Source organism: Pseudoalteromonas translucida KMM 520 (assembly GCF_001465295.1).
In the GTDB taxonomy this organism is placed as follows: Bacteria; Pseudomonadota; Gammaproteobacteria; order Enterobacterales; family Alteromonadaceae; genus Pseudoalteromonas; species Pseudoalteromonas translucida.
This window is the reverse complement of sequence record NZ_CP011034.1, coordinates 1730143-1787813: the sequence shown is the minus strand read 5'-3', so window position 1 is coordinate 1787813 and position 57671 is coordinate 1730143. Positions and strand designations below refer to the sequence as shown.

The window sequence follows — 57671 nt, the reverse complement described above, 5'->3', positions numbered from 1 at the left end:
GATCGCACGAACGTCAATATATCCACCGATAGAGACAGCATTTTTATCGTCTTTATAAACTTCTACTGCCGATACAGCTGGAGCCGCTAAAATACTAATGCTTAGTAGAGTTGCTAACTTGTTATTTATCATTTGTTGCCTTGTGTAAATTTGATGCTTTTTTATTGGGGTATATCTGTGGGGTTGAAGACTAACAAAGCAATAATATGCTCAAAAGTGAAAAATAATCACCCGCTATAAGTAAAATAAATAGTAAATATTCACCTAGGGTTAATTTTGTTTTTGTGGTGTTGCTTTTTTTAATGCTTTAAGTTGCTGAGTAGTTGTTTGGTATTAGAAATTAAAAAAATAAAGGTGAGTTTTTTTCAAGTTGGCTAAAAAGTGAAGGGTAGTGCAAAAGCTCTAAGTGGCTTTTATATCATCAATATATACAAAAATATTTTTAATAAAAACTAAATGCGACAAACAAGCTAACAAACAGGTTAAGCAGTTGTATTAAATAATTTCGCGGATGTTAACAGCGGCGAATAAAATTTAGTCAGCAAATAATTATTAATGAAATACACACCAGCCGAATGCTAACTGCAGTTATTTTGGAGACAAATATAAGGAAGTGTTAACTTTTGATAATTAAAATTTGTTTAATTGTGCAGCTATTTAATCACCTTGTAAGCGTGTGCGTTAAGTAATATTTCACAACTTAATTATAGTTATTAAAGCAGGCGCTTATTTGCGTATTTGGCCTTTAAACTTTCATAGAAAAAACGATGAATTTGGTTTAAACTGCGCGCAATTAAAATACATCATGTCTCCCTTGGAGGGTAGCGCTATTATTAGTACAGCTAACATCACCATGCAATTTGGTGCTAAACCATTATTTGAAAACATCTCAGCAAAATTTGGCGACGGCAACCGTTACGGTTTGATCGGTGCTAATGGTTGCGGTAAATCAACATTTATGAAAATTTTAAGTGGTGAGCTGGAGCCGTCTTCGGGTAACGTTAGCACTGATCCAAATGAACGCGTTGCTAAACTAAACCAAGACCAGTTTGCGTACGAAGAGTATTCTGTAATTGATACTGTGATCATGGGTCATAAGCAGTTATGGGAAATTAAACAAGAACGCGACCGTATTTACTCTTTAGCTGAAATGAGCGAAGCGGATGGCATGAAAGTAGCCGATTTGGAAACTGAATTTGCCGAAATGGACGGTTACTCTGCAGAATCTAAAGCGGGTGAGTTGTTATTAGGTGTAGGTATTGCTACTGAGCAACACTATGGCCCTATGTCAGAAATTGCGCCAGGTTTTAAATTGCGTGTACTTTTAGCACAGGTACTGTTTTCAGATCCTGAAATAATGCTACTCGATGAACCTACTAATAACTTGGATATTTATACTATCAAGTGGTTAGAAGATGTATTAAACCAACGCGATTGCACCATGATAATTATTTCCCATGACCGCCACTTTTTAAACTCGGTTTGTACTCACATGGCCGATATTGATTACGGTGAGCTGCGTATTTATTCAGGTAACTACGACGAATACATGTTTGCTGCAACGCAAGCACGTGAACGTCTGTTAAGCGAAAACGCCAAAAAGAAAAACCAAATTGCTGAACTACAACAGTTTGTATCGCGTTTTTCTGCTAATGCGTCAAAAGCTAAGCAAGCAACGTCGCGCGCTAAACGTATCGACAAAATTCAGTTAGACGAAGTTAAAGCGTCATCACGTCAAACGCCATTTATTCGTTTCGATCAAGAAAAACAATTATTCCGAAATGCGTTAGAAATGACTAACCTTAGCCAAGGTTTTGGCGACAACACTTTGTTCTCTGGCCTAGAAGGTTTAGTAGAAGTAGGTGAACGTATTGCTATTATTGGCGAAAACGGTGTAGGTAAAACAACACTGTTAAATACCTTTGCAGGGCGCTTAGCGCCTAAATCGGGTGAGTTTAAATGGTCTGAAAATGCCAATATTGGTTATTACGCGCAAGATCATGCAGATGAATTTGCCACCGATATGAACTTATTTGAGTGGATGGAGCAATGGCAGCAAGAAGGCGACGACGAGCAAGTCGTACGTAGCTTTTTAGGCCGTATGTTGTTCTCTCAAAACGATATTAAAAAGTCGGTTAAAGTAATATCGGGTGGTGAGCAAGGCCGTATGTTATTTGGTAAAATTATGATGCATAAGCCAAATATATTACTAATGGATGAGCCAACCAACCACATGGATATGGAATCTATTGAAGCACTTAACTTAGCACTTGAAGCCTACGAAGGTACTTTATTGTTTGTATCTCACGATCGCCAATTTGTATCATCGGTTGCTACGCGTATCTGGGAAGTTAAAGATGGTAAGGTTATTGACTTTAGAGGTACCTACGCTGAGTACCTAGCAAGTAAAGAAGCGTAAATAGCGTTTTATTGCTAACTTTAAAAAGCCATGTTTAACATGGCTTTTTTTGTTTTTGTTAGTCGCAATTTAATGACTTTTGGGTATAATACCCGCCATAAAAGCGGACATAAGTCCGCTAGTTAAAATAGTATATTACTGAGGAGTATTTATGAAAGTTGGCATTATTATGGGTTCTAAATCAGATTGGCCAACCATGGAACACGCGGCGCTCATGCTAGAAAAATTTGGCATAGAGTACGAAACAAAAGTAGTTTCTGCCCACCGAACTCCTCAACTACTTGCAGATTACGCAAGCTCAGCAAGCGACCGTGGTATTAAAGTTATTATTGCAGGCGCAGGCGGCGCGGCCCATTTACCGGGTATGGCAGCTGCATTTACCTCATTACCAGTACTTGGTGTGCCGGTTAAATCAAAAGCACTCAATGGTATTGATTCGCTACTTTCTATTTGCCAAATGCCTAAAGGTGTTGCGGTAGGTACATTAGCTATTGGCGAGCCTGGCGCAGCTAATGCAGGTTTACTTGCAGCGCAAATTTTAGGGTGCCAAAACCCCGAAATATTCGCAAAAATTGAAGCGTTTCGTAAAGAACAAACCGACACTATTTTAGCTAACCCTAATCCTGCAGAGTAATAATGACTATTTTAATTTTAGGTGCAGGGCAATTAGCACGCATGATGTGCCTTGCTGGCGCACCACTTAATTTAAACGTGGTTGCGTACGATGTAGGCAGCCAAAAAATTGTGCACCCACTCACAGGCGAAGTTTACTCAACAACACTAGAGCAGGCCATAGCAAGCGCAGATGCAATTACTGCGGAATTTGAGCATATCCCCGACGATGTATTAACACTTTGTTGTAATAGCAATAAGTTTTATCCGGGTAAATCGGCTATTAAAACCGGTGGCGATCGCCAAATCGAAAAAGCGCTATTAGATAAAACAGCTGTAGCGTGTGCACCGTATCAACTTATTACTGAAAAAGCGCACCTTGAACTTGCGGTTAAAAACCTAGGTAAACCCTTGGTTATTAAAACCTGCCAAGCAGGGTACGATGGTAAAGGCCAATGGCGATTAAAGTCTGATGATCAAATTGATGAAATTTGGGCTCAAATGTCTGATTTTATTGCCTCGGGCACAGAGCTTGCTCCCCATACTATTATTGCTGAAAAAATGATCCCGTTCGATCGTGAAGTATCTATTATTGGTGCACGCGATAAACACGGTAATGTTGCAATTTATCCGTTAACCGAAAACCAGCACACCAATGGTGTATTAACCCTGTCGGTAGCGGGTTTAAATAATAGCCATGTAGAGCAGCAAGCTATTGATGCTTTTACTAAATTAGCGAACGAGCTTAATTATGTAGGTGTGTTGGCAATTGAGTTTTTTGACGTTAAAGGCACTTTACTGGTAAACGAAATTGCCCCGCGTGTTCATAACTCTGGGCACTGGACACAGCAAGGTTGCCATTGTTCGCAGTTTGAAAACCATATGCGTGCGGTTGCAGGGCTGCCTTTGGGTAATACTGAGCTTAAACATGCCACAGCAATGATAAATGTGCTTGGCCAAGCCAGTATTCCTACTGCTGTTTTAGAAGTGACTGATGTAACTAGTCATTGGTACGGTAAAACAGTAAAACTAGGGCGTAAAATGGGGCATATTAATGTCTCTGCCCAAAGTCTACATCAATTAGGTGAACGCTTAGCTGAACTTAGCGAGTGTTTACCAGAACAAGCCTACCCAGGTATTTTAGCCACGAGTACATCTTTGATACTCAACTAAAAATAAGCAATAAATTGGGGGTTCTCAATTTATTGCTTAACACCAAGGCTACATCTATGTTTAATCATAAATACCGTAATGTTGTGTTTGCATTTTTAATGGCGCTATTAATGTCGGGCTTTATGTCTTTTGTGATCTCATTATTTAATGTGGGAATGGTCGATAATATTATAACGGTATGGCTTAAAGCATGGATATTTGCATTTTCTATCGCATTTCCTACCGTTATTCTGGTTGCACCTTTAGTACACAAATTAACTGATAAAATAATTCGAGCGTAATACCATGCCATTAACACTCAAAAAGCCATTGTTTTTAATTCTTTTAGCCTTGTGTATCACTCCTTTTATTGGTGCTGGCAGTGCACTGGTAATAGGCGCTGCTTTTGCTATGACATTAGGCAATCCGTTTGCCGAGCTTTCGCAAAAAGCCAGTAAGTGGATGTTAAAAGCAGCGGTGGTTGGGCTTGGTTTCGCCGTTGACTTTAATCAGGTAATTGAAGTGGGAAGCAGCTCTTTAGTGCTCACTATTGTGAGTATTACTGCGATAATTGGCTTAGGTGAAATACTTACCCAGGTGTTTAAACTTAACCGAAATACCGGCGTATTAATCTCCTTTGGTACCGCTATTTGCGGAGGCAGTGCTATTGCAGCTATGGCACCGGTAATTAAAGCAAAAGATCATGAAGTGGCTGTGGCACTTGGCGTAGTATTTATGCTCAATGGCGTGGGCTTACTCTTGTTTCCGGCCATTGGCCATTATTTTAATTTAACCGAGCAGCAATTTGGCATGTGGGCTGCTTTAGCTATTCACGATACCAGCAGTGTTGTTGGTGCATCTGCTACTTATGGCGCTGTGGCACTGAGCATTGCCACCACAGTAAAATTAACCCGCGCTATGTGGATCATTCCTTATACTGCGCTTGCTGGGGTGTTTTTACGCTCAGATGAAAAAGCCAGTATTCCATTATTTATTGTTGGCTTTGTACTCGCCGCACTTATTAATACTTATTTACCACAGTTTGCACCTGTATGGAGCGTTATTAATATAGTTGCTAAACAATTACTTATAGTTACATTGTTTTTAATTGGTAGTGGCTTATCATTAGCGGTGCTAAAACAAGCCGGACTTAAGCCCTTTATAATGGCAATTTTATTATGGATAGTGGTAAGTAGTGTTATTTTATTATTAATTTTAGATGGGTTGATATAATGAAAGGTAATTTAAGTAGTATTACTTTGGGTAGTGCGCTGTTTTGTTTACTGTTAAGCAACTACGCTGCAGCGGCTCAACAACTGCGTGTTGCCACCTTTAATGTAAGTATGGATGCAACTAACTATACGCCGAGAAAAACGCCTGTAAAAAGCGATTCTTTGGTTAGCGCGCTTAAAGCAGACCATTCACAAATTAAAAATATTGCCGAAATAATTCAACGCGTTCGCCCCGATATAATACTATTAAACGAGTTTGACTATGTACCAAAAGAGCAGGGCATAGCGTACTTTAAAAGCCATTATTTAAACGTGAGCCAAAATAATCAAGCGGCAATAGACTACCCTTATTTTTATATTGCACCGGTTAATACCGGTTTAGCCACTGAGTTTGATTTAGATAACGATGGTAAAAAAACAGGAAAAATGGGCGACGCTCACGGTTTTGGTTTTTTTGAAGGGCATTACGGTATGGCCGTTTTATCTCGTTATCCAATCGATTTTGATAAAGTAAGAACGCTGCAAACATTTAAATATAAAGATATGCCCAATGCGCAAATGCCTATCGATCCAACCACAGGCAAAAACTGGTATAACGAGCAAGAATGGCAAAACATTCGTTTAAGTTCAAAATCTTTTTGGGACTTACCTATATCGGTTAATAATAAAACGGTACATATACTTGCATCGCACCCAACCCCACCGGTTTTTGATGGCTTAGAGGATAGAAACGGCAAACGTAACCATGATGAAGTAAGGCTAGTTGCTGACTATATAAATAATGCCGACTATATTTATGATCATAAAGATAAAAAAGGCGGTTTAAATGCTCAGTCTCGGTTTGTTATTTTGGGTGACTTAAATGCCGCCCCAGAGGGTGATAAACAGCGAACTATAACCACAGATCAGCTACTTAAGCATCCGCTTATAAACGCCAGTTTTATACCGCAAAGTGCTGGCGCAAAAGAGCAATACCCACAGCACAGCCATGCTAAAAATTACAGTGCAAGTTGGCAAGCCAGGGTTGACTATGTTTTACCATCGCATTATGGGTTAAACATTATTGATGGCGGGGTATTTTGGCCAACTAAAAATAGCGAGCTATACCGCTTAATTAAAGACAGAAATGCGTCGAGTGATCATCGACTAGTTTGGCTAGATTTACGCTTAGAATAAGCAAGCTAACTCAGTTACACAGGCGTTTGTCTTAAAAAATTGCAATCACTAAAGTGCTTCTGCTTAAATACGGCTTAATTATAATTACCGTTAAGAAGCACTATGATTTTTAATATCTCATCGTCTAAAACATTAATAGCACTGGCTGTTGCCTCAAGTGTTTTTTTAGCAGGGTGTCAAGCAACTGCATCATCTTCGTCAGCTGCGCAAAATAATGTAACAACGTCTCCTGTTGCTGCTGTTGTAAATACCCCCGCCAATATGGGCTCTACTAAAATAACGTTAGAGCAAGCTATGGCTCATCCCGATTGGCTTGGGCGTCAACCCGAGCGCGCATTTTGGGCCAGTGATTCTGCTACCATTATTTATGCACGTAAAGAGCAAGGTAATGAGTTACGTAATTTATTTAGCCAATCAATTACAAGCCAAAGCGCAGAGCAAATAGCACTTAATAAACTACACACTGTGGGTGCAAATAAAGCTGTTTATTCAAAAAACAAAGCACTGCAAGCCTATGTGTTTGAAGGCAATATATTTGTAAAAAGCGTTACAACAGGTGCAATTCAACAAATAACGCATACCTCTAGCACTGAATCTAAACCACAATTTTTAAATGATGGCAGCTTAGCTTATCGTCAAGGTAATACATTTTTTAAAGTTGACTTAAGCTCAGGCTTAACCACTGAAATTGCTAATTTAAAACTGGCAGATAAGCCCCAGGGCGTTACAGAGCCAAGCAGTTATATTGCTAAAGAGCAGCACAAACTTATTGATTACATAGCGCTAACGCATAAAAACAATAAAGATAAACAAGCACGCAAAGCACAGCTTAAACAACAAAATAGCTCAATTGCTAATACTGAGTTTTATTTAGGTAAAGGTAATACTGTAAAAGACGTGCAGTTATCGCCAAATGGCGATGCTTTATTAGTGGTAGTGCAAGAGCATAGAGATTGGCGCGATGATAGCGATATAATGCCAAATTATATTACCGATGATGCCCGTATTGAACCTAAAAAAGCACGCCGCCGAGTAGCTGACGAAAAGTCGCAAACCTCAGAGCTGGTATACATTAATTTAAACGACAAAAGCCAAAATATCTTAGCCTTTGATACCCTACCTGGCTTTGATGAAGACGTATTAGCAGCGGTTAAAAAAGAAAACTATGCCCGCGATGGTAAAACGTATAAGTCGAAAAAAGCGCCGCGTGGTATAAATTTAATTAGCGATTGGGGCTGGGATCAAAGCCCAATAATTTGGAATGACGACGGTTCAAACGTAGCAATAATGCTAGAAGCGTGGGATAACAAAGATCGCTGGTTAGCAACCGTCGATTTTAAAAATAATAAGTTAGTGTCGCAACATCGTTTACATGACGACGCTTGGATAGCCTATGCTTTTAACGATTTTGGCTGGCTACACAACTCTAACACTTTATATTATTTATCGGAGCAGTCGGGTTACAGCCAGCTTTATAAAAAGCCGTTAAATGGTAAAGCAACAGCGCTAACAACAGGTAAGTTTGAAGTATCAAACCTTACGCTTACCGACGATAACAGTGCTATTTACTATAAAGCTAACGTTGAACACCCAGGCCTATACGAAATTTACCGTGTAAATCCACAAACCGGTAAAAATGAGCAAGTAACCGACCTAAACGGTATGACCGACTATACACTTAGCCCTGATCAAACCAAGCTGTTGTTAAAGCACTCAACAATTATGTTACCAACTGAATTGTATGTTGCTGATGCAAAAGCAAATACACAGGTTACCCGGTTAACACATACGGTTTCGGATGAGTTTTTAGCTAAAAAGCTAACAGCCCCTAAAATAATTGCAGTGCCATCTAGCTATACTGATCAACCTATTTACGCAAAAGTGTACTATCCGGCTGATTATGTAGAGGGCGAAGTGGGTAAAAATCGTAAAGCGGTTATTTTTAACCACGGCGCAGGTTATTTACAAAACTCGCACTTGGGCTGGTCTGGGTATTTTCGTGAGTTTATGTTTCATTCGTTATTAGCTGACGAAGGCTATGTAGTAATGGATATGGATTACCGCGCATCTAAAGGCTATGGACGTGATTGGCGTACGGCAATTTATCGTCAAATGGGTACCCCCGAAACCCAAGATTTAGCTGATGGGGTTAAATGGATGGCAGAAAATGCCAACGTAAATACGCAAGCTGTAGGCACGTATGGTGGCTCTTATGGCGGCTTTATGACCTTTATGGCGTTATTTACCGCGCCCGAATTGTTTCAAGCGGGTGCTGCACTTCGCCCCGTTACCGATTGGGCTCATTATAATGCGCCGTACACAGCAAATATATTAAACCATCCGGATGTTGATCCAATTGCGTATGAGCGCAGTTCGCCTATTTACTATGCTGAGGGTTTAAACAAACGCTTATTAATTAATGCGCCTATGGTTGACGACAACGTGTTTTTTCAAGATACGGTTAGATTAGTACAGCGTTTAATTGAGCTTGAAAAAGAAAACTTTGAAACGGCTATTTTTCCGGTAGAGCCGCACGGTTTTGTGCAGCCATCGAGCTGGTTAGATGAATACCGCCGTATTTATAAACTGTTTAAAGAAACTCTGTAACGATTAATAACAAGCTACACCTAAAACGCCACTTTTAAGTGGCGTTTTTATATTTAGTTTTTGTTTTTAATATAATTAATTAATAAAGGTGCAGCTAACAAAGTACCGCCAATAGCACCAATTAAATGCGCGTCAATTGCAACGGTTGAGTTTATAAGCTTACCAATATCGGCATTGGGGCCATTTAGCTGCTCAAATATTATTTTAAGCCACACCCCAATAAACAATAAATAACCCGATTTAAGCCCAAGCGTTATATCTTTAACTGCGCCCCAAATAATAACGCCATGTAACAGTGCACTTAGCCCAGTGTAAATATAAATACTTGGGCAAAACCAGTAAACGCCTAAGCCACACCACAGTGCCAATAAACTAATATTAATAGCGTAGCGTTTTGGCGACGTATATTCGCCATGCAGTAACCAAATTAAAATAATACCGCCGCAGTTTAGCGCCAAATGTGCCCAGTTAGCATGAACAAATTGGCTGCTAAAAACTCGCCATAACTCGCCCTGAGTAACTAAATCGCGATTAAATTCGAGTAACGCATTCAAATTAAATGTGGCAAAAGTAACGCTTAGCAGCATTAAAAATAAAGGAGGAAGTAAATAACGAGGTTGCACTGGTAAATTAAGCATTTAATTGTAATTTTTAGTATTAATTTTTGCATATTGTGCCTGTTTAACTTTAAGATGCCAATTAACTCCTGATAATTTAGGCTATTTACTCTTTATGAACTTTAAACATCACGCATTACTTGCTATTACATTATGTGCGACGTCTTTTCCTTTATTTGCACAGCCGCTTACTCAAATTGAAACGCGCGAACCAGAAGCCGCTACCGGCTTAGTCCATAAACAAGCGGTGAGTGGCAAAAAGTATATGGTGGTTGCAGCTAACCCGTATGCATCTCGTGCTGGGCAGCAAATATTGGCGCAAGGCGGCAGTGCTGTCGATGCTGCAATAGCAACGCAACTGGTACTGACTTTAGTAGAACCACAATCGTCAGGTATTGGTGGCGGCACCTTTATGCTGTACTACAACAAAGTAAACAACAAATTAACCAGTTTTGATGGCCGCGAAACCGCCCCAGAAAATGCCGACGAAACACTATTTTTAAATAAACACGGCAAAGCCGTGAAGTGGATTGAAGCTGTAGTAGGCGGACGCTCAGTAGGTGTACCAGGGGTTTTACATGCCTTTGCTAATGCACACAAACAATACGGTAAACTACCGTGGGCTGATTTATTTACACCAGCCATTGAGCTTGCAGAGCAAGGCTTTGAGGTTTCGCCGCGATTACGCGGTTTACTGCAGCGCCAATTGAACCCAGGCGTAATGAGTATGCCTGTTATTAATGACTACTTTTATCCAAACGGTAAATTAGTTGCGATAGGTAGCATTAAAAAAAATCAGCCATTAGCTAATTTGTACAAAGAGATTGCCAGTAATGGTATTGATGCATTTTATAAGGGCGCTAATGCCAAACAAATGGTCAATGCGGTGCAACATTCTAAAATAGCCCCGGGTAAATTAAATGAGCAAGATCTGGCTAACTACACCAGCAAAGAGCGCGAGGCGGTATGTATTGAGTACCGTGTTTATAATGTATGCTCTATGGCACCACCTAGCAGTGGTGGGGTAGCTGTGCTGCAAATGCTTGGTTTGTTAGAGCATAAAAACATGGGCGCACTACCAGCCAATGGTGAGCAAGCACTGCATTACTTTAGCCAAGCATCAAGAATTGCGTTTGCCGATCGGGATGTTTATATGGGCGATCCCGATTTCACCCAAGTACCCACCAAAGCATTATTAAATAAAGACTATATAGCCACGCGCGCAAAACTCATTACCGAGCAAGATATAACGGCCGTTGCCGGTAACCCAGTTGATTACTTAAGTTATGCAAAAGATGACTCGTTCGAATTGCCATCAACCAGCCATGTGTCGATTGTAGATAGCCAAGGCAATGCGGTCTCTATGACCAGTTCAATAGAAATGGCTTTTGGCTCTACGGTAATGGTAAATGGTTTTATTTTAAATAATCAGCTGACTGACTTTTCATTATCGCCGCGTAAAAACGGCCAGCTTGTGGCAAACCGAGTTGAAGCTGGCAAGCGCCCGCGCAGCTCTATGTCGCCAGTAATGGTATTTAATAAAGATGGAAGTTTACGTTTGGTTGTCGGATCTCCTGGCGGAAGCCGTATTATTAGTTACGTTGCGCAAGTGGTAATTGGCGTGCTTGATTGGGATTTATCTGTTCAAGAAGCAATTAATCTACCCCGTACTACTAATCGTAACGACTACACTAGCCTTGAAAAAGGCACTGCGCTTGAAGCATTAGCGCCAGCACTTAGCAAGCGTGGTCATAATGTTAGAATTTTAGATTTAAACTCTGGTTTACATGCAGTTGAAGTAAAAAACAACACATTAATAGGCGGCGCCGATCCACGCCGTGAAGGGGTGGCTTTGTCTGATTTAACTGATAAAAGCGCCACTTTAAAATTCTAAATTATGTATAATACAAATGCGCTAAGCTATTGTTTAAAATTAGCGCATTTATATATTCTCAATGGTCTGACAAGGTTAAATAGCATTGCAATTTAGTCTTTAACACCGATAATGGCAGATCATAACTTAAGACTAAGTAAAGCTTGGAAATATGACTACAAATACCGATCCAAATTACCTTTATATTCATCATTCTGGCCCTGGCCTTCTTGAAACGCCATTACTCAATAAAGGCAGTGCATTTAGCCAAAAAGAACGCGAAAATTTTAATATTGCAGGTTTACTGCCTCCTCGTTATGAAACAATCGAAGAGCAGGTAGAGCGTTGTTACCAGCAGTATTCTAGTTTTACCGACAATCTTAATAAGCATATTTATTTACGTGCAATTCAAGATAATAACGAAACACTTTATTATCGTTTAGTGCGTGATCATATTGAAGAAATGATGCCAATTATTTACACCCCAACTGTGGGTGATGCCTGTGAAAAATTCTCAGATATATATCGCAGCGCACGTGGATTATTTATTTCATATGAAAATCGTTTTCAAATAGACGACATTTTACGCAACGCCACCAAAGGTAAAGTAAAAGTAATTGTGGTAACCGACGGTGAACGCATTTTAGGCTTAGGCGACCAAGGTATTGGTGGCATGGGTATTCCTATTGGTAAGCTATCTTTGTATACCGCATGTGGTGGCATTAGCCCTGCGTATACTTTACCGGTAATGCTAGATGTGGGTACAAATAACGAGAAGCTATTAAACGATCCTATGTATATGGGTGCGCGTCATAAGCGTATTACTCAAGCTGAGTACGATGAGTTTTTAGACTTATTTATTAAAGCAATCAAGCGTCGCTGGCCAAATGTATTACTACAGTTTGAAGACTTTGCGCAGCCAAATGCAATGCCACTGCTGAAACGTTACCGCAATGAAATTTGTAGCTTTAACGACGACATTCAAGGTACAGCTGCTGTAACTGTTGGCTCATTGCTTGCCGCGTGTAGAGTTAAAAACCAGCGCCTAGCGGATCAAAAAGTAGTATTTGTTGGTGCTGGCTCTGCTGGTTGTGGTATTGCTGAGCAAATTGTAAGCCAAATGGTTTTTGAAGGTATTAGCGAAGCGCAAGCACGCAGCCAGGTATTTATGGTTGACCGCTTTGGTTTGTTATCGGAAGGTATGGAAGGTCTGCGCGACTTTCAACAAGTTTTAGCGCAACCACAAGCTCGTTTGAGTGAATGGACATACAGCGGCGAATTTGCGTCATTGCTTGATGTAATGCATTGCTCTCAACCAGATATTTTAATTGGTGTTTCGGGCCAACCTGGTTTATTTACCGAACAAGTAATACGCGCTATGTATTCAGGTTGTGCACAACCTATTATTTTCCCATTAAGTAATCCATCTAAACAGGTAGAAGCACACCCAATAGATATTATTAACTGGACCGACGGTAAAGCACTTGTTGCTACAGGTAGCCCATTTGCCCCAGTTGAATATAATGGTGAAACTTTCTCAATTCCGCAGTGTAACAATAGTTATATTTTCCCGGGAATTGGTTTAGGTGTTATAGCTGCAAAAGCAACGCGTATTACAGATGCTATGTTAAGTGTTTCTAGCGAAATGCTGGCTGAATCATCGCCGCGTGCAAATACTGGCAAAGGTAGTTTATTACCGGCACTTACAGAAATTGAAACCCTAAGTAAACGTATAGCATTTGCTGTAGGCAAAAAAGCGATTGAAGAGGGCGTTGCTCTTGATATTTCTGACGACGCACTATGGGCTGCTATCGATAAAAACTACTGGTTACCTAAGTACCGTAACTATAAGCGCAGTAGCATTTAAAGCTGTAACTTAGTGTTTAGTAATAATTAAAAAACAGGCTACGGCCTGTTTTTTGTACTTGTTCATCTGTAATTAACCACTTAAAGTGTTTAATACGCTTAATATATAGCAAACTGTAAAACATTAAGCGTATTAAATTAGTGACCAATAAATGATTGCGTATTTAATAAAGTTAGTAACATAGCCAGGTATGATGGTTAATATAAAAGGATTCACTTATGAAAACGTTTACTTTATTGTTAGGCGCAGCACTTAGCTTTAATGCATTTGCTGCGGCCACACCCGATGCACCGCATATTTATGTTAAAGGTGAAGCAACAATTACCACCATGCCAGATCATGTATTATTAAATGTTGGCATTACCGAAATAGATAAAGATTTAATTGCTGCAAAAAATAAAACCGATATAACCATGGCTAAAGCAATAAAATTAGTAACAGCATTAGGCGTAAGTGATGCAGATATTAATGCCGGGCAAATATCAATAAACCGAGAAAGCCAATATAATCGTGAAAGCGGTGAGCAACAATTTAAAGGTTTTAGAGTTAGCAGATCTTTAACGGTTAAGCTTAATGCCATTAATAAATATCCTGAGTTACTACAAAACTTAGTAAACAATGGTATTAACGAAATTAACCATACGCGCTTTTTAGCAAGCAATTACGATGAACTCTACAAAAAAGCGCAAAACCTGGCTATAAAAGACACTCGCGATGCAGCTAAAGAATTTAGCAGTGAGTTTGGGGTAGAGTTAAAAGGCTTATATAGCGCATCTATGCAGCCATTAAATGTGCAATCGGCCCCTTATATGCGCGCCGAAAAAGTGATGATCTCAGATAGTACACCGAGCAATTATGTACCCGATGCCTATCATGCAGGTGAAATAACCATAACTGCATCTAGTTATGCAGTTTATTATATAGATTAAGCTTATAACTTACTGGCGCTTAAAACGTGTCAGTAAGTTATCACCTTGTTGTTCACTAATCCGGGCAATTGATTTAAGCATATTATTAATTTCCTGCCTGTCGTACTCATTCGTTACATGCTCGTTAATGTCATCAACAATAGCATTTAAATAATTAAATAAACTTTCCCGTGCCGCTGAATTTTCGTGAGCAACAAATAATATATTTTTAAATGCTTCTAACACATTGGTCATTACGTACGCATCGCCTTTAGCGTAATTACGTAGCGGGGTAAAATTATCATGCAGCAATTCATCAAAGCGAGTTTCGTGTATATATAATAATGGCGTATCCTTGCTGTGTTTAAAGCTGTAATTAATATCACTTATTGAAAGTCGTTTAATTAATAAAATACTTAACATATCAATGGCTTTAACTGCGGTACCCGGATCGTTTATGCCTGGGCTCATCGCCTTAACGGCTATTTCTGATATTTGCGTTAAACCATAACGATAATGGTCGCTAATATATTCTTCTATATAAAAAATAAAGCAGCTTAAAATTTTAGTAATTAACTCATCATTGCTTGAAATATCTTTATTGCACTTTAAAAATGGATAACCTTTAACTGTGAAATAACCTTGTTTTACAGTGATATAAAGCTCAATTTCTTCTGTAGATAATAAGGCGCAAAGCTTATCAGTGTGCACCCCTTTGTAGTAGCCTTCAGTTTGACTATTTATAGAATACCAATCAGTAAAGTCGGGGAGGTTTTTAAGCGGCGCTTCTTGCTGACTTTTAATAATGGTTTTAATTTCACTTTTTGTTTGGCTAAATAAACCATTTAAAACATTATCTACTTGAATAGCGCGAGATATAGAGTGAATAAAAAATACAAATAGCCCCAACGAAATCAAACCAAAAATAAGCGCAAATAATACCCCAAGTGCCGGTATAGCCATGGCGCCATTCTCGAGTTTATTAATATTTATGAGCATAATTACTGAGTAAATAATACTGCCTAAATAAAAACCTAATACCAGTTGGTGAGATTTACGGGTAATTAATCCAGGTACTACGCGCGGCGATAAACTGGCACTGGCTGAGTTTAACACCACCATTACCATTGAAAAACTAAACACAGTTAACGAAATAATACTGCCAGCTAAGGTGCTTAAAACGGTTCGGGCATTTTCGGCGCTATCGACTAATACCACAGATATAAACGACTTTAGCTTTTCAATAATGGGCATATACTCAACCGACATTGTAATAACCGCAAAGGTTAAAAATGCAATTGAAAGTAAAGAAGGATAAAAACCAATGCTATTTATCATTTCTCGATAATTGTCGGCTACTTTGCGAGGTACAAACATAAAATCCTTATGCTTTATTGTATAAGAGTATTATTAATACTTTAGCATAGTTGTAAACTAAACTTCTGATAATGAACGTTAATTTGTGTGTTATTATTGCCAAAAATATTAGGATAATACTGTGATCATTTCAACATACGCTGCATTACTTGCATTTTACTATATTTACTTAAGCTTTAACGTAATAAACGTGCGCAGAGCAGCGCAAATATCACTTGGTGAAGGTGAAAATCCACAGTTGCAACGGGCAATTCGTGCCCATGGTAATTTTATGGAATATGTACCGTTTGCAATTATTTTGCTTTTTTTAGCAGAATATCAGGGGTTAGCGAGCCATTATTGCCATGCACTTGGTGCAATGCTACTTATAGGCCGTGTTTTCCATAATTTTGGCATAGTAGAAAAAAACTTAAAGTATCGCCAAATTGGTGTCATAGCAACATTTTTAACTATGCTTATTAGTGCTTTAGTTATTTTATTAACCCGCTTTAGTTAAATTTAATAGTATGAATAACAAAATATTTATTATTGGTTTACCGCGAACAGGCACTACAAGTGTTTGCCATGCCTTTTTAGAGTTTGGTATACCAACAGCGCATACTGCCTACACAAACAATTGTTTTGATAACGCCCATGCAATTGCCGACACGCCAATTTTTAATGATTATAAAGCCCTCGATAAGTACTATCCTGATGCAAAGTTTATTTATTTAGAGCGTGAGCTTAACGTATGGCTACCATCAATAAAGCAATTATTATTACGTATGCACACTAATTTAACGCGCGCTGATGGTGGTTTTAATATTCATATAAAGCATTGCTATTTAAATACATTTAGTAATTTAACGATTGATAATATAAACGATGATAGTTACTTAACCCATTGTTATAACACGCATATCAATGATGCTAAAAATTATTTTAAACACCAAGAGCAACGTTTTTTATCAATAAATATAGCAAAGCCACAAAGCTACAAAGTGCTCTGTGATTTTTTAGCGATTAAAAGTGATAAAACAGATTTTGAAAAAATGAATATGGGCGGCAAAGTTACAGCCTGGAACGATATAAAACATCCGCTTAAAGTTGAATCAACGGCAAAAGGGCGCATAGATAAACTGTTACGCTACAAGGTTTAACTTTGCAGGCTTAGGAGCATGATTTTTTGCCTAATATACGCTAAAATCTGCGCATTATTTTACACCTTGTTATAAGTAGTACAGAGCATGTTTGAATTAAAATACCACACCCCATTTGAATGGACCGAAGTTGTTCTTGATGATTTCGATACTTTTTTACAAGACCACGCCGCAGCCGAAAAAAAAGCATCGGGTATGGCCATGTCTATGCTGTCGCATTACCCAGATAAACGTAAACTGGTTACAGCCATGGCAGACTTAGCACTTGAAGAAATGATTCATTTTAAAGAAGTGCTGAAAATTTTAATCTCACGTGATGTAAATTTAGGTGACGACAAAAAAGACCCTTATATAAAACAAATACGTGCATTATTTAGACACGGACGCGACGGTTTTTTAATGGACCGGTTATTAGTCGGTGGTGTTATTGAGGCAAGAGGGCATGAACGCTTTTCTTTAGTGGCGCAAGCGTTACCAGAGGGCAAAGAAAAAGAGTTTTACATTGCGATTGCCGAATCAGAAGAAAAACATAAAAACTTATTTGTAGAACTAGCGTATGAGTATTTTGATAAAGAAGAAGTAGATATACGCCTAGAAGAGCTACTAATAGCCGAAGCTAAAATTTGTGAAAGTATTCCATTTACTGCTGCACTACATTAGTTTGAGCTGTTAATACAAAGCCCTTAAAAGCGCTAAATTTATATTTCGCGCTTTTTTATTTGTACAATCACGCCAAATTTACTAATAATTATGATTGGAGAGCCTTATGATTAATATATTTTCAAAATATAAAGTAATACCAACAACAGCAGGTATTTTATTTATGCTGTCATCTACATCGCTTGCTGCATCATTAGCGTGTAGTGATTTGACTGGCTGTGAAAAAAAGTTTTTCGAGATAGAAAGCCAGCTTGCCATAGCGAAGGAACATGGTAATAAGTACAAGGTTGAAGGATTGAAAAAAGCATTACATGCAGCAAAAAGTAACTGCAGCGAAAAAACCTTGAAAGAAGATTTACTAGAAAAAATAAACGATGCTAACAATGATATTGCTGAATATGAAGAAGATCTGCTAGATGCTAAACAAGCAGATGAAAGTGATAAAGTGAGTAAGTATCAAAAAAAGATTACAGCAGAAAAGCTTAAACTAAAGAATCTGAAAGATGAGCTTGGCAAAATTAATTAAATCACCTGTGGTTCTACTTGCTGTTAATTTAACGCGTTAGGTTAATGGCAAGTGTACTGCGAATAGTATCGGATTAACCATCATATTTAATTACATTATTACGCAACAATAACTATATACAGTGCAGGGCACTTCAATATTTAAAACTAGCCTAAGTTAAAATACACTTAAAAATTATACTTAAAAAGTCACACTTATAAATAGCCATCAAACATTATGGAAACCTGCTTTCCATTACTCTGCTTTATACCAACTGTCCTTCAACAACTTAGAATTTCATAGTTAAAACCACTATCAGCAGGGAGTTTTAGTTAAAAACCAAGCGCATTACTGTGATAAACATAATTACAGCTCAATTTAACATAATTTAAGCGACTAATAATTAAACTAAATATGACTAAAACTGAAAATTAAAACCCTACATAATAGGCTATTTAAAGCACCTGCTTATAAAACGAACTAAACTAGCTGGTTTATTACTGTTAATAGCGGTGATTTTGTAAAACTAGCTATGTAAATACAGGTAAAACCCATGTGTTTAACAGTGATAAACCAGAGCTTCTTTATAATAAACTATTACAACTGATGATAACTAGAGTATTAGCATCTGGCATATCAATGTAAATATTATATACGCGCAGTTGCTCATGTATAACGGCAAAGAAGCTGGCATAGAAATAGATAATGTTAGTTAGCTTAGTTGTTAGAATTGAAATAATAGATAGAATAACGCGATTAACTAGGTTTAATACTGAAGCTTATTTATAGGCGTTAATAATCACTTAGTTAAAATTATAGTTAAGTAAGGCTACTAACTATATTAAGATGATAAGCAATATTTAGTAAATAGCTGAATTCTGGTTTATTTATTACGTTAGGTGATATTAGCTAAGCTAAACTCGTAATTAGAGCATTGCCAAAAAGAAGTTAAATGCTGTAAGAGCTCTGATTTATTACGTTAGATAGTAGTTGCAAGAATAACGTAATATATAAGTGTATATATACAAAGAGAATAATAAGCTATACAAGTAATAGAGCTAAACTTAAGTTCTTCTGAATTGAAAATATAGTAAAGGCATAACAACATACTTACGTGTTGGTTAGTTACAAATAGGTGCGCAGCAAACAAGCAAGGAAAGCTTTAACAGCTAAATTATTAGCAGGATTACTTTATACAAATGCATGCTTTAATGAAAAACTTGCTTGATAGAATTATGTGAGTAATGGCATTCTTGTTTAATCTGTTTAATCTGTTTAATCTGTTTAATCTGTTTAATCTGTTTAATCTGTTTAATCTGTTTAATCTGTTTAATCTGTTTAATCTGCTTAGTAAGTAGAGTAATCGTTCATTAGTTATGTATTTGTATTAGCGCAAAGTAGCCGTAATGAGTTTACTTAAAAACGCAAAATACACTAAATAATCAGCAAAGAGCAGGCTTTAAATACATCTAGTTATAGTTAGTTATACTGAATAGCCTAATACAAATCCTATTTAACTAATATTGGCAAAAGAGTAAGTACACTTAATTTTTCATGATGGCCAGCTGAATTTTATGGAGTTTTTATTCATTCCTAACTATATGGTACATGTACTTTATGTTTCTACTTCAAAAAATTTTTTAAGCTGCCGCTGAAATCAAAAAATGATTGAATTTAGCCAATAATTGCTCTGAAATGCTCAGTAGTGTTGCATTCACCACTAATCGGACGCCAGCTTCTATATTTATAGCTGGGACAATATTTAGCTTACGACTGGAATATATCAATATTTGCTCTATCACGTTTATGCTAGTCCTATGCTCTACCGCTGAACGACTAGACCTTTTTTTTCTCTTGCATGTAAATCTAATTGTTCTTTAGTTAAGTGTTGAGATGGGTTGATAACTTAGTTTGCAGATTTCTTAAACTTTTCATATAAAGCTTATATGAGCTTTGACAATCCATTGCCTTTGTTGTGATATTACGCTAGGTAAATATGGTAAAATAACTTTTTGTACTTACCAACTGTTAAAGGTGATAATCCAATTGTTGTATTACCTAATTACATCGTCAATCCAGCTCTTCGTTCTAGGAATCACTGGGCCGGATTTTTTTACAAAACATCTGCTCGATATCGTCAAATTGACCTGCAGTAGTACCAATTGTAATAAGGTGCTTAACGCCACTTGTGCCTTTTAAATATCGATCAACAGACTTTGTTTCTATCGATAAGGTATCAAAAATATTTAATGACTCTTTCACTCATTTTCTAGGAAAACTAATATTTTGATTTATTGGGTTAGGATTAATATGAATGCTAAATTTAATTTTAATGTAAAAAGGGATGAAATTGAATATAAAACATAGGCCAGAGGGGTGGGTTGTTTTAACGTTTCAAACAGTTGATGATAAACCATGTTATGTATTGTTTTGTTCATGGCGAAATGATGATGAGTGGAGAGTTAGTTCAGGTTCAATGGTTCTACCTAAATTATCATCGTGCGGGAATTACTGGACTTGGCCTCAAATATCAGGCTCTACATATGAGCTCCCCGTTGGTGAAGAGAATGGTTACACATTCTACACTGGTGCTGTATTAGACGATTTGTTAGCAAAAGGGTACCGCGATGGCACGCAGTTAAAACGCATAGCACTTAAAGATATTATGGAAGATACATAAGACGCATATGTGCCAATTGCGGACATTAGTAACTCTGCACTCTGCCGCTCGTCGGCAGCAGCTTGTTAGGCTATTTTTTTCGATAATTCACCTGATTAAACAGGTTTTCCGTCGTACCAATTTCAAGCATCGCTTTTACCAAAGACTTCAACAGCATATCTGATGCTTCGTACAAACCAGTCAAAGCTATGGAAAAATCCATGATTTTCAGCTCTGAGATAATTTCGTACTGATGTAGAGCGTCGGCCTCTCTATGGGCAATAGTGTTGTGCCTTGCCTCAGAAATTTCATTTTCAATTGCTTTTCTTGCTTTCTTTAATTTTTTTAGGGCATCAACAACCATACTCCTTGAAGAATCAGACAATCCTGTCGATTCGTATATAAACTGCATTCGCCGTCCAGTAACTTTTCCCATATCCCACTCATAAATGGTTAAAAGCAGTGCACGTAACGCAATATTCCTTTTTGTCTCATTAGGATGAGCGAAAGCATCAGCTTTTAAAGCTTGGATATCTCTCTCAGCAAGCAAGAAATACAGGCCAATATTTAGAAACTGCTTTGTCGCAGGAAACAGCTCCTCATTGACCTTCTTACATTCTTTCACTGTGATTTCTATAGCTCCGTTTATAACTTTATCTTTTGCTTTAAATTCTTTTTCCAATTTACGGTAAAGTCGCCACAAGAAAACAGCTTTTATCTGCAGCCCAAAATTTCTGTGGAATTTCATTCGAAACCACCGCTCTTGAACACTTCTATCTTTATCGAAAAACCTACTATTGAGCATCAAACTTCCATTGGTTTATTGCCTAACTAGACTGTAGAATAACTCCAACAGTCAAATTCAATTAAAAAATAGCTCCTACAATTCACTCTAAGCCTTTTTAGAGCATTAGGTAATGCATTTGGAACACATAAAACAGGCTGTTTTCCTTAAAAAAAGTAATTCTGCAGCCTCAACTCCACGTTAAAGTGTGACAACCGTGTGCCATATTGTGAGCGCAGCAAAACTAGCACACGTTTGGAGTTACTCTTGAACGTTTTTTTCGTTACATTTATATTTCGAAGGTAAACATTGACTTAAAGCCACAATCAACGCGATGTTGAATGATTTTATGAACTGAATCATGTAACTCGTCAAACCTTTGCTTCTCTCGAATCACTCCATCCATATTTTGTCTACTGCTTACAAAATGGAATAATTGATTGTTCAAAACTGAAGATATCACACTAATATTGTCCAGTGACTTATTCAAATAGTTGTAGTCTTCTACAGCCTCTTTAGCTAGACAAACATTCCAGAATGATAGCTCTCTATTAGATTTATAAAGGTTTCGCCGTGCTTGATATAGGTTGCCCCAAACAATATTAAGATGCTCAATACGTTTGATTGATACATCTTTATCCTCAACCATCAATCCTGGTGTAGGACATATATGATCATAATGAAATCGCAACTCATGTAAGTTTTCTTCTATTTCATCTATAGCAGCGATGTATCTTTTGGCGACTAAATATGAATCCTCCTTTCGCTTGTTATTTAACCATTGAAAGTAGGTATAGAAACCAAAAATAAAACCAAGAGATGTAACAACTAAAGTACCAACATCAGTCCATTTGACCCCGTCAAACATAGCCGCTCTATCTGTAACACCAATGAAAAAGCCACAAGCTACCAGATACAATCCAACAACCATAAATATAAGTACATTTTTCAACTAGTTGACACCTTTAATTCTGAATAACTCAAATATAAAACTAACATTTTATAGTCCGCTTATCGCGCATATTTCTGCCGACTTAACGCTCATTTTTCTGCTTTATATAGTTTTAACAAATAACCTAAGGTATTACTATCACTAAGTTTTCTAAAATTTTTGAGTAAAGTTAAATAGATCAATATGCGCGAGCAGCTCATTTTCATGAATATATGAGTAAAGAGCAGTTTGACCAATCAATTAACTATTATATTTAGCTAATCTCAATGACCGGTTATCGCTCTTTGCCGAAGTACGCCTCTGAGTTAGAGGTGGTGACCAATGTGCAATTTTTGCACTTTGGTCAATGTCTCAAATTCGCTCACAGCCTAACTTAGCAATTGTGCCATGAGCGGACATTGGTAACGCCTCAATAAGAGGCTAAAATGTGAAGCAAAGCGGAACCGAGCAAGCTGTTTTTAGTCCTTCTTGATTGCTTGTTATATTTAATTTCCAGATATCGCGCGGCCTAGCGATACATTCCATTTTTTATTGTGGATAATTCGTTGATGCGGTAATTCGCTATTGATAATTTGGCTTTTGGTTAATTTTGATATCGCTTCCCAGTCACTATTGAAAACGTATGTTGCATTATCAAGTTCCATACTTTCTAAAACGTATACGTCTTTGTCTTTGAAGCCGTAAACAAAATACCCGCTAAAACCGGCTCTTCCTGTGGCTAAAAAATCAGGCTCTCTTCGAGAAATTACCTTCATTCTATGTTCAATTACTTTTTTATCTTTCTCCGGAAGGTGCTCAGTTCTATTGAGGATAATTGGCTTTGCTTTAATCCAAGGTGACTCTCCTTGAGGCAATATATCCCACTGCAATCGCTTTAGCTTCGGTCCAACTATTTCTTCTTTTTCCAAATCGTAAATGTCGAACTCAGAAAAGCACTCCAGCATCATATTGGTAACATGGATGTTTCGTGTTTCATCTTTATCGCTTAAATCTAACTCCGAAGAAGAAAGATGTAAATTTCCCTTAATTTTGACTATTTCAAAGGTTTCAGATGGTGCGGAAATATACTCTCGTGGGTATTTATCAATGGTTCTCGTCCTAATTCCGTAGTGAATTCCTCCGTGCCAATCTCTTGATGAACCATAGAACATCACTGATTCAGGCTCTAAGGGGAGATCTTTTCTAATTTTGGTAGCACCATTCACATTAAAACTTGTGAATTTACCCAATGAAGAAGGTATCAAGAAGTCTCCTTGTTCAGGAGTGTTATCAAAGCCTAGTTGAACGAGTAACTCTTGGGGAATACTGCTTAGTTGGACAGTTAACCTAACTTTAGTCGCGGCACCAGTTACCTTGATTAATTTGGTTAATGTTCGTATCGACTTACCTGAGAACTTCATTGATCACTCCTTGAATATAACAACTTTATCAGAGGACACTTTCCCTATTTTAGCGCGAAAACGTCCTTATTTTGTGAATTTATATTAATAGAAAATACTGTAAGCTATTGCCAGCTATAAATATTATTCTTTCTGTAGCTTATATAAACATGTAAAAAAGATGAAAATCCTCTCTTATTCTTACTAAGTTAATGACGACTCACCTGAATGACAGCTTATCGCTCTTTGACGAAGATCAGCTAAGTGCCATGAGCGAACATTGGTAATGCCTTGTTAGGCTTTAAGCTGATTGAGAGTTTCACCTATTGGTAACTCTTTCTCAAAGAATGCCCCAAAAGAGCTATGCAATTTACGTATCCATAATTCGCTTTCCGTGAGCTCTAAAAATTTCATCGCTTTCTCAGGAATTGGTTGTTTCTGGTAATGAAATATTGCATTTCTAAATAGTCGTAAAGCATCTACGAAATCCTCATTTGCTAACAAATCATCTATAATTTTATTTTCATATTTCAATTCTCGATAGCCTTCAACTACAATGTAGAGAAGAGAATATAACACTGTTAATCTTTGAAACATTGAATGGTATTTTGCAAGTTCTTGAAGCTCTTCAGGTAAACCTGTTTCCTCATCAACTGGCGCGCTAACAACTTGTTTTATGGCATCGGCAGTAATCCAATGCTTATGTAATGAAACCAATTTACTATCTAACATTGATACCCCTGAAGCCTAACAATTTAATAGTGCGCTCATCGTGCATATTTCTGCCGACGCCACGCTCATTTTTTCGTATTATATAGTTTTAGCAAATAACCTAAGGTATTACTATCATTAAGTTTTCTAAAACTTTTAAGTAAAGTTAAATGCAATAATATACGCACGTTGCTCATTTCTATGAATATATGAGCAAAGAGCAGTTTGACCAATCAATTAACTACGATATTTAGCCAATCTCAATGACTGGTTATCGCTCTATGCCGAAATTCGGCTCAGTGCCAATTTCAGACAGTGGTAACGACGCACTAAGCGGACTAAAATTGTGGGTTATAATGTGTAGTGTAGCTAAACCTAACCCACTGTATTAGTTGCGTTTAAGTACCTGTTATGCCTTAGACTCAAGAAGATCATATATCTCCTGAGCGATCTCATCTATTGTATGAGTTGCTGTACTACGAGCGACTTTGTCAGCTAAAGAAGGACTAAAATCAACAACTTGTTGTTTGGTGATATCGTGCCAAATAGGCAGAAGAACCTGTTCGCCTGATACTGTTCTTGTGACAATTCCATCGAGTTCGTAGTTAGTCCAACCTTTTTTAATAAAGGATGGAGATAAAACCACTAAACCTACACGGCTATTAGCTAGCCCTTTATCAATTTTTTGTCTTAGACTATCACCAATTCTAAGTGTCATTTCATCAAACCAAACATTTAGACCTTTGGCAATTAAAGCGTTTGCCAAAGGGCGAACTAAATCATCTTTATCTTCGGATGCATGAGATATGAATACATCGTGAGTTTCACCACCAGACTCAAGAGGAGGAGGAACATTATCCCTAACTAGGCTAGGCACTTCTGATAATGGTCGTTCTTGTATTTCAGGTAACATTCCTGGAAGTGTTCTCACGGATGCTTTTGTTGAACCTCGAAGTCCTTGCATATCTACAGCAACGTACCATCGACCTGAACTTGTTACTTGAAGGTTTACAGGTGATCTTTTAGCTAGTCCGCCAATAAACCTATGCTTTCTTCCGTTTTTGTAATTATTAAACTCTGAACTAGTCATTAATCTTACATTGGCACCACTTGTTAGTGTTACCTCAACAATCTCACCCCGTTTGAGGTTTCCTAAGTCGAACTGTAAAAAATTCATTGATATCCTTATTTATATATTGAGCCTTGCAGATGACTAAAAAGGCATAACAATTTAATAGTGCGCTCATCGCGCATGTTTCTGCCGACGCTACGCTCATTTTTCTACATTATATAGTTTTAACAAATAACCTAAGGTATTACTATCACGAAGTTTTCTAAAACTTTAAAGAAAAGTTAAATAGAACAATATGCGCTCGGCGCTCATTTTCATGAATATAAACGAAAATGACAGTTTGACCAATCAGTTAACGACGATATTTAACGAACCCCAATGACTGGTTATCGCTCATACCCGAATTCTTTTGTAGCGAGCTAAGCTTAAAACTCCATAAACACCGGAGTACAACTAATGCACCAGTTAACTATATATCAGCCTAAAGAGCCTTGGAATAAAAATAAGCTTGTAGGACAAAAGTTACCTCTAAAATTACAGCAAATATGGGCTATCCGAATACGACTAGAACTTTTTCATAAAATAAGAGATCTAGCACTATTTAACCTAGCCATAGATAGCAAACTAAGAGGGTGTGATTTAGTTTCACTAAAAGTTAATGACATCGCACATGGTAAAACAATCCAATCAAGGGCAATAGTCGTTCAAAAAAAGACTGGTATGCCTGTTCAATTTGAAATTACTGGAAATACAAGGAAATCAATTGTGGCGCTCATAGAGCAATTTACTCTCAATTCTTATGATTACTTGTTTAAGTCACGAATTCATTCCTCTGAACACCTTTCAACCCGTCAATATGGACGTATAGTTGATTCTTGGGTCACCTCAATTGGGTTAGATAAGACTCAATATGGCACTCATTCTATGAGACGTACCAAACCATCACTAATTTACAAAAAAACTAAAAATTTAAGAGCCTGTCAGCTTCTACTTGGCCATAGAAAACTGGAGAGCACAGTCAGGTACTTGGGAATAGAAGTTGATGATGCGTTAGAAGTATCAGAACAGATCGATGCTTAAATTTGAACCTAAGCCAGACTCGAAGTTAGAGTCTGACACGTGCCATGAGCGGACGGTGGTAACGCCCCAATAGTGGGCTAAAAATTGTTTGCTAAAATGTGTAGCGAAGCGAAACCGAGCAAACTGTTTTTAGTCCCGCTTAATTGGCTTGTTAGGCATATTCGAAAGCTTGTATAGAATAGGTAGCTCATAACCTCTCTTTTTTATATCTTGATGTGCATCTGAAATTTTCAAAAAACCAATAACTTGAAGAAATGACAAGAAATCTACTGCTTCACTTTCTGAAATATCAGGAATGTTGGCTCTAATCCATTTATAATCAAACTTTGTTTTGTTACCTCTTTTTGCCAAAAGGACATTTACATTTTTAGTCCATGTAGAGTCTATAGTTTCAATGTTCTTTATATATATATCTTTCGCTGTAACATAAGCTTGATACACACAATATTTTTTAAATAAATCCCACTCAAAATCTTTTTCCACTAAAACTAGCTCTGAAACTTGATCAGGGTTTTCGTCATAATATGAGGCGACTTGTTCAACAACTTCTTTTAGGAAAATTAACATATACCTTGGAGTACATATTCCGTTACCATCTAAAAAATGAGATTTTATAAAATCAAAAATATCTAATTCTGACTGCTTGTTTTCTTTTGAGCAGAAGTGAATAGCACAACGAGGAAAAACTTTAGTGATTATCGCTTTATCAAATTTCCCATACATACTTGTAACGCGTTCAGATTTTTCTTTTTTATTAATCAGGTTTTTAACAATATTTGGCACACTAGGATTTAGAAATAACTTTTCTCTCCAAGTCAAATCAAACTCAGTTAAGTCTGTAGACTGAAATATCTCTTCTGGTCTACATATCTTCGCTCGTATTAATCCAACCATTATCCTTGTTGCTAAAAAACGTAGAGTTTCATCGTGGCTCCATTTTAATCTAATTACGTTATCATGGACTTTGTCATAACCAAGAGCTGCGAAATCTAATCTTTCAAATAGGTCTGCTCTTATAAAAACTTTTAAATTAATGTTTTGAATAGCCGATAGATCATCATCAACTTCAAGTAATGCACCTATATACTGTCTTTGGACATTATATTCAGCACCAGCCATAAACTTGTCTATTTTATCAATAATCACAGTCGCACAATTGAAATTACGAACTTTTATTGAGTCGGATATAGCTCTTTGAACTTCTTCAAGGTTAATTTTCTTTTGGGGCTTTGGTTCTTTATCAGACAACCCTGCTTCTATAGCTATAGGGTTGTCACCAACCTTAGCTTCAAATTTTACATTTGCATTAGAAATAAGTTTTTTAAATTTATTAAGGATATTTGAATAAGCATCTGAACTATTTGAATCATCTAAGAAATTGTTAACTGCCTTCTCATAATCGTTATTTGGAAAGCCTTCATGCTTTGATAATTCAATTGCGATTTTTAATAATATACTGAACTTCCATAATAATTGATAAAGTGTTTTTTCATCTTTATCTGGATAATGATTTTTAACAAAATCAGCAAGTTCATTAAATGACAAAGCCTCTTCTAAAGGTACGATCAAATCATCTTTATATGATTCTAATTTTTCTGAATGATTCTTCAATAGGGCAAATAGAGTACTTTTGCCAGCTCCTATTGCTCCTACAATTATTGAATGTTGATTCAAATAAAATTGTTTTACAGATGAAGTTTCTATAAACGCATGCTCTGCAACTTTATCTCTATGACCATCAGCACTTCCGAACTGAAGTAAACGAAGTTTATCCGTTGGAAATGGATCTGGAAGTGATGGCGTTGATTTTTTTTGACTCATTGAACGATAAATCCCTCTACCTTGATATGCCTAACGCTTTGCTAAGGGGCAATTGACTGTTGGCTAAACTTGCGGTGGAAAGTGAGCTTTAGTGCTTGCTGTCCACCTCAGGGCGTGTTGTTATGTGTTTTTACTCTGTCCTTGTTTGATGATTTTGAGCAGTATATCAATTCTGCGGTTTGTCTTTTTACTTTCAGCGGTAACCATGCCTTGAACAAAAGATGAGGCAACGAAAATAACGCACATTATTTGAAATAACTCACTCTCGATTGTAAAGAAACTATTTGCAAGTAGAAGTAAGCCAAATGGCGCAATAATAGAAAGAAAGTCTTTAAGCCCCCAGTCATTTGAACCAAGCTTATCAAATTCTTCTTTATACTTTTGAAGCTCAGAAATGCGTTCTAACTCCATTTTTGCTTCTACAATTTTTACGTCATCATTATCCATTGAAAACACCATACTCCTGAAACACATAACGCCTCAAACACCGGCGCAGCTTCGCTGCGTCCGAGTGATTTGACTTGTTAGTTTTTTGTTTAAACACAAAAGAACTTTTCATCCTCATCAAGAGATAAGATTACATTTTTGGATATCTCCTTGTAAGTTTCTTCTGATATTTTATCTGATAGCATTGACAAAATCTGTTGACCCGGGAGTTTCTTTGCCTCTTTGAAAATATCTTCAATCTGTTTTTGGTCAATATCCTCAATACTGTCATGAAATATAAAATTTGGTCGATTCAGCTTTAACTCATTAATGGCATGTATATATGCAAAATCAAAAGCAATGACTTCGGCTTTCTTCTTCCCACCCTCAGGATTAGTTGCTGAGTTATTGAGCTCTATAGAACAAGTACCACTATCCTTATTGAATTCTAAGTCTATGCTGTATTCTTCATCGTGAAGACTTTTAGTAAGAGATCCTAAATGTGTATTGAATTTTTTCTCAAACTCATAAACATAGTCAATCTCTTTGGAAATAGCCTCAAGGATTTTCTGCAATTGAGCTTCAGCTTCAGTTTGATCTAATTTTGCCTTGGACTGCTGCTCCATTAGACCTTCTAACTTTCCAAGTTCAACTTTAAGCTCACCAAGACGTTTCAGATTTTTAGTCACATTGTCTAAGCTTTCCTTAGACCTCATATCAGAAAAAACTTGTAACTTATCTTTCCGTATTGAACTGAGCTCTGCTTGAAGACCTTCAGATTCCTCATCCAATTTAGGCAAGTCAATCGTAAGAAAGCGCCTCTTTTTTTCAACGAGATTTCTATGGAACAAAATAACGTCTTCAAGTTCTCTTAAGGCTCCATCAATTGCTACACCAGAAAAACTATATATAGCTTTAAGCTCGTTGATTAAATAACCATCTTTGTCTTTGGATAATAGTTCGATAGTATGATTGATATTGTCTACTTTTCGCTGTATTGATAGAAGCTCTTCGGTATATCTGTCTTCTTTTACTTGTAGTTCTGAAAGCCTTTCTATTGGATTAGAATATTCTGACGAGTATTCGAATGTTAAAAGGTTGTTCTCTAGCTCTTTAGCATCTGCCTTATATTTCTTGATCTCACTTGTTGGCTTTTGCTCTTTCACTAGAGCATTGATTGAAGTGGAATTTCTTTTTCGTCTATTAACCAGATTCGTTGCATCTCTTTTCTCTGTAAGTAAAGACGTATTGTTGAAGCCGAAAAGGTATAAAAAAAGTTCGCTGTAATCTTTTGGGCCTTGTCGTTTATCAAGAAACTTGGTCGTACTCAACATTCTATGACTGTCATTTCTAATGAATTTAGGCGCTACAGCTCGAACAGAAGGCCTTCTAGTAGATATATTAAAGATTTTATCCTGAATAAATGACTCATATCCCTTTTCTTCAACAATTTCACCATTTACCCAGAATTTAGATTCAGATTCTCCACCAACACATAGATTTCGAGAAATTTGATTTATTTTGTTTGAGAAGTCAAAGAAACTGAGAGAAGCAGTTACAAAGTTGTTCTTAAAAAGCGCTTCTATCTCAAGGTTTGGCTTTTTGAACTCTTCATCGATGTAAATATTGTCTATGCTTCCTAGCATTAGAAAATCAACCACTCTTGATAATGTTGATTTTCCGACGCTGTTTCCTGTACGCCCAGAATTTGGCTTGTTTGTGATGAGGTTAAGGCCTGTCTCGAATTTAACCAATCTTTTTACTTCGCTATTTATCTTTATTTCAAGGTTATCAAGCTTCATTTATAAAAACCTCTGTTCCATTAATCCCAATAGCCTTAATTGCAAACAACCAATCTAATGACAATATAATGTGGTCAATCGATACTTTTAGATCTGAAGAACAGTCAGTGAGTATCGCATCCAAGGACGGATTTTCCTCTGCCACTTGCTTTAGAATTTTTGCTCCGATACTTACAATATTTATTTCTGGGTCACAACCATTTCTAGGAATCATAAGTTGGGTTTTCCATAATTATGCACTCAATAAAAGCATGAGCGACGACGACATTCACGCCCAATTCAACATGCTCTTTGTAAGCTGGAGTGTTTTTTGATTCAAATACGGTGTTTTTTAATCTTTGAATAATAAAATCCAAAATGAACTCTGAATTTTCTCTGATTTTAGCTATGTCTATATCGCAAGTTAGATAGTCGATTTCAACAGCGTCTAAAGCAAGATAGTATAAATCGTTTAAATTTTGCAGGATTGTATCTTTTCCAAAAGTTATCAATGAGTCTATCTCGGAATAGGCTTCTTCTACTTTTGAGGAATGATCTAAGTATTGCTTTATGATATGACTTTTAGCTTTAAGACTATTGTATTTAATCTTCACAACTGTTTCAGAGGATGGGCGTCTTCTGCTTTTCTTAAACGTAAACGGCTTGTTAGCTAATGACTTTAGCAATTCATTTATAGCCGAGCTGATCTCATATTCGGGTGAATCCCCGATTATGATATTTCCAGCATTACGTTCAACGTGAACTGTTTTATTTGCTGGGGGTTTACCCCCTTCATTTCCTATGGTCAAGAGTTTAGTCCTTACATATCAATTTTCATGCCGCCAGAGTTGGTCTTTGTATATACATTCTTCTGGCCGTTTTGCATAACACTATCCTTACTATTATCTACTGTTGAATTCTTTGTTATTTCGCCAATTTTTATTTTCAACTGTTTATTTTTCTTTGATGCAATCACCGCAAACAATGTACTTCCTACAGTACATAGCCAAGCCAGCGTGACCCCAATGTCTGATTTTACAAATTCAATGAAAGTATCCATTTCTATCCTTGTTGATAAATGATGATGTTGATGAGAAAACTAACGCCGCGTTAAGCGGACAAAAATTGTGGGTTATAATGTGTAGCGAAGAGAAACGTAACCCACTGTTTTTGTTCCGTTTAAACGCCTTGCTATGTGTTTATTTAACCTAACTTTATACCAAACTTACCAAGTATCTCAATTCTAGCTTCCTTATACCTATCATCATTTATTTGGTAGTACTTGTCTGGATTGGAAACCATTGTAGATAAACTCATGTTAATTACTTGATTATCACTAGTGACGAACTTAGGGGTTTTGGGAATACAACTACGAAGTGCCAATATTTCCGCAAAAGCCATTTTATGCGATGGAAAATTTATATTCGTTTCATCTTCAGTTTGAATATTTTTCCTTAACCGCTCTAGCGTATCACCGTTCAGATAATTCTTAGTTAAGTAACCATCACTGATACAAAGTATTAATGTTATTGCCCCTACCTTTAACATTATACTGCTAGGCTCAATGAAAGTAGTTAGGTCGGTATCTAAATTATTTGTTTTAAATACATATAAGCTTGAAGGTAATTGGAATCCATGACCATTTTTGTATGAACGGCGCACGTATTCAAAATTATCATTAGCTATCACGCTCGAACAAATATTTCTCCAATCATCATCTTGTGTGGAAATGAGATCATAGTAAAACAAGCCATAATAAATCTTTGATAACCATGTAGTAATTATTGCGGTATCTGATTCGTCAGGGCCATACATCATTGCTATGCCACCCTCTTCATTCGTTATACTTTCATACAACAAATCAGGATCCTCAAGTAGCTCAAGCGCTCTGTTTTCAAAGTCACTTCCAAATCCACTATTACAAGTAGAATGGGCAGGTACTTTTACTCGACTATATTGAGTTTCTTTTTGCCCTGTTATTGTTTTTTCTTTAATACTTAGCTTTCCTAAAAGGCTATTAGGAATAATATGCTCTAGAGTTTTCTTTTCTTCAATTCTCTCGGCACAAAAGAAACATGTTCTTCTTAGATCTTCCATAATTTAATTAACACCAATACTCTGAGGAACACATAACAGCTTATTGAACACCATTTTGGTGGTTTATAACACACCAAAACGGCGTATATTACATACCCTGATAATTTCACCAATAATTACCTTTGTAAACAAGTAATTAAAACAGCTAGGAATTAAGCATGTTATTTTGCCCCAAAACGGCGTTTAATAATGTTATCGGACAAAATTAGGCTCCTACTCAAAGAAGTAGGAATAAATTTAACTTTTTCAGTGTCCGGTTTTCGCTCAAAGGAGACCCCGAAAAGTTGTTCATATAGCTATCTAGGTTAACGCTATCAAAAAAAGAAGTATATTACCGATAACTACCTTTAAAGCCCTAGAAACGGAAGTTTAATTTCGGAATATACCAATACAAGCTTACAAGCCGGAAGTTTACTTCCGTTTTGTACTTTAAGATTATAAGCCGGTGTCTAGTGAAAGCTGGGAAGTCCATTTTGCTTTTAGTCCAAGTCTAGATGAGTTTGGTAACAAAGACTTAAAATTCAAAGTTGTTAAAAAGCCACAACCGAGCTTAACTACAAATGTTCATGCTTTTATTGGTCGGAATGGAACATATTCAATATTAACTTAACTAATTCAATCACAATCTATGATAGGAATGTCTGACCAGCGGGTTGTGTAGTGGGGCGATAAAAAAGCCCTTTTCATGTTCCATGATTTTGTTAGCTTTTCACTACCTATAGATAAAGTTCCTACACCATAGCGTTTATTTATTACATCTAAGCATTCCATCATTTTAGGTTTATCCTCACTTACAGAGAACATATCGGCTTGTTGAAATAACTCACTTTCTAACTCTATTGCGCCAATACCGCAGCGATAAAAGCGCGTGTTAGCCTTAAAAATATCATCAATAACATCTGAAACAGCATTGGCTATAACACTGGTATCTGATGTAGGTATAGGAAAATCATAGAGCAAAGATTTCTTATAATACGCGTCTTCGTGTGGCGAGCTTGCAGCGAATATAACAAGTCGTTTTGCTAATGACTGTTGTTTTCTTAGCTTGCGGCCAACAATCGCTGCGTGTGTTACGAGGGCTGATTTTAATGTATTTAAATCACTTACTCTTTCCCCGAAACTTCTCGTTGAGTAGATTTCTTTTTTATTCTGTTTTACTTCATCCCAACTTAAACAGGCGATGCCGTTAAGCTCACTTACGGTCCTCTCAACAACAACGCTAAACATGTGTCGCATTGCTTTAGGGTTCTGGTTTGCTAAATCCCATGCACTTTTAATCCCCATGATCTTAAGTTTTCTACCGAGTCGAGAGCCAATACCCCAGACATCGGTAACATCCATACGCGTCAGGATTTCTTGGCGTGATATATCATCATTAATAACAGCAACTCCGTTATAACCAGAGAGTTTTTTTGCCGCATGGTTGGCAGCTTTAGCTAACGTAGGCGTAATGCCAAAGCCTACACCAACAGGCAATCCTGTTTCGCGCCATACCGCTCGCCGTATTGTGTGTCCGTAATCAGCCCAGTCATTGATGATTTTAGAAAAACCAGTAAAACGTAAAAATGACTCATCAATACTATAAACATAATGGTCATCACAAAAACGATTAATGACCGTCATCATTCTCTCACTCAAATCAGCATAGAGTTCATAATTTGAAGAGCGCACGACGACATTATGCTGCTCTAAATAGGGTCTAATTTTGAAGTAAGGTTCAAATTTCGGGATATTAAGCTTTCTAGCAATAGGGCATATTGCACAAATACACCCATCGTTATTTGTTAGAACAACAACGGGTTTAAAGCGAATGGATGGGTCAAACACCTTCTCCGCACTGGCATAAAATGCAACTGCATCTACGAGGGCAAACATCGATTCACTTCAGCTTTATTTCTGTGTAGGCGGATGCTCGCAGTAACGACACCTTCGAGCTTAAAGTCATCATCATTAGAGATATAAACAGACTTATAATCTTTAGAGGCAGAGATAAGTAAGCGTTGCGATTTATCTATGATTTTACAAACAAACGAACCGTTATAGCTTGCAACAATGACATCGCCGGTACTTACATCCTCAGCTCTATCAATGACTAATAAGTCACCATCGAATATTCCTACTTCTTGCATGGATTGCCCAGAAGCTATACCAATAAAAGTGGCATTCGGGTGTTTAATGATTAGTTCATCGATTGAAATACCTAGCTCTACATATTCTGCAGCAGGAGATTCAAAGCCGGTGATACCTGCTTCTATAAAAATTGGAATAACGAACATACACACCTCAAGCACTGTTTATATGTACAGTGTAATTTAAGATTCCAATTAAGCCAAGATTCTTTTTGTGAAGACGATATTTTTATTAAGGCTGATATAAACAGTCTTCATACCTAAACATTAAAAACCCTTTTTTAACAGTTAGGAAAACCTGCCTTCGTTTGTTAAAATTTGACGAAGGAATTATGAACTTACCCAAAGTTTATTTTAAATATGGAATAATTTACTAATGACTGTAGTTAAAAACACTATTGCATCTTTTCTAATACTTAGCGTTATTACTGGCTGTTCAGCCTCTAGACACGCCATCATTGCCGGTGACTCTGAATTAACAGATGCCCAAGTGTGTCGAAACTACCTTAATGATAAAGATATCCTCGCTAAAAGTTATACAGCCGAAAATACTGATGAAGCGAACTATATCTACGCGCTTAACAGAGAAGTTAAATATAGAACACTCACTCAATACAAATGTGAGATATTAGCTGCACAAGACAGAAAAGAAATCGCTCAAGGCGTTGTTGCTGCTGTTGTTGCGGTAGGTGTCGTCGTTTTAGCTGTTGCTGCGGCAGGAGCTGGCGTGTCAAATAACTATTCTTCTGGTTATGCATGGGACCAGTTTTATGATAGCAACTACAACTTAGTCTGGTGCTGTCGAGATAAGTCTACGGGCCAATTTGCATATAACAGCGCTTGCTCTGGGCAGTATCAAAATGACAATACATGGACTGGGAAGTAACTTTCCGATTAAACTTTATAAGCACAATATCTTAGTTCTACAATTAAAATTGTTAGTCGCCACAAATGAGAATTAGCTTATTAACTCAGTTATAGTATGTCGCATATTTAACCGAAATAGGTATCAAGAATCATAATGAAAGCATCCACAATTACACTGTTAGCAACACTTACTTTCTCTGCTGCCTCTTCAGGAAATCAAGAAATCGACTCATTTAGCAAAGCTAAACGACTTCTAGAAAAGCAGGTTTATAACAATCACCGCATTACACTTTATTGTGGTGCGACATTTGACGCTAGTAAAAAAGTAACCGCGCCGGAGGGCTTTTCTACAACAAAGTACGTCAAACGATCTAAAAAAATTGAATGGGAGCACGTTGTTCCAGCAGAAAACTTTGGTCGTACTTTTAGCGAATGGCGAGATGGGGACAAGCAATGTGTGAATAGTAAGGGGAAGTCATTTAAAGGTCGACGATGTGCCGAAAAAGTAAATACAGAATACCGTTTTATGCAAGCTGATATGTTTAACCTCTATCCGGCCATTGGTGCCGTGAATGCGCTGAGAAGTAATCATAACTTTACCATGCTTCCAGCGGCTCAAAGCGATTTTGGACGTTGCGCGATGAAAATCGACGACAGAAAAGCTGAGCCACCTGAAGTGGCTAGAGGGCAAATTGCGCGTACTTATTTGTATATGGAGAACACTTATAAACGATACAATATGAGTAAAGCGCAACGCCAACTAATGAATGCGTGGGATAAAATGTATCCTGTTGATGCTTGGGAGTGCACTAGAGCTGAGAAGATTTCCAAGCTACAAAAGAATCAAAATGATGTAGTTAAAAGCCGCTGTGAGAGTATAAGTCTATAACTATGTTGTCTTGTAGTGGCTGTATGCTCAAAAAAAGCTTTCAAGCTTGTACATATGTTTATAAGTATCTATATTAGAAACAACATTTAAAAGGAGTTTTTATGCGTCAAGAGATACATGAAGTAACTATTCAAGATATTGAAAACAATTTATTTCTCGTAACCGATGACCGTAGTTTAGCTAAAGCCCAAGCCCATGCGTTTTCTATACATTATCTCGGCTGATGACTTAATCTACTCACGCCATGTACGCTGGGAGCATATAAAAAAGCATGCTCAAAAGCTAGCAGCAAATATAGCGAAGGCTGGGCGCGGAAATAAACCTAAAAATACAGCGGCTCATCACATAGTGTCTTAGAATGATATGCGCGCTGCCCGTTTAAGGCTGAGGTTAGCGACGTTCGGTATCGATATTGACCATGAAGCAAATGGAGTCTACTTACCTCGGTTTCAAAAGCATGTTCCAATGGACATCCTCCCAGATGCTTATCCACATTCAAAAATTCATACAGGCAAATATTATTTTAATATTGAGTTTTTACTTAATGAACGATAGCAGAAGGCCTAGGTCGACAAGGTATTATCGAAACGTTAAAAGAGATAGGTGAAGAACTTGCCGATGGTACATTTCCAATTACTACATTATTGACTCAAGGTAATGCCTAATGCCAGACAAATTTAATAAAGTATACAGTGTCAGTGTCAGTGTCGAGCCTGATGAGTTTCTCTTACTTAATGAAACGGGGTTCGAACAAACTATTCAATTGACCGAGGGCCAGTTGTTAATGTTCGATGGTATGTAGTGGTCAATAAAATTTGGCCACAGTTTTAGAATCTTTGTATCTAATCTCAGATTCATTTGGTGCTAAACCTGCATTATAATGATGCGGCCTAACGTTGTTGTAATATCCGTTGATATAATCACTAACGCTATATTTAGCATCTATAAAATTTCCATATCCAACCTTTGGCATCCATTCCGTTTTAAAGCTTCTAAAAAATCGCTCCATTGGCGCATTATCCCAACAGTTTCCACGCCTACTCATGCTTTGCGTAATTTTATAGCGCCATAAACGTTGGCGAAATTTTAAGCTTGTATAATGACTACCTTGGTCTGAATGGAACATCAGTCCTGTCGGTTTTCCTCTGCTTTCATACGCGAGTTCAAGCGCTTTTAGCGTTAAATTAGTATCTGGCGACAACGACATTGCCCAACCAACGACTTTACGCGCAAATAAATCGATAACGACCGCTAAATAAGCCCAGCGATTGCCTGTCCAAAGATACGTCACATCACCACACCACACAGTATTCGGTTCAACAACATCAAACTGCCTATCTAGCAAATTTGGGATTTCAAGATGCTCATTACCACCACGTTTATATTGATGTTGTGGTACTTGGCAGCTCTCTAATTTTAGTTTAACCATCAGCTTAGCGGCACGATAACGGCTTAATTCAAAGTCATTATTCGTTGCTATTGTAGCGATTGTCCTTGCACCTGCCGAGCCTCCACTCATTCTATGTATGGCTTTAACCTCTGCTTCTAACCTTACTTGCTCAGGTGTAGGCGTTGTATCCCGTATAGCCCAATATTTATAGCTGCTGCGATGCACATTGAATACGTTGCATAACACGCTAATAGGGTAGCGCTCTCGTTGATTTAATTTCTCGATTAACGAGAATTGTTCAGGGAGTCGGACATCAAGAGAGCGGTAGCCTTTTTTAATATATCCTTTTCTAATTCAATGCGTTGGATTTGCTTTTTAAGTTCACGAATTTCAATCTGTTCGGGCGTCATTGGTGAAGCGGATGGTGCTTGGCCATTCCGTTCTTGCTTTAATTGAGTAACCCACTTACTTACAGTTGATTTACCAACACCCATAGCCTTGGCTGCATCTTCTTGCGTGTAACCTTGGTCGACTACAAGCTGAGCTGTTTCTAATTTGATTGCCGCAGAATATGTTGCACGTTTTAATTTCTTCATTTTTTCACCCAAATTTGTATGCTTATTAGCATAACATTTCTTTCTTAATGGGTGGCCAAAATCACTGTACTACTACACCCCTGTGAATATCCTGAATAATAGAGAGACTGCAATTGATCGAATGATTGAATTTTGTAACCGAACTTGCTTTGACTGTGATGAAGGTGAAAATGAATGTACGTGTGAAGAATTTAGGTATGGCGATGTTTTGGGTGTATTTAGTCCAGATATTGATCGTGAGTTTGACGTAGATTCCACGATGGTAGAAATAGGCTCAAGCTGGAAATAGCAACTACAAGGAGCCAGAAGTTAATTTTGGCTACTTAAATAAAAGCCTTCCACAACATTCACTCGTCCGCTGTCCATAATGCCAAGGTTAAAGATGTCGTTCCGGTAAGGGATTTGGGGAGAAGGTACCCTCACAGATTGTCCTAGAAAAAGCATCACGCATATTATCTAACTGTATTCTTAAAGTAATTCATTTAGGTGGTTTGGATGACTTTGAGAAAGAGCTCTACATATTGAAATCGTTATTTTAGTTTATGACTTGGCTTTGCTTGATTTTTAACCACCGGAAATGACCATATAGTTGGGTTTTTGTCGACCAGATTTGATTTGGTGGTATGGGTAGAGGTTAGCTGTATCGCTTAATAGAATACTTAATTTTGTTTATAGGGAGATGTAAGTGGGTTCCTCTGTTTCTTTAGATGTAGGCTCTTTGGAGTTCGATTATAGTAAGGGTGAGTATTTTAACAATCACTCAAAATTGTTTATGCAGTCTGATTATGGCGTGATAAACACACATATGTATGAAGATGAATTGCATGAAGAAACTGGCTTTTCACGCACGTTGGGGGAAGTAAAGTTAAGGTTAGATTTGTTAGGCTATAAACTTAAGGATATCCAAACTATTTATGAGAAGAGTATTTTAGATTTTTTTGAAGAGACATTTTTGGAGTTGGTCTCTTCTGAGGATTTTGTAAAAGTCGTATCAGCTATGAATATTGATGACTTAGAGCGCATTTCGGAAAACCCAGGTTCAACGTTTTATAACTATCTCTCTGAGGTTGTTTTTAAACAAAATGATTTTGAGAATGCAAAAGAGCCAATACTCGCAAACAGTGATGATTTTTTTATATTTTTAGACCGTCTTCATCCGTATGCATATATGCGACTGCTCGCTGAAAATCCAAAGAATCAACATGTGAAAGTTATGTGGAGAACGCAAGAAATAGTTGAAGGACGGTTGGTTACCAAAGATAAGCTTCATACTGGCGTTGATGACGAACATAAATTTTTGATCATAACGGAAGGGTCATCTGATTTATTTATTATTAAGCGAGCGATGACGCTCCTTAGGCCTGATGTTACTGACTTTTTTACCTATGTAGATATGAAAAAGCATTACCCATTTACTGGGACGGGTAGTTTGTATAAGTTTTTTCAAGGCTTGGCGAGTATTGGGATGCTAAACAAATGTCTTTTTATCTTTGATAACGATGCTGAAGGGGTTGAGAAGTATGAGAAGACGGCTGAGATTAAAGCGCCAAAAAATCTAAAGGTTATGAAGCTCCCAGACTTGGAAGAGTTTTCCCGTTTTGCGACTGAAGGGCCAACCGGTAGGCATTATGCGGATGTAAATGGTAAAGCGGTCGCTATTGAGTGTTTTCTAGATTTATCTTACAAGGTGAGCAAGGAACCTGTTGTCAGGTGGTCTTTATATAAGAGTGACATGAAAACGTATCACGGTGCCTTAGAAGAGAAAGAGCACTATACAAAACAGTTTAAGAAAGTTAAGTCGATTGATGATCGTTATGACTTCAGGAAACTCAATTTATTGATTGATCACATTGTTGATGTCTGTAAAAGTTGAGTTGTGAGCCATTGGGGGTCAAATTTTGAGTCCAGACATTATAGCTCCTGGCTGTCTGCTCATGGCACTCGGCGTACTTAGGCAAAGAGCGATAAGCTGGCGGTCGGACAAACTCTTTTTGAACAAAAGCGAGTTAGATCTATTGCTCTAAAACGTTGCTATCAGATTAGGAAAAGTATGTTAAAAATTTCGACATTTTTATAACAAAACTACTTCTGTCTCTATAAATTGGTCAGGAGTAGTAACTAACTCAGGTATATCTGTGCGACTATCTACAACGATGAAAATGTGACCACCTATTTCCGAAATATCACTAACTTCAACAGCAAATGCACTTGGCTAACTCAGAACAAGCTATGTAGTATAGGTTTAATTCTAATAAATTCGTAAGGACATCGATTTGAATAATAAAAAACTGAATTCTAATTTCTCCCCTAGAGAGTTTATGAAAAGTCGTCGTCCTGAGCGCTTTTCTGACTCAATAGTAAAGGAAGTTGGCAAACTTGACCGAACACTTTTGGAGTATCAATTCAATACGCTGAATCGCAGAAATATGGAACTTGCGTTTGAAGATTTTGCCAAGAAGTTATGTGAGAAAGTTATCTGTCCTAACCTACTTGAACAAACAGGCCCTGTAGCTGGAGGTGATGGAAAAGTTGATACTCAAACCTTCCCTGTATCAGAGCAAGCGAAGGCATTGTGGTACGTCGGTGTAAACGAAGCTTCAAACGAAGAAAGGTGGGCTTTTGCGGTTAGTACCCAGGAGGACTGGAAAGCTAAATGCCGAAAAGATGTACGAAAAATTAAGTCCACAAATCGAGGTTATGTAAAAGCATTTTGTGTAACCAATAGGTATGCGAAATCAAATCAACGAAGCCAGCTAGAAGATGAATTGTTTAAAGAGACTGGCATTGATGTAAGAATATTAGATGTTTCTTGGATACTCGATCAGGTTTTCAAGTACGGGTATGAACAGCTTGCAATTGACTCATTAGCCATTGACGTTAGCTGGCGAAGAGAAGTTAAGGTTGGCGTACAAGATTACGAAAAGCAAGCTCGCTTAAAAGAGCTGGAATTAATAATTAGGGATAAAGTTAACCCAAGTAAAATAAGCCCACATCAGCTGGATTGGTTACTTGAAATAGCAGTCACTTCAAAAGAGTTAGAACAACCTCAAATTGAGTGCCAAGGTCTTTTTGAACGAGCAGTTAATGCAGCTGAACGATTTGGTGGTTCTCATAAACAATTCAATGCTCATTACCAGTATGCATGGGCAGCATATTGGTGGTTTGAAGACTTTCATCTTTTCCAGAACCATCTCATCAAGTGTATTGAACTCGCAGAAAAAATTGAGACATCGGTTCAATGGAGAGATGTTCTTTCATTGTTGGGTGTGTTCATCGGATACAAACGACACAATCAGGAAGCAGAAAATCTAACCACAAATCCATTAATAACTAAGATCAAAACAGCTATTCAAGAACTTTCAGAACATGATGAACTGCCAAGCAATTCTTTGATGTGTAAGGTTCATCTGGAAATGCTCAAGCTTTATACAATAAATGACCTAGACGAAGCTTCGGATATATTTGCTGATTTACTTCATATTGTGGAAGCAGGTGAATTTCTGGTTGGTTTTCCATTTTCTGACTTGTATGAACTTTTCTCAGAAATTGACGGAGCATTTGGTGAAAATGAGCAATATGAAGAGCTACTGGACTACTTTACTGAACATACATCACGCCGAGATGGAGAACGCAAAGCTGCACAGCTCTGTTTAAAACGTGGCGCCAGAAGAATGGAATCTAACCAACCTTACCAAGCGATTAAATTAATTGGAAAGTCTTTAGCTAAGCTCCACAAGAATGAATCAAGGAAAGATCTTTATGCAGCCTTGAATGTATTGGCTGTCGCTTATGAAAGAGTTGGTTTACAGTGGGCTTCGCGAGCAAATTTACTATTGGCTGCATCTCTAGTTACTGATGATTTTTGGAAAAGTGGTGAACTAGTTGCAGCTCATACTCATAGCTATGCTAGACTCGCAAAAGTTGAGCTATTACTTGGACGAATTAGCTATGCTATTTCATTTTGGGAGTCAGCGCTCATCGCAGAATCAGGGATTGAAAAGGAGGTTATCTCTGAGAGTGAGCGTAATGCATTTGACGCCTTTCTTGCTCAGTGCTTAGCTAACTGTAACCCATCAGAACTAAGTCAGTTCACTCGATTGCCTGACCTTTTAGACAGGCTCAACTTATATTTTTCTCGCTCTATATTACTTTATGTATTGGGACATACAGAGCTTATTGAGCAAGAATATGAATTGAAAGTAGATCAGGACTATCTTGATACAGTAAAAGTGGTTCGAGACGCTGAATTCGGTGCAACAGTTCCAAAGTTGATTAATTGCCAAAGCAGGTATATTAGTTTAGAAAGCTCTGTGATGGGTTGTTCAATCAAGATTTCATTTCCTTTCAAAAGCCCGCTTGTAGAGCTTGCCGAGTCGATCCTTGCGGCTATTGAAGCTCTACTGTCTACTGGTATTGTTGAAAGGTTCATAGTGATTGAACCTGCAATGAACATCGAAATCACTGTTGATGATGAAGATGAAGTTTCTATTGAGCATGAAATTAATGGTGATGCTGGAACTTTACTAGCTGAGGTAACTTGCTCTTCGTTCTCCAGTCATAAGTTGAACACTTCTGCGCAAGGTGTAATTCAGGAATGGCTTTCTGAATTTTTGCTTGAAGTGTTCGCCTATATAATCCGAGTAGAGGATCTGGAGAGCACTTTCAAATCCATGATTGTAGAGGATAAGGCATTAGAGAGAGCGGTGCCATTTGGTGCTTGCTTTGTTGGGTTGCAAAATATTCTCGGTAATGACGCGGTTGAAAATATTAAGGGTCTGTTAGTCAAACCAGAGTTGGAAAATTATAAGTTTCATCGAGCTGAAGCCTGGGATTATAACATTCCAAAAGTCGATCAAAAGAGCAAACCTTTGGGTGAGATGAAAGTAGGTAAAGGTCAACCGCCGAAGGACATTATAAACGAAGAAAGGGTTTCCCATAAAAACACAAAAGTTCAGCATCTAATCAAACCTCGGCTATGGGATCGGGCTGGTTGGCGCGGTATGGGTTTTTTATTTGCCCCAGATGAAACACCTCATCTCATGTTAGCCTATGAGAATGATACTTCTGCTGAGTTGATTTGGAGTGATTTGGTACTAGCGTTGGGATGTGAAGATAAATGCAATCGCCTTCAAATTTCAATTATTAGAAAAATTGATAAAAAGAATCCTGCTCATTATAAAGTATGTCTCTTTGAAAACATGGAGTTTTCAAGTTCAACAATGGTTCAGGTTACGGCTCGAATCCAGATTATGACCCCACTCAATAATCACAACTTAGATCGGTTTCTAAAGCGATATGAAGATGTTGGCCGTTACGTAGTTGGTTATGGGGTCTTAAATAAAGATAAAGGTATTCAGCCTAGAGTTGGATCAGGTACTTCAGTGGTTAAAGACAACATAAAATTACTAGATGCTTGGGAAGTGTCTTTAAATAGTATGGAGTCTATGGCTATCAGTATTGATGATGATCCTATGATCCCCGATGGAATCGATACTCCTCCATTTTTGGAAATACTAAAACATCGAGGCGCATAACCTGTGTAGTATGAGACAAAAGCTAAATAAGCCCTACAATAAATGAATCTTTGCATAACTTCATCTGCTGGGCCTTATTGCGAACTGGTCACACTGATATGATCCAGTAATAGTTGACACTCAGTATCATTACTAAAATTTGGTCAATTAGCTCATCATTGTTAGCCACACGTCTTATCGCTGTGGCATCCAATGGGGCTAGTATCCCAGCCCGCTTTTCATAGCCTTTGGTGAAGTCCGCCTAGAGCGAAGAAAGGTCAGTCAATATTTATGATACATGAAGTCATTGTTTCTGTTCCTATACTTACTCATAAGTCTTGGCAAAACTCATTGTCAAGGTGGCATGTTACGCCTTATTTGTGTAGTCAACTTGGATCCGGTGGCAGCTAAATCAGAGCGAACAAGTTAGCAACCTTATTACTGGTGTTTACTCTGGTGCATTGATTAAATGTTACACTTCTAAAACGGAAGAAATGTCTGCTTTAAGAGATGAACTTTTATACCCTGAACTCGAAGACTTTGACGAGTGCCCGTACTGTGGGATAGGAGAGCCTACAACATTAGATCATTATTTACCAAAAGAAGAATTCCCCGAATTTTCTGTTCTATCAACAAATCTCATTCCTGTCTGTGGTGTATGCAATAGTAATTATAAAGGGCGCATTTGGATTAAAAATGGAAATCGATTATTCTTGCACACATACTACGATCAGTTTCCTGATGAATATTTATTAGAAGCATCTGTAACAGTTACAAATAAAGTGGTGATAAATTTCTCAACAATTTTTGTTGCCGCTGAACCTTATTTTTGTAATATATTTAATCATCATTTTGATAAGTTATGCTTGAATAAAAGATATAAGAGGAAAGCATCTGCTGAGATAATTCGAAAACGTAGAAGTTTAGAACGTGTATATCGCCGAAATAATTCAGCGAATGATATTTCTAATTTTCTAAGAGAAGAAGCGAACGGATTAGAAATTGATTATTCTAAAATCATTGGAAAACTGTTCTATATCGAGCTTTGTCAAACTCAGTAAGTTTCTGCGATGCTGGCTTCAGAAAACAAGTTATCACCTAGAGTATATAATAAAGTATTTAAACGAAACGAAGACTGTTGATTAAGCTCTGCTATAAAGAATATTATAGCCCGCAATGTTACTCCGCCCAATCATAGGCTTGCTGGTGTACACAAGGGAAAGGTAGTTTTGTTAAATACTGGCTACCTGTCACTACCTCATAAACTTTTAAAGGCACTTACTGAGAGGTACATATCTAAAGATACTAAATTTTTTCAGGATAATCAGAAATAGCACGGACTCAGTTATTAATTTCGCAATTGACCCGAGAGATATCCAAGCAGAAGTTTGTTCTATTAAGCCCATTTCATTAAATAGCATTTTAATATTCCTCGAATGTTATTAGTTACAATCTAATCTATTTTGATGAGCCTTTAAGTTCTTTGATTAATTTCAGCTTCTTCTCTGCATCTAATTTTGATATTTCAATTACTAGCTCTGCTGTTGCCTCATCTTCACAGAAAAAATAATTCAATGGAACATTTAGTTCATCAGCGATCTTTTTTAGGGTAGCTAAGTCAGGAATATGACGGCCTTTCTCATAGTGATTCATCCGACCACTCGCAGAGTTTTCATCCATGCCGATAAGTACCCCCAGCTGTTTTTGAGTAATACCTGATTTAGTGCGGGCTTGTTTGAGTTTAATTGGAATTGGATTTTGGAACACAAAAGTATCATTTTTCAGTCTCTAGTAGCTTAGATTGTCTAAGTTTTACAACGATTTGTACACTTAGGAATCCTAAGTTATGCTTGTGTGTATGCTCTTAATATCACTCTTAAATTCATAACTTAGTATTCCTAAGTTTTGCATTGTTCTATATACTTAGCAACCCTAAGTTTTCGTAAATATTGTAGTATAAGAAATGCCCCAAGTTATCAAATTAAACCAACACATTTATTCCCTTTTGCTCGAAAAAGAGTGCAATGGTTTCACAATTGTCGAGCTAAGGGATGAATTACTAACCGTAACTGATACATATCAAGATATAGATGAGGCACGTAAATTTATTTATAGACAAACGACAGCTCTTGAGCGGAAGGAGATCTTAATTTCAAAAGGAAGTGGCCGCAATAAAAAGTATTTTAAATCTGAGCTGTTTAATAAAGTTACCTTTGAGCCTAAACAGGTTGCAATTGAACAAGAAATATCTATTAGCTGTAATACTGATAATCAAGCATCACCGCTTGTAGAAACTTTATTAAATGAAAAGAATCAGTTTGAGGCTGAACTTGCAATTTTACTGGGGGAAGTTGATGAATATAAGGCTCTACAAAAGCGATTCCCTGACCACCTTAACTTGTTCTATTCTGCATTAGATGATGCTAAAAATAATTCAGCTAAGTTATTAGGAAAAGTTAACGCTTTAACTACTGTATTGTCTTCTTTGAACAATGGTGCCCAGCAATGCTGAGAAGTTGGCAAAAAGAATGTCTGGAGTTAGCAGTAAAGAAATACACGGCTACTGATAAGCACTTTCTATGTCAGGCTACTCCTGGCAGTGGTAAAACAATAATGGCAGCATCACTGGCAAAAACGTTATTTGATAAAAAAATGATAGATAGGGTTGTCTGTTTTTCACCATCGGTTGAGGTGGCTAATAATATTAGAAGAACATTTGGAAAAATAATTGGCTGTTCGTTTGATGGCTCATTTACGTCTATAGGTGTCTCTATGACTTATCAAAGTTTATGTTCAATTCCACAGAGTGCTTGGTTTGGGCTTAGTAAATATCGTACATTTTTTATTTTTGATGAAATACATCACTGCTCATTCTCGCAAGATAAATCTAAAATCAATACGTGGGGTGAGAGAGTGGTTTTCAACTTGCAGGATATTGCAACCTACACGCTTGCGCTATCGGGCACCCCTTGGCGATCAGATGCTCTTCCTATCGCTTTGCTAAACTATTCAGACCCCGAAGGTAAATTAATCTGCGATTATAAATACAGCTTTAGTCAGGCCATTGGGGATAATGTGTGTAGAGAACCAAAAATAGTTTTAGTTGACAGCAAAAGTATTTCGAATGGTCACGAAACCTACGGATCGATTGCTGAATTTCTTAAACAAACTCACTCAACGCACCAAGAAGTTCTTAATAACCACTCTGCACTTAAATATCTATTGAAATTAGCAGTATTAAAATTGTCGGAGATAAGAACTTCAAAATCGACTGCCGGAGGTCTAGTTGTTGCGTCTTCAGTAGCACACGCAGAAATGATTAACAAAATATTGATTGAAGAATTCAATCAAACGTCAACGATAGTCACATACTTACACGATAATTCAATAAAAAAGATCAACTCATTTAAGTCATCTTTTGAACAGTGGATTGTTAGTGTAGGCATGATCAGTGAAGGTACCGACATACCTAGACTACAAGTATGTTGTCATCTAAGCTCTATAAAAACAGAGTTGTACTTTAGGCAAGTTTTAGGGCGTATTGTTAGATCTGGCAAAAATAAAATTGAACTCGCCTGGTTATTCACATTTGCAGAAACAAGCTTAGTTGAGTTTGCTGAGCGCATTAATATTGATATACCAGATTGTTGCTCTTATGTTGATATGGAATGTAATACTCTTTCATTGTCAGATAAATCATTGAAACATTTAAAACCATATAAGAAAGGAAAAAATAGCAGCTTAAAAGTGAACTTTGATGTACTTAGTGAAGATTGTTTATCTTCAGGTAACTATCTGGTTAGCACTGGAGAGTTGCCTTATTGCTCTATGGATAGTTTACACATTAAGTCACTCAGAGCTAGAGTTGTTGAAGCATTTTTATAACTACTAATACGAGCTATATTCATACAGTAGCAGAGATAAAGTAGAGTATGATTAATAACATGTTAGATGACGCTGTATAGCCACAAAAGCGATAGGTGCGTAAATATGAAGAGTGATCTAACACAAAAATATCTTTGGTAGAGTCGAAATCGCGACCCATTTAGAGCTCGTACACCTCAACAATCCAATTTATTAATCATTCTCTCTTAATTCTCTGATTAGCTTAGGTGATAGAATACGTTCAATATTTAAAATGTTCGTTTGTGTTTTAATAGTTTTTACAATATCCAAAATCACGTTGGTATTGACTATAAGTTGCTGCTTCGACTCCCTTAGTTCATCTTTTAGACGTGCATTACTTGCAATTAAATTAGCTCTAGTTTGGCTATTACTACCAACTAATGATTCTCCCAAAACCCCTTTAACCTCTGCCTGCTGTTTAACAAGATATTCTTTTATTAAAGGCATTCTTTTTGTTAGCGTAGCTTTAGATTTAATGATGCCTCTACTACGTAATCTTTCAAATACTGATTTTTGTGAAATAGGGGATACATGATACCCATCAACAAGCATGTCCATAAGTATTTTCTCAACTTCTCGATCTAATTCTTTACCTTTCATATATAATCTCACAGATAGTTACTTAGTTAACGATTACGACGTTTAAATTAATGTCATTAAATCACAAAAAACAAACTCATGTGGAGCAGGGGATCTACGCAATAAGATTTAAGTCTTAAGCTTTCTTTGCTCAACCGCGAATAATTCCGATAGCATCTTTGGTTTTTTAAAGACGTCAAATGAAGCTAGATTCACCTTTGATTTCTCAGATTCTAAGATTGATGACTGACTGAGTTGATAGTCTAAATTACTTAGTCGACCTTTAAGTTCTTCTATAAGCTCAATTGCGGTATTTTCTTCTATATATTTTGAAATAATTAATTGATTTAAAACAGTTATTTGCTCGTGAATTTCACTTATTAGCGCTGTCATTTTATCAAACTCATCCTCTCTTCCAGTAATAATAAAGTAAGGGCAATAGCTGCCATCTTGGCACTTTGTGTTATAAGGGCATTCAAACGTTGTTAACTTTCTCATACAACTCCCAATATACAGTGGATATAGATCTGAGTGAGTCGAAATAATGTCTTTTTTAACCACATCAGTAACGTCCATATCTTCAAATTCAGAAAAGATATCAGATGACGTTTTATCAATAATATCCTCTATAAAGTCTGTTCTATCTTGTTTAGTTGTATATGTATGCAAGGTTTGGTTAAAGGCATTGTTAGGTTGCAACTTAGTTGTCAAAGATATTTGGGATGTATCTTTAACTTTTTGCAAAGCATTATTAAGGCTACCACTTGATTTGGTAACTGATGAATTTTGTGAACATGAACTAGGTTTACTGTGAGTGATTAACTGATTCGAACGCGCTTTTTCTTGTATAGCTAGATGTTGATAGTAAGCATTTTGACGTATATCGGTTCGACCCATAAACATAGCCTGAAGATGATCAGCAACGCCTGCAATAGCAAAGAAAGTATTAATAGCGTGTCTTGGGAAATGAGTATTTAGGTATGTTGTTTGACCCAATTCATCAATCAGTTTGTACTTAGAAAAAATAGAATTACTGCTATTGGTATTACCACTACCTAAAAAGGACATCATATTATTAATTGAAACGAGCTGTGGAATTGGTTTTGTATACCCCGTTTTACTTAATTTATTACTCCCTAGTGGAACGATAAATAACATATCTTCATACTTAACTTCATAATTTATATTGTTTCTATGATCGATCATTCTAAAGATAAAATCTGAAGATATAGTCGAGTCAGCTTGAAGGGACAAATTCAAATATTTATCTATATCCTCTAAAGTATAATGTATAGTTTTATTTTTTCCTTTAATTTCTACCCGAATCGGGTTGATATCAAACTTCTTTAATTTTGCTTTAGCGTATTCCCTCATAGACGACCATCCTTTTGCTAAAGCTGTCTTCGATGTGCTCTCGTAAATGTCTCGTACAACATCATCTAAATTAATTAAACTTAATTTAGATGATGTTGTACATTTAAAATCATATTTCTTTGGAAGGAGTGTTTTGAAATTATTTTCACGTACATATATAACTTGCTCTCTGAGACTACAGCTCATAGCCAAGGTGTCGTGGAATATACTCTCTACGATACCTATGGCCAAAGGTTCAACCCAATGGGTTCTCTCACCAGCTCCTTTTTCTCCGTAATACTGAATACCAATATAGTATGTTGGTAGCTTACGGTCCCTGAGTAACTTTATGATATCTGGATCCTCAACCTTCAGTTTCTTCAATGCATCACGCCTCAACGAATAAACTTCACCAAAACGCATACCCGTGACAATGAGAAGAAGTACCATATTTAACATGATTTTTTCACTGTCTGAACGAACGAGAATTCGTAGCGCAATAATATTTAAGAATGTATGAATCGATAGGTTTCGCTTGTCATCTTGATCGCCGAAGCACTCTGCAAATTCTGCTAATACTCCAGATTTAGCTTTATCTTTTCTCACACGTTCAGTGGTATTTCGCGGTGGGGCAGTAACATTTATTTTGAGCTCTAATGGAGCACTCGTTATCTGGAAATGATTTAACCATTGAACCACTGTGTTCATTTGAGTATAGTCATCTGCGGCATTAGATTGATTTTTTCGTATCCGTACTAAAATATCAACCGTTTCCTGAATCACTTCACTGGTAATGTTGGTCGCAAACGGTGGGATATTATTTTGTAGCATTCGAATATAAATACGCTTGAGCAACAATTGTCTTGTCTTTAAAGTGGAACAAGATAGCTTGTTAGAAGACTTTGACATCAGATTCACAATATAAGCTTTCATAAATACAATGTATTCATTTTCAACCAAGATTGTGGGTGAAGAAAAATACTCTCCCTGTTTCAGGATGCCTTTGAAATAGGCTAGGTTTATGCAATCATATGCGATATTCTCCCTTTTGCGGTTAATAAGGAAACCTGTTTGTGACGCATTAAATAACCATCTATTGTCCTCCCACTTTAATTTTGCCTCTTTAGCAAGGACTGATTCGAAATAAGCTTTGCTCTGACTTATTAACAGTTGAAGGTTTTCTTGTTGTAAAGTCATAAGAGTCCACCAGAAATTCTATTAATAACCATTTGAACTTCGTGTTTGGTGCAGGTCACTGTATCGATCAATGGATTTACATGATTCCCTGATATTTGGGAGACTTCAATCTGATTAATAAGTTCGTTAGTAATGATATTTAAAACTTCCTTGTGTTTTTCCAAATCAGTAAATGGACGAAAGTAAAAACAACCGTAACAGGAACGCACTTTGGATAAGTGACATTGCTCCTGCTTACGTTCACAACCTCCTACTTTTAGTACGAGTTTACTGCCTAAGACTCCATTAACTACTTTGCCAGACCAGTCATTCTCTTCAACAGAATAGCCTGACATCATCAAGCCAATCATTTTCAGCCAAATAGGGTTACTGCCAAGCGCTTTATGTTTTAATAGCGCTAATTCAGGTGTCGCCGAAATATAGTGCTTCGCAGCGACTATGCTAGTATGCCCAAGGATATGGGCAATTTCCTCAGCACTAGCGCCTCGCATTGCCATTGAATGTCCGATATTATGGCGAAAATCGTATATAGTTATACGAGGAGGAAACACTTTATTTTTTGCTAAATCGGCCTTAAACTCGTCAGATTGAATAAACTTTAATGCTTCGTTTAATAATCTATGTAATTCAGGCGATAAGTCGCTAGTTACGGAGACAAAAAGTTGGTCACCTTCACCGATAGCATTTCTCGTTTTATATTCATCTACTAACCGACCTACCTCATATGGAATTGCTACACGGGATAAGTCGCCTGTTATTTTTTGCTGCTTAGCTATCGGCATTAAAATTTCATACCTAGCAAGACCAGATGATTTATTATGTGAAACCATTAACACCGAAGATCCATGCAACATAGAAAACTGTGATGAACGCATCCCTGTGGAATAACATAACCCTAAAATTACTAAGCATTTCAATTCGTTATTGGATAATGATACAAGCCCCTCTTTGGTACTAAACTCCGCTAATCTTCTGACTATGAGGTATTTTAAATGAGACGGCATGATATTCTCAATATCTTCATATTTCAAAAAATTATTGACTTGCGCGGGCGTTTTTAAAAAGTTCAATTTTTGATAATGATTGATTTCAAACCCTGGAAATCCGATACGAAAAAGTGACCTAATGACCGATTTTACTACGTAGTGCGCCTGTACATCTGCATTATTACACATAGCCTCTTTTTCTAAATTATTTAAACTAGCATTGTCATTTAGCTCACTTGAACTTAAAAACCTTCTGACACAATGAAACAATGTATCTGTCAAAGGTGCCGAATGCTCATAGGCATATTTGATTGTCACGTACTTAAGCAATTTATTAAGGTATATACATCCAATGTTGAATATATAAACGTGCTTTACACCCAAACGTTTAAACTCCCAACGTTCACCTGTGGTATGAACAAATTTTTGGTCAAATTTTGAATTGGAGGGTATCTTCATTATTAAGGGGATATTAAGCAGTTTAATAAATGCTTTTTGCTCATCATGGAGTAGGGGGGGCAGAGGGCCCACAGACATTCTATGAGATACATTAGTCATTTTCATCAACCTCTATTTTCTGTGAATTAGTATCATAGGTTAATACCGACAATAATGTTTTATTTGCCTGCTCATGAATAAATCGTTTTGCATATCGATGAGGCATACATGAATTAGGTGCCCATCCACCTAATACTCGAAGAGAATCTATCGCGTCTTCCATAATGCCTTTTATGCTAACGATACCATCATGAGTAAATCGTGACTCATTCATTGAAAATTGCACTCTTAACTGATTATAAGCCCAAGTATGCCTGAGCCAATGCGGGCTCACGTTACCATGAATTGATTCACTGTATTGCGGATCAAAATGATGTTTAAAATTCTTCTTAAATGACTCAGAGTATCTTGCAAATTCAGTTGCCACAGTGCTATATGAAAGTGGCTGATATGGTGTTTTGTGTGAAACGAATATGTAATCATGCTCACATTTCAATGGCCTAAATATATCAATGTATGTTTTGATGTAACGGAAGTGCTTGCTACTGATATCGAGCATTCTGATCGATGATTCGCTTTTTAAACCTGGTTTGTATAAACGGACATCTTCTACTTCATCAACTTCATCTTCTATGTTACGAACGAGCATTAACACTTTAGTTTCATCACTGCGATAATGTTTAAATGAAAGCCTATGAAGTAGCAAAACTTCTCCTACTCGTAAGCCGTATACACTCATTAACACCATTATTAGATAGTTTCGAAGTTGAATATCATATGAGGTCATAGGATTAAGCGGGTTGGGGGTTATAACTTCGTAGTGGTTAATTTGGTTGTTTCTTAGTGAAATTTTATCTGGAACAAAAATAGCCGTATAGTCATTAAATTGTTCTTTAGTCAAACTACGAATTTGTTGTTGCTTGCAGCTGCTTTTTGTAAATATATTGCATTTTTTCTTTATTCCATCGAGTTGTATTAAAACCAACTGTTGAATATTTGAAATATCAGGCAAAGGCAAATTACTGTAGTAAGTAGTTATGTAGGTTTTGTTCAAAAAATTAATGAATCGACAAATTGAAGCTACTCGGCCTGAGGCTGTTCTCATATTTACAGAATTATTCTCAGTTAGCTGTACTATGTTATTGAATTCACGACCACTTAATAGCCACTCCAAGAAGGGTTCAATTTCCTGAACTAACATCAAAATATCTTGATACTCACTAATGTAAAAAGAATAGTCGAGAGTCACTCTATGCTTTGCGTACCAAAACTCATAAAAAGCTTTCACAGATTCAAGTTCGTACTTCTGATAGTTTAGTGATTTTATAATTAGTTGTGATTCTGTATATCTTAACGCTAAAAGCACAGGCAATGTTGTTAGACGATCCAGCAAACAATAATACCTATTGCTACAGTTAATTACTTTGTACATGTTACCAGCGGCTTAGAAGAATCATACATATGTGTATAAACTTAGACTCAAAGATTATGAAGCACAAGAAAATAGAGGAAATAAGTAGTCATATGATTTTGTGGGAATTGTTTATATTGAACTAAGCTATATGTATTAAATAGGAATCATATTGTTTTTAACATAATATAAATTATAGGTAGTCATGTGTGGTTAAATAAGGATATATATAACACTCCTTATCACGCACCTAATGTCCAATACTAGACGGTATCGGACATAATGAAGGTTTTTATCTAAGGTTAGATATTCTCAGCTTAACCTTTAAATTCAATTAATGCTCTTTAATATTATTTAATGCATGGAATTTTATATTTCAGGTTTTCATTTAAATATAAGTTACTCAATACTGAGTAAGCGCTCGGCCGTGCATTCGTTAGTAATAAGCCCACTAATCATTTTAGATCTTAGCGCACCTAAAATGGCTAACACTTTTTCTTCTCCGGCAGCTATAGCAAAAATTTGTTTTCCAGAATTAATTTTTAATGGCGTACTTGCTACTCGTTGATTAACATTACAATCTAATAACTTACCGTTTTTATCAAACACCCAACTTATCATTTCCCCAACAGCACCTTGTTGTTGTAACTCTTGGAGTTCGTCAAGGCTAACAAAACCGTCTTTATGAAGTGGCGAATTTAATCCTAAATTACCTACGCCTACAAATGTAACATCTGCATTAGTGGCCAACTTTAAATTGCTAGCAACGTTTTGCTGTGAATGCAGTAGCTGCTTTTCCTCAATGGTGCGTGGCAAAACTGGTAATGGCATTGGGTAATGTTTGGCATTTATATGCTCGGCCATTCTAACTACTACATCGTATGGCGATGCCGATCCGTCTAATGCCATATTGCCTAACATGGCTACTATTTTATGTTGTTGGCAATCTTGTGTTCGCAGTTCATCTACGCACGCACGTAAAACTCGCCCGGTTCCCATTGCAATTACTTTTGGTTGTGGTGATTTTAAATGGCGTTCTATTTCAGCCGCACCAGCTTGTGCCAAACCCAATGTAGATGAAGGCTCTGATGGATCACTAGGCACTACATCACAAGAGATCAAACCAAAACGCGTTTTAATTTGTTCAGCCAAATCCATACATTTAGCAATAGGATGATCGAGCCTTACTTTTATTAATCCTTGGCTAACAGATAGCGCTACCATTCTTTGTGCCGACTGGCGTGAGGTATTAAGTTTTTTAGCTATTTCTTCTTGAGTTTTACCTGCAACATAATACAACCACCCTGCTCTTGCTGCATCATCGAGTTTTCTAATTTCTGTATTAGATAGCTTGGCCACTGAAACCTCTTAAAATCAAAATAAATAGACTATTAAAATTAATTAACAGCAAAATATTTTTGTTAATTGAACGAATTATTTAATTGTTATTAGCCCTCTAAATATACCATTCATTGAATAAAAGTGTCGAATTTTCATGTTATTGCACTAATAGAAATTAAATTAACGCTATATCTTGCACACTGCATATTGTTCCATTACGGATAAGTCGATGTGTAGTGGTCAATAAAATTTGGTAACAGCTATAAAAATTATAAAAACGTAAATGCGACCTGTAATGCACCTTTATTTTGCGCGGGGTTCCACATAGCTGTTGCCGATATAGGAAAATTATACTCTAATATTTGTAAGCTCTTGGAGTAAGTAAAACCTAAGTTAACTATATTGGCGTTATCGTCATAAAAGTTTTGCTGATCTAAAAAAGAAAAAGCACCACCAATAAATACAGATACTTGCTCATCTAATTCATTACCCTTCCACACGGGCATGCTAGCTTCAAGATAGTTAGTGTAAGCTTGTTTATATTTTCCTGAACTTTCATCTAAATAGGTATCTATGCCTTGAACTATTACAGAGTAGTAAAGTGATAATGGCATTTCGCCTGCAAAGGTATAACCAAGACCGATATCAATAAAGTTTCCAGTTTTATCTGGATCGCTGGAATAGTTAAAAATATCTACATTGTTAATTGATGAATGGTTACCATGATTTACAATTTCAATGAACAGCTGCTTTGAAAATTTATAAGAAGCAAAATAAGTAAACTCCTGATACTCTCCATCAAAAGATGACCCACCCCATAAACCTAGGGTTGTTTTATTATCCTGCGTTTTATAAGTTAATTCACCTGCAACCATTGGACCTGGCGTTACAATTGAGCCATGCCATAAATGATTTGTTTTAAATTCTAACCCTAAATTAAAATCATTGCTGTGCACCTGGCTACTATAAGTTGCTATTGCGGCCGCGAGTGTTAATACATGTTTGGTTTTCATAAATATGCTTCTTTTGTTGTATAAGTTCCTGTGTTTGGCTCTAAATGTACAGTACCAACCCACCGCTTGAGCATAAGCCCTTTGCGTGGTCACAATCCCAGCAAGAACTCTGTGCGTCAACATTTTTAATAACAAAAAGTTCACATTTATTTTTGAAATCAAAATAAGTCTATAATATCAGCAAGTTAAAGTGCGGGGTTTGTTAACTCATGTTGGTTTGAATTTAGCGTTAAACGCTATCAACATAATTTTTTATAATATTAAAGGATAAGTAATGCGCGTTGCTTGCTTACTAAAACGTCAAAGTAGCTAAAAATTATTTAAATTAGTTATTAATGATTGTTTTTTAGTTACTATCTTGAGCTTATGAGGTGGTTAGCTTAGTATTGAAAGTACTCAAATGGTATTAACTATAGAAGTAACCAACATATGGAATTTGTGCATCCACTAGAACCTATTTTAATCATTGATGATACAAAAAGCAGTCGCGACTATCTAAACCAAATTTTAACGGATCTTGGTTATGAAGACATTCTTGAGTGTGAAGATTTTGATTGTGCAAAACCGCTGCTTAGCGAAAAATCCCCAAAGGTTATATTTTTAGATGTCGAAATACCTGATTCTGAAGGTAGCGATATTTTAACTTATATAAATAATCGCTATCCGCATATTCATGTTGTTATTTGTTTTGGCCATAACAGTTTCGAAAATGTAGAAAACACGTGGGAACTTGGTGCTAAAGGGGTTATAGCAAAACCATTTAATGTACAAAAAGTAGATACAGTAATGAAGCGTTTAGAGCTCATTGAATAACAATAAGGTTAGTATGCAAAGTTCTGTTAGCGCAATTATAGATGATTTATCTAATGTTATTTTTGGTAAAAAACAGCAAATTAAGCTCGCACTTACCTGCTTATTTAGTGAAGGGCATTTACTAATTGAAGATTTACCTGGCATGGGTAAAACAACACTATCGCATGCCTTGGCAGCCGTTTTAGGCTTGTCGTACCAACGAATACAATTTACCAGCGACTTACTCCCAGCCGACATATTAGGTATTAATGTATTTAATAGTAATGAACACAGTTTTAGCTTTC

Annotated in this window: 53 protein-coding genes (2 of these 53 only partly in view); 28 read left to right on the top strand and 25 right to left on the bottom strand. The window is 36.9% G+C overall.

All coding sequences use genetic code 11. The features are described from left to right. A protein-coding gene (locus tag PTRA_RS08410; RefSeq protein WP_058373430.1) for a porin crosses the window boundary here: on the bottom strand, positions 1-132 show its beginning. Its footprint begins 1080 nt before the window's first position; 132 of the gene's 1212 nt are visible here — the first part of the coding sequence; the start codon lies at positions 130-132; the stop codon falls past the left edge of the window. A gap of 697 nt (positions 133-829) precedes the next feature. On the opposite strand from PTRA_RS08410, the gene PTRA_RS08405 reads away from it, so the two are divergent. The 7 genes from PTRA_RS08405 (at position 830) to PTRA_RS08375 (ending at position 9198) form a co-directional block, all read left to right on the top strand. Beyond that, on the top strand, positions 830-2419 hold the full coding sequence (locus PTRA_RS08405) for an ABC-F family ATPase (RefSeq protein ID WP_080516828.1): 1590 nt from the start codon (positions 830-832) through the stop codon (positions 2417-2419). A 151-nt stretch (positions 2420-2570) separates the two neighbouring features. Further along, positions 2571-3053, top strand: coding sequence for a 5-(carboxyamino)imidazole ribonucleotide mutase (gene purE / locus PTRA_RS08400; protein WP_011328251.1), 483 nt, complete (start codon positions 2571-2573; stop codon positions 3051-3053). Between the two features lie 2 nt (positions 3054-3055). After that, positions 3056-4204, top strand: coding sequence for a 5-(carboxyamino)imidazole ribonucleotide synthase (locus tag PTRA_RS08395; protein WP_058373429.1), 1149 nt, complete (start codon positions 3056-3058; stop codon positions 4202-4204). A 56-nt stretch (positions 4205-4260) separates the two neighbouring features. Then, positions 4261-4485, top strand: coding sequence for a DUF2798 domain-containing protein (locus tag PTRA_RS08390; RefSeq protein WP_058373428.1), 225 nt, complete (start codon positions 4261-4263; stop codon positions 4483-4485). Positions 4486-4489: 4 nt separating this feature from the next. Next, entirely contained in the window at positions 4490-5416 is a 927-nt protein-coding gene (locus PTRA_RS08385; RefSeq protein WP_099046590.1) for a YeiH family protein, read from the top strand. Continuing rightward, entirely contained in the window at positions 5416-6591 is a 1176-nt protein-coding gene (locus PTRA_RS08380; RefSeq protein ID WP_058373427.1) for an endonuclease/exonuclease/phosphatase family protein, read from the top strand. Before PTRA_RS08385 ends, PTRA_RS08380 begins: the two co-directional genes overlap by 1 nt. A 102-nt stretch (positions 6592-6693) precedes the next feature. After that, positions 6694-9198 carry a S9 family peptidase gene (locus PTRA_RS08375; protein WP_058373426.1) on the top strand — a complete coding sequence of 835 codons (2505 nt, stop codon included), beginning with the start codon at positions 6694-6696 and terminating at the stop codon, positions 9196-9198. Between the two features lie 53 nt (positions 9199-9251). On the opposite strand, the gene rrtA is transcribed toward PTRA_RS08375, so the two are convergent. After that, positions 9252-9836, bottom strand: coding sequence for a rhombosortase (gene rrtA, locus PTRA_RS08370; protein ID WP_058373425.1), 585 nt, complete (start codon positions 9834-9836; stop codon positions 9252-9254). A 94-nt stretch (positions 9837-9930) separates the two neighbouring features. Between rrtA and ggt the strand changes: the two genes are divergently transcribed. The 3 genes from ggt to PTRA_RS08355 all read left to right on the top strand — a co-directional run bounded on the left by ggt (position 9931) and on the right by PTRA_RS08355 (position 14484). Then, positions 9931-11709 carry a gamma-glutamyltransferase gene (gene ggt / locus PTRA_RS08365; protein ID WP_058373424.1) on the top strand — a complete coding sequence of 593 codons (1779 nt, stop codon included), beginning with the start codon at positions 9931-9933 and terminating at the stop codon, positions 11707-11709. A 151-nt stretch (positions 11710-11860) separates the two neighbouring features. Continuing rightward, positions 11861-13555 (top strand): NAD-dependent malic enzyme, encoded by a 1695-nt coding sequence (locus PTRA_RS08360; protein WP_058373423.1) that lies wholly within the window; start codon positions 11861-11863, stop codon positions 13553-13555. Positions 13556-13773: 218 nt separating this feature from the next. After that, the gene (locus tag PTRA_RS08355) at positions 13774-14484 is read left to right on the top strand and encodes an SIMPL domain-containing protein (protein WP_058373422.1); all 711 of its coding nucleotides are present in this window, start codon (positions 13774-13776) and stop codon (positions 14482-14484) included. A gap of 9 nt (positions 14485-14493) precedes the next feature. On the opposite strand, the gene PTRA_RS08350 is transcribed toward PTRA_RS08355, so the two are convergent. Then, positions 14494-15840: a DUF2254 domain-containing protein gene (locus PTRA_RS08350; RefSeq protein WP_058373421.1), complete on the bottom strand. Its 1347-nt coding sequence runs from the start codon at positions 15838-15840 to the stop codon at positions 14494-14496. A gap of 121 nt (positions 15841-15961) precedes the next feature. On the opposite strand from PTRA_RS08350, the gene PTRA_RS08345 reads away from it, so the two are divergent. The 5 genes from PTRA_RS08345 (at position 15962) to PTRA_RS08325 (ending at position 20824) form a co-directional block, all read left to right on the top strand. After that, positions 15962-16336, top strand: a complete 375-nt coding sequence (locus PTRA_RS08345) for an MAPEG family protein (protein ID WP_011328240.1) — start codon at positions 15962-15964, stop codon at positions 16334-16336. Between the two features lie 10 nt (positions 16337-16346). After that, positions 16347-16979: a sulfotransferase gene (locus tag PTRA_RS08340; RefSeq protein ID WP_058373420.1), complete on the top strand. Its 633-nt coding sequence runs from the start codon at positions 16347-16349 to the stop codon at positions 16977-16979. Between the two features lie 87 nt (positions 16980-17066). After that, positions 17067-17639 (top strand): MiaE family protein, encoded by a 573-nt coding sequence (locus tag PTRA_RS08335; protein ID WP_011328238.1) that lies wholly within the window; start codon positions 17067-17069, stop codon positions 17637-17639. 106 nt (positions 17640-17745) lie between these two features. Beyond that, positions 17746-18165, top strand: coding sequence for a DUF1090 domain-containing protein (locus tag PTRA_RS08330; RefSeq protein ID WP_069188189.1), 420 nt, complete (start codon positions 17746-17748; stop codon positions 18163-18165). Positions 18166-20494: 2329 nt separating this feature from the next. Beyond that, positions 20495-20824, top strand: a complete 330-nt coding sequence (locus PTRA_RS08325) for a hypothetical protein (RefSeq protein ID WP_237113442.1) — start codon at positions 20495-20497, stop codon at positions 20822-20824. A 70-nt stretch (positions 20825-20894) separates the two neighbouring features. Here the strand turns inward: PTRA_RS08325 and PTRA_RS08320 are convergent, their stop codons facing one another. The 5 genes from PTRA_RS08320 to PTRA_RS08300 form a co-directional block, all read right to left on the bottom strand. After that, a complete protein-coding gene (locus PTRA_RS08320; protein ID WP_140391187.1) occupies positions 20895-21551 on the bottom strand; it encodes a hypothetical protein in 657 nt (218 codons plus the stop codon). A 325-nt stretch (positions 21552-21876) separates the two neighbouring features. Next, positions 21877-22539, bottom strand: a complete 663-nt coding sequence (locus PTRA_RS08315; RefSeq protein ID WP_058373418.1) for a hypothetical protein — start codon at positions 22537-22539, stop codon at positions 21877-21879. 485 nt (positions 22540-23024) lie between these two features. After that, entirely contained in the window at positions 23025-23939 is a 915-nt protein-coding gene (locus tag PTRA_RS08310; RefSeq protein ID WP_058373417.1) for a hypothetical protein, read from the bottom strand. 273 nt (positions 23940-24212) lie between these two features. Further along, the gene (locus PTRA_RS08305; RefSeq protein ID WP_058373416.1) at positions 24213-24650 is read right to left on the bottom strand and encodes a hypothetical protein; all 438 of its coding nucleotides are present in this window, start codon (positions 24648-24650) and stop codon (positions 24213-24215) included. A gap of 388 nt (positions 24651-25038) precedes the next feature. Then, positions 25039-25806, bottom strand: a complete 768-nt coding sequence (locus PTRA_RS08300) for a DUF1883 domain-containing protein (protein WP_058373415.1) — start codon at positions 25804-25806, stop codon at positions 25039-25041. A 351-nt stretch (positions 25807-26157) separates the two neighbouring features. Here PTRA_RS08300 and PTRA_RS08295 point away from each other — a divergent pair, with 351 nt between their 5' ends. Then, entirely contained in the window at positions 26158-26781 is a 624-nt protein-coding gene (locus PTRA_RS08295) for a tyrosine-type recombinase/integrase (RefSeq protein ID WP_010388419.1), read from the top strand. Positions 26782-26910: 129 nt separating this feature from the next. On the opposite strand, the gene PTRA_RS08290 is transcribed toward PTRA_RS08295, so the two are convergent. From PTRA_RS08290 to PTRA_RS08250, 9 genes are all read right to left on the bottom strand, one after another. Then, on the bottom strand, positions 26911-28602 hold the full coding sequence (locus PTRA_RS08290; protein ID WP_058373414.1) for a P-loop ATPase, Sll1717 family: 1692 nt from the start codon (positions 28600-28602) through the stop codon (positions 26911-26913). 120 nt (positions 28603-28722) lie between these two features. Beyond that, positions 28723-29049 carry a hypothetical protein gene (locus tag PTRA_RS08285; RefSeq protein ID WP_083497515.1) on the bottom strand — a complete coding sequence of 109 codons (327 nt, stop codon included), beginning with the start codon at positions 29047-29049 and terminating at the stop codon, positions 28723-28725. A gap of 89 nt (positions 29050-29138) precedes the next feature. Further along, positions 29139-30830, bottom strand: a complete 1692-nt coding sequence (locus PTRA_RS08280) for a DUF2326 domain-containing protein (RefSeq protein WP_058373412.1) — start codon at positions 30828-30830, stop codon at positions 29139-29141. Next, entirely contained in the window at positions 30820-31044 is a 225-nt protein-coding gene (locus PTRA_RS08275; RefSeq protein WP_058373411.1) for an ABC-three component system middle component 6, read from the bottom strand. The genes PTRA_RS08280 and PTRA_RS08275 overlap by 11 nt, the downstream gene beginning before the upstream one ends. Next, the gene (locus tag PTRA_RS08270) at positions 31034-31618 is read right to left on the bottom strand and encodes an ABC-three component system protein (protein WP_058373410.1); all 585 of its coding nucleotides are present in this window, start codon (positions 31616-31618) and stop codon (positions 31034-31036) included. Before PTRA_RS08270 ends, PTRA_RS08275 begins: the two co-directional genes overlap by 11 nt. 11 nt (positions 31619-31629) lie before the next feature. Beyond that, positions 31630-31869: a hypothetical protein gene (locus tag PTRA_RS08265; protein WP_058373409.1), complete on the bottom strand. Its 240-nt coding sequence runs from the start codon at positions 31867-31869 to the stop codon at positions 31630-31632. Positions 31870-32012: 143 nt separating this feature from the next. Further along, entirely contained in the window at positions 32013-32906 is an 894-nt protein-coding gene (locus PTRA_RS08260; RefSeq protein ID WP_058373408.1) for a hypothetical protein, read from the bottom strand. A gap of 615 nt (positions 32907-33521) precedes the next feature. Then, entirely contained in the window at positions 33522-34781 is a 1260-nt protein-coding gene (locus PTRA_RS08255) for a Y-family DNA polymerase (protein WP_058373407.1), read from the bottom strand. Beyond that, complete coding sequence (locus tag PTRA_RS08250) at positions 34766-35182, bottom strand: LexA family protein (protein WP_058373406.1); 417 nt, start codon at positions 35180-35182, stop codon at positions 34766-34768. The genes PTRA_RS08255 and PTRA_RS08250 overlap by 16 nt, the downstream gene beginning before the upstream one ends. Positions 35183-35411: 229 nt before the next feature. On the opposite strand from PTRA_RS08250, the gene PTRA_RS08245 reads away from it, so the two are divergent. From PTRA_RS08245 to PTRA_RS19250, 4 genes are all read left to right on the top strand, one after another. Beyond that, complete coding sequence (locus PTRA_RS08245; protein ID WP_058373405.1) at positions 35412-35921, top strand: hypothetical protein; 510 nt, start codon at positions 35412-35414, stop codon at positions 35919-35921. A gap of 135 nt (positions 35922-36056) precedes the next feature. Continuing rightward, positions 36057-36791 carry an endonuclease gene (locus tag PTRA_RS08240; RefSeq protein WP_058373404.1) on the top strand — a complete coding sequence of 245 codons (735 nt, stop codon included), beginning with the start codon at positions 36057-36059 and terminating at the stop codon, positions 36789-36791. Positions 36792-36892: 101 nt separating this feature from the next. After that, entirely contained in the window at positions 36893-37015 is a 123-nt protein-coding gene (locus tag PTRA_RS19335) for a hypothetical protein (RefSeq protein WP_257720822.1), read from the top strand. Between the two features lie 139 nt (positions 37016-37154). Continuing rightward, positions 37155-37346 carry an AHH domain-containing protein gene (locus PTRA_RS19250; RefSeq protein WP_237113441.1) on the top strand — a complete coding sequence of 64 codons (192 nt, stop codon included), beginning with the start codon at positions 37155-37157 and terminating at the stop codon, positions 37344-37346. A gap of 250 nt (positions 37347-37596) precedes the next feature. Here PTRA_RS19250 and PTRA_RS08235 read toward each other — a convergent pair. After that, a protein-coding gene (locus PTRA_RS08235; RefSeq protein WP_470381980.1) for an IS3 family transposase occupies positions 37597-38777 on the bottom strand; the annotation gives its coding sequence in 2 pieces (ribosomal slippage) (positions 37597-38534 and positions 38534-38777; 1182 coding nt in all). Between the two features lie 121 nt (positions 38778-38898). On the opposite strand from PTRA_RS08235, the gene PTRA_RS19085 reads away from it, so the two are divergent. The 4 genes from PTRA_RS19085 to PTRA_RS08215 all read left to right on the top strand — a co-directional run bounded on the left by PTRA_RS19085 (position 38899) and on the right by PTRA_RS08215 (position 45351). Further along, a complete protein-coding gene (locus tag PTRA_RS19085) occupies positions 38899-39066 on the top strand; it encodes a hypothetical protein (protein ID WP_157756045.1) in 168 nt (55 codons plus the stop codon). A gap of 396 nt (positions 39067-39462) precedes the next feature. Continuing rightward, positions 39463-40650, top strand: a complete 1188-nt coding sequence (locus PTRA_RS08225; RefSeq protein WP_058373403.1) for a HEPN/Toprim-associated domain-containing protein — start codon at positions 39463-39465, stop codon at positions 40648-40650. Positions 40651-41050: 400 nt separating this feature from the next. Beyond that, entirely contained in the window at positions 41051-44311 is a 3261-nt protein-coding gene (locus PTRA_RS08220) for a hypothetical protein (protein ID WP_058373402.1), read from the top strand. Between the two features lie 473 nt (positions 44312-44784). Next, positions 44785-45351, top strand: coding sequence for a hypothetical protein (locus PTRA_RS08215; protein ID WP_058373401.1), 567 nt, complete (start codon positions 44785-44787; stop codon positions 45349-45351). A 397-nt stretch (positions 45352-45748) separates the two neighbouring features. On the opposite strand, the gene PTRA_RS08210 is transcribed toward PTRA_RS08215, so the two are convergent. Then, a complete protein-coding gene (locus PTRA_RS08210) occupies positions 45749-46057 on the bottom strand; it encodes a helix-turn-helix domain-containing protein (RefSeq protein WP_058373400.1) in 309 nt (102 codons plus the stop codon). A 196-nt stretch (positions 46058-46253) separates the two neighbouring features. On the opposite strand from PTRA_RS08210, the gene PTRA_RS08205 reads away from it, so the two are divergent. Then, positions 46254-46802 carry a hypothetical protein gene (locus PTRA_RS08205; protein WP_058373399.1) on the top strand — a complete coding sequence of 183 codons (549 nt, stop codon included), beginning with the start codon at positions 46254-46256 and terminating at the stop codon, positions 46800-46802. Beyond that, positions 46796-48175, top strand: a complete 1380-nt coding sequence (locus PTRA_RS08200; protein ID WP_058373398.1) for a DEAD/DEAH box helicase — start codon at positions 46796-46798, stop codon at positions 48173-48175. Before PTRA_RS08205 ends, PTRA_RS08200 begins: the two co-directional genes overlap by 7 nt. A gap of 192 nt (positions 48176-48367) precedes the next feature. Here PTRA_RS08200 and PTRA_RS08195 read toward each other — a convergent pair whose 3' ends face one another. The 6 genes from PTRA_RS08195 to PTRA_RS08170 form a co-directional block, all read right to left on the bottom strand. After that, a complete protein-coding gene (locus PTRA_RS08195; protein ID WP_058373397.1) occupies positions 48368-48796 on the bottom strand; it encodes a hypothetical protein in 429 nt (142 codons plus the stop codon). A 108-nt stretch (positions 48797-48904) separates the two neighbouring features. Then, on the bottom strand, positions 48905-51325 hold the full coding sequence (locus PTRA_RS08190) for a hypothetical protein (protein WP_058373396.1): 2421 nt from the start codon (positions 51323-51325) through the stop codon (positions 48905-48907). Beyond that, positions 51322-52869 (bottom strand): site-specific integrase, encoded by a 1548-nt coding sequence (locus PTRA_RS08185; protein ID WP_058373395.1) that lies wholly within the window; start codon positions 52867-52869, stop codon positions 51322-51324. The genes PTRA_RS08190 and PTRA_RS08185 overlap by 4 nt, the downstream gene beginning before the upstream one ends. After that, the gene (locus tag PTRA_RS08180; protein ID WP_058373394.1) at positions 52862-54202 is read right to left on the bottom strand and encodes a tyrosine-type recombinase/integrase; all 1341 of its coding nucleotides are present in this window, start codon (positions 54200-54202) and stop codon (positions 52862-52864) included. The genes PTRA_RS08185 and PTRA_RS08180 overlap by 8 nt, the downstream gene beginning before the upstream one ends. A 417-nt stretch (positions 54203-54619) precedes the next feature. After that, on the bottom strand, positions 54620-55579 hold the full coding sequence (locus PTRA_RS08175; RefSeq protein ID WP_058373393.1) for a sugar-binding transcriptional regulator: 960 nt from the start codon (positions 55577-55579) through the stop codon (positions 54620-54622). Positions 55580-55830: 251 nt separating this feature from the next. Then, positions 55831-56574 carry a hypothetical protein gene (locus PTRA_RS08170; RefSeq protein WP_058373392.1) on the bottom strand — a complete coding sequence of 248 codons (744 nt, stop codon included), beginning with the start codon at positions 56572-56574 and terminating at the stop codon, positions 55831-55833. A 429-nt stretch (positions 56575-57003) separates the two neighbouring features. Between PTRA_RS08170 and PTRA_RS08165 the strand changes: the two genes are divergently transcribed. Continuing rightward, complete coding sequence (locus PTRA_RS08165) at positions 57004-57387, top strand: response regulator (RefSeq protein ID WP_058373391.1); 384 nt, start codon at positions 57004-57006, stop codon at positions 57385-57387. A gap of 13 nt (positions 57388-57400) precedes the next feature. Then, on the top strand, positions 57401-57671 hold the 5' portion of the coding sequence (locus PTRA_RS08160) for an AAA family ATPase (protein WP_058373390.1). It continues 635 nt past the right edge of the window; only the first 271 of its 906 coding nucleotides appear in the window; it begins with the start codon at positions 57401-57403; its stop codon lies off the right edge, out of view.

Bases quoted from the DNA above. Each gene is read 5' to 3' on its own strand.
- PTRA_RS08280 (WP_058373412.1), bottom strand. From the start codon at position 30,830: ATGAAGCTTGATAACCTTGAAATAAAGATAAATAGCGAAGTAAAAAGA.
- PTRA_RS08340 (WP_058373420.1), top strand. From the start codon at position 16,347: ATGAATAACAAAATATTTATTATTGGTTTACCGCGAACAGGCACTACA.
- PTRA_RS08355 (WP_058373422.1), top strand. From the start codon at position 13,774: ATGAAAACGTTTACTTTATTGTTAGGCGCAGCACTTAGCTTTAATGCA.
- PTRA_RS08320 (WP_140391187.1), bottom strand. From the start codon at position 21,551: ATGAAATTCCACAGAAATTTTGGGCTGCAGATAAAAGCTGTTTTCTTG.
- PTRA_RS08265 (WP_058373409.1), bottom strand. From the start codon at position 31,869: ATGGATACTTTCATTGAATTTGTAAAATCAGACATTGGGGTCACGCTG.
- PTRA_RS08190 (WP_058373396.1), bottom strand. From the start codon at position 51,325: ATGACTTTACAACAAGAAAACCTTCAACTGTTAATAAGTCAGAGCAAA.
- PTRA_RS19085 (WP_157756045.1), top strand. From the start codon at position 38,899: ATGATTGAATTTTGTAACCGAACTTGCTTTGACTGTGATGAAGGTGAA.
- rrtA (WP_058373425.1), bottom strand. From the start codon at position 9,836: ATGCTTAATTTACCAGTGCAACCTCGTTATTTACTTCCTCCTTTATTT.
- PTRA_RS08240 (WP_058373404.1), top strand. From the start codon at position 36,057: ATGAAAGCATCCACAATTACACTGTTAGCAACACTTACTTTCTCTGCT.
- PTRA_RS08350 (WP_058373421.1), bottom strand. From the start codon at position 15,840: ATGTTTGTACCTCGCAAAGTAGCCGACAATTATCGAGAAATGATAAAT.
- PTRA_RS08250 (WP_058373406.1), bottom strand. From the start codon at position 35,182: ATGTTCGTTATTCCAATTTTTATAGAAGCAGGTATCACCGGCTTTGAA.
- purE (WP_011328251.1), top strand. From the start codon at position 2,571: ATGAAAGTTGGCATTATTATGGGTTCTAAATCAGATTGGCCAACCATG.
- PTRA_RS08305 (WP_058373416.1), bottom strand. From the start codon at position 24,650: ATGTTAGATAGTAAATTGGTTTCATTACATAAGCATTGGATTACTGCC.
- PTRA_RS08200 (WP_058373398.1), top strand. From the start codon at position 46,796: ATGCTGAGAAGTTGGCAAAAAGAATGTCTGGAGTTAGCAGTAAAGAAA.
- PTRA_RS08330 (WP_069188189.1), top strand. From the start codon at position 17,746: ATGATTAATATATTTTCAAAATATAAAGTAATACCAACAACAGCAGGT.
- PTRA_RS08310 (WP_058373417.1), bottom strand. From the start codon at position 23,939: ATGAAGTTCTCAGGTAAGTCGATACGAACATTAACCAAATTAATCAAG.
- PTRA_RS08205 (WP_058373399.1), top strand. From the start codon at position 46,254: ATGCCCCAAGTTATCAAATTAAACCAACACATTTATTCCCTTTTGCTC.
- PTRA_RS08185 (WP_058373395.1), bottom strand. From the start codon at position 52,869: ATGACTAATGTATCTCATAGAATGTCTGTGGGCCCTCTGCCCCCCCTA.
- PTRA_RS08295 (WP_010388419.1), top strand. From the start codon at position 26,158: ATGCACCAGTTAACTATATATCAGCCTAAAGAGCCTTGGAATAAAAAT.
- PTRA_RS08290 (WP_058373414.1), bottom strand. From the start codon at position 28,602: ATGAGTCAAAAAAAATCAACGCCATCACTTCCAGATCCATTTCCAACG.
- PTRA_RS08245 (WP_058373405.1), top strand. From the start codon at position 35,412: ATGACTGTAGTTAAAAACACTATTGCATCTTTTCTAATACTTAGCGTT.
- PTRA_RS08380 (WP_058373427.1), top strand. From the start codon at position 5,416: ATGAAAGGTAATTTAAGTAGTATTACTTTGGGTAGTGCGCTGTTTTGT.
- PTRA_RS08285 (WP_083497515.1), bottom strand. From the start codon at position 29,049: ATGGATAATGATGACGTAAAAATTGTAGAAGCAAAAATGGAGTTAGAA.
- PTRA_RS08165 (WP_058373391.1), top strand. From the start codon at position 57,004: ATGGAATTTGTGCATCCACTAGAACCTATTTTAATCATTGATGATACA.
- PTRA_RS08385 (WP_099046590.1), top strand. From the start codon at position 4,490: ATGCCATTAACACTCAAAAAGCCATTGTTTTTAATTCTTTTAGCCTTG.
- PTRA_RS08170 (WP_058373392.1), bottom strand. From the start codon at position 56,574: ATGAAAACCAAACATGTATTAACACTCGCGGCCGCAATAGCAACTTAT.
- PTRA_RS19335 (WP_257720822.1), top strand. From the start codon at position 36,893: ATGCGTCAAGAGATACATGAAGTAACTATTCAAGATATTGAAAACAAT.
- PTRA_RS08375 (WP_058373426.1), top strand. From the start codon at position 6,694: ATGATTTTTAATATCTCATCGTCTAAAACATTAATAGCACTGGCTGTT.
- PTRA_RS08300 (WP_058373415.1), bottom strand. From the start codon at position 25,806: ATGAATTTTTTACAGTTCGACTTAGGAAACCTCAAACGGGGTGAGATT.
- PTRA_RS08395 (WP_058373429.1), top strand. From the start codon at position 3,056: ATGACTATTTTAATTTTAGGTGCAGGGCAATTAGCACGCATGATGTGC.
- PTRA_RS08215 (WP_058373401.1), top strand. From the start codon at position 44,785: ATGTCTGCTTTAAGAGATGAACTTTTATACCCTGAACTCGAAGACTTT.
- PTRA_RS08390 (WP_058373428.1), top strand. From the start codon at position 4,261: ATGTTTAATCATAAATACCGTAATGTTGTGTTTGCATTTTTAATGGCG.
- ggt (WP_058373424.1), top strand. From the start codon at position 9,931: ATGAACTTTAAACATCACGCATTACTTGCTATTACATTATGTGCGACG.
- PTRA_RS08260 (WP_058373408.1), bottom strand. From the start codon at position 32,906: ATGGAAGATCTAAGAAGAACATGTTTCTTTTGTGCCGAGAGAATTGAA.
- PTRA_RS08360 (WP_058373423.1), top strand. From the start codon at position 11,861: ATGACTACAAATACCGATCCAAATTACCTTTATATTCATCATTCTGGC.
- PTRA_RS08335 (WP_011328238.1), top strand. From the start codon at position 17,067: ATGTTTGAATTAAAATACCACACCCCATTTGAATGGACCGAAGTTGTT.
- PTRA_RS08275 (WP_058373411.1), bottom strand. From the start codon at position 31,044: ATGATTCCTAGAAATGGTTGTGACCCAGAAATAAATATTGTAAGTATC.
- PTRA_RS08255 (WP_058373407.1), bottom strand. From the start codon at position 34,781: ATGTTTGCCCTCGTAGATGCAGTTGCATTTTATGCCAGTGCGGAGAAG.
- PTRA_RS19250 (WP_237113441.1), top strand. From the start codon at position 37,155: ATGCGCGCTGCCCGTTTAAGGCTGAGGTTAGCGACGTTCGGTATCGAT.
- PTRA_RS08195 (WP_058373397.1), bottom strand. From the start codon at position 48,796: ATGAAAGGTAAAGAATTAGATCGAGAAGTTGAGAAAATACTTATGGAC.